At 67.8% G+C, this 56,361-nt stretch carries 52 protein-coding genes, 3 tRNA genes and 1 other RNA gene (2 of these 56 only partly in view); 16 read left to right on the top strand and 40 right to left on the bottom strand.

Annotation, left to right across the window (positions count from 1 at the left end):
• The 8 genes from ACUWEX_RS06150 to ACUWEX_RS06115 form a co-directional block, all read right to left on the bottom strand.
• Window positions 1–719: the 5' portion of a glycoside hydrolase family 127 protein gene (locus ACUWEX_RS06150; protein ID WP_445997436.1), read on the bottom strand. 1,381 nt of this gene lie to the left of the window's left edge; the window shows 719 of its 2,100 coding nt (coding positions 1–719); the start codon lies at window positions 717–719; its stop codon lies off the left edge, out of view.
• A 229-nt stretch (window positions 720–948) separates the two neighbouring features.
• Window positions 949–1,020, bottom strand: a tRNA-Gln gene (locus ACUWEX_RS06145).
• Window positions 1,021–1,092: 72 nt separating this feature from the next.
• Entirely contained in the window at window positions 1,093–2,019 is a 927-nt protein-coding gene (locus ACUWEX_RS06140) for an NAD(P)/FAD-dependent oxidoreductase (protein WP_445997435.1), read from the bottom strand.
• Window positions 2,016–3,536, bottom strand: a complete 1,521-nt coding sequence (gene gltX / locus ACUWEX_RS06135) for a glutamate--tRNA ligase (protein ID WP_445997434.1) — start codon at window positions 3,534–3,536, stop codon at window positions 2,016–2,018. The genes ACUWEX_RS06140 and gltX overlap by 4 nt, the downstream gene beginning before the upstream one ends.
• Window positions 3,537–3,575: 39 nt before the next feature.
• The gene (locus tag ACUWEX_RS06130; RefSeq protein ID WP_079727295.1) at window positions 3,576–4,334 is read right to left on the bottom strand and encodes a fumarylacetoacetate hydrolase family protein; all 759 of its coding nucleotides are present in this window, start codon (window positions 4,332–4,334) and stop codon (window positions 3,576–3,578) included.
• Window positions 4,335–4,387: 53 nt separating this feature from the next.
• Window positions 4,388–5,497 (bottom strand): branched-chain amino acid aminotransferase, encoded by a 1,110-nt coding sequence (locus tag ACUWEX_RS06125; protein ID WP_445997433.1) that lies wholly within the window; start codon window positions 5,495–5,497, stop codon window positions 4,388–4,390.
• A gap of 85 nt (window positions 5,498–5,582) precedes the next feature.
• Window positions 5,583–6,641: a 3-isopropylmalate dehydrogenase gene (locus ACUWEX_RS06120; protein WP_445997432.1), complete on the bottom strand. Its 1,059-nt coding sequence runs from the start codon at window positions 6,639–6,641 to the stop codon at window positions 5,583–5,585.
• Between the two features lie 141 nt (window positions 6,642–6,782).
• Window positions 6,783–8,312 (bottom strand): MFS transporter, encoded by a 1,530-nt coding sequence (locus ACUWEX_RS06115; protein ID WP_445997431.1) that lies wholly within the window; start codon window positions 8,310–8,312, stop codon window positions 6,783–6,785.
• Window positions 8,313–8,447: 135 nt separating this feature from the next.
• On the opposite strand from ACUWEX_RS06115, the gene ACUWEX_RS06110 reads away from it, so the two are divergent.
• Together ACUWEX_RS06110 and ACUWEX_RS06105 are read left to right on the top strand one after the other, a co-directional pair.
• Window positions 8,448–8,990, top strand: a complete 543-nt coding sequence (locus ACUWEX_RS06110; protein ID WP_143785343.1) for a TetR/AcrR family transcriptional regulator — start codon at window positions 8,448–8,450, stop codon at window positions 8,988–8,990.
• Window positions 8,991–9,090: 100 nt separating this feature from the next.
• On the top strand, window positions 9,091–9,339 hold the full coding sequence (locus ACUWEX_RS06105) for a DUF6458 family protein (protein ID WP_445997430.1): 249 nt from the start codon (window positions 9,091–9,093) through the stop codon (window positions 9,337–9,339).
• Between the two features lie 149 nt (window positions 9,340–9,488).
• Here the strand turns inward: ACUWEX_RS06105 and serA are convergent, their stop codons facing one another.
• Window positions 9,489–11,084, bottom strand: a complete 1,596-nt coding sequence (serA, locus tag ACUWEX_RS06100; protein WP_445997429.1) for a phosphoglycerate dehydrogenase — start codon at window positions 11,082–11,084, stop codon at window positions 9,489–9,491.
• Between the two features lie 123 nt (window positions 11,085–11,207).
• Here serA and ACUWEX_RS06095 point away from each other — a divergent pair, with 123 nt between their 5' ends.
• Complete coding sequence (locus ACUWEX_RS06095; RefSeq protein ID WP_234990985.1) at window positions 11,208–11,600, top strand: DoxX family protein; 393 nt, start codon at window positions 11,208–11,210, stop codon at window positions 11,598–11,600.
• Between the two features lie 6 nt (window positions 11,601–11,606).
• Here the strand turns inward: ACUWEX_RS06095 and ACUWEX_RS06090 are convergent, their stop codons facing one another.
• The 8 genes from ACUWEX_RS06090 to otsA all read right to left on the bottom strand — a co-directional run bounded on the left by ACUWEX_RS06090 (window position 11,607) and on the right by otsA (window position 20,411).
• Window positions 11,607–12,044 (bottom strand): hypothetical protein, encoded by a 438-nt coding sequence (locus ACUWEX_RS06090; RefSeq protein WP_445997428.1) that lies wholly within the window; start codon window positions 12,042–12,044, stop codon window positions 11,607–11,609.
• Entirely contained in the window at window positions 12,044–12,595 is a 552-nt protein-coding gene (locus ACUWEX_RS06085) for a hypothetical protein (RefSeq protein WP_079727288.1), read from the bottom strand. Before ACUWEX_RS06085 ends, ACUWEX_RS06090 begins: the two co-directional genes overlap by 1 nt.
• 127 nt (window positions 12,596–12,722) lie before the next feature.
• Window positions 12,723–13,748, bottom strand: a complete 1,026-nt coding sequence (gene ilvC / locus ACUWEX_RS06080; protein ID WP_445997427.1) for a ketol-acid reductoisomerase — start codon at window positions 13,746–13,748, stop codon at window positions 12,723–12,725.
• A gap of 85 nt (window positions 13,749–13,833) precedes the next feature.
• Complete coding sequence (gene ilvN, locus ACUWEX_RS06075) at window positions 13,834–14,343, bottom strand: acetolactate synthase small subunit (RefSeq protein WP_445997426.1); 510 nt, start codon at window positions 14,341–14,343, stop codon at window positions 13,834–13,836.
• Window positions 14,344–14,345: 2 nt separating this feature from the next.
• Entirely contained in the window at window positions 14,346–16,178 is a 1,833-nt protein-coding gene (locus ACUWEX_RS06070; protein ID WP_445997425.1) for an acetolactate synthase large subunit, read from the bottom strand.
• Window positions 16,179–16,224: 46 nt separating this feature from the next.
• Window positions 16,225–17,919: a dihydroxy-acid dehydratase gene (gene ilvD / locus ACUWEX_RS06065; protein ID WP_445997424.1), complete on the bottom strand. Its 1,695-nt coding sequence runs from the start codon at window positions 17,917–17,919 to the stop codon at window positions 16,225–16,227.
• 18 nt (window positions 17,920–17,937) lie between these two features.
• Window positions 17,938–18,747 (bottom strand): trehalose-phosphatase, encoded by an 810-nt coding sequence (gene otsB, locus ACUWEX_RS06060; protein ID WP_079727283.1) that lies wholly within the window; start codon window positions 18,745–18,747, stop codon window positions 17,938–17,940.
• Complete coding sequence (gene otsA / locus ACUWEX_RS06055) at window positions 18,744–20,411, bottom strand: alpha,alpha-trehalose-phosphate synthase (UDP-forming) (RefSeq protein ID WP_200811489.1); 1,668 nt, start codon at window positions 20,409–20,411, stop codon at window positions 18,744–18,746. The genes otsB and otsA overlap by 4 nt, the downstream gene beginning before the upstream one ends.
• Window positions 20,412–20,524: 113 nt before the next feature.
• Here otsA and ACUWEX_RS06050 point away from each other — a divergent pair, with 113 nt between their 5' ends.
• Entirely contained in the window at window positions 20,525–21,472 is a 948-nt protein-coding gene (locus ACUWEX_RS06050; RefSeq protein ID WP_445997423.1) for a sugar phosphate isomerase/epimerase family protein, read from the top strand.
• Between the two features lie 4 nt (window positions 21,473–21,476).
• Here ACUWEX_RS06050 and ACUWEX_RS06045 read toward each other — a convergent pair whose 3' ends face one another.
• Complete coding sequence (locus ACUWEX_RS06045; RefSeq protein WP_079727281.1) at window positions 21,477–22,628, bottom strand: SLC13 family permease; 1,152 nt, start codon at window positions 22,626–22,628, stop codon at window positions 21,477–21,479.
• Between the two features lie 102 nt (window positions 22,629–22,730).
• Between ACUWEX_RS06045 and ACUWEX_RS06040 the strand changes: the two genes are divergently transcribed.
• Window positions 22,731–22,916 (top strand): hypothetical protein, encoded by a 186-nt coding sequence (locus tag ACUWEX_RS06040; RefSeq protein WP_079727280.1) that lies wholly within the window; start codon window positions 22,731–22,733, stop codon window positions 22,914–22,916.
• Between the two features lie 173 nt (window positions 22,917–23,089).
• Window positions 23,090–23,746 carry a hypothetical protein gene (locus ACUWEX_RS06035; protein ID WP_445997422.1) on the top strand — a complete coding sequence of 219 codons (657 nt, stop codon included), beginning with the start codon at window positions 23,090–23,092 and terminating at the stop codon, window positions 23,744–23,746.
• A gap of 9 nt (window positions 23,747–23,755) precedes the next feature.
• On the opposite strand, the gene ACUWEX_RS06030 is transcribed toward ACUWEX_RS06035, so the two are convergent.
• Entirely contained in the window at window positions 23,756–24,253 is a 498-nt protein-coding gene (locus ACUWEX_RS06030) for a hypothetical protein (RefSeq protein ID WP_445997421.1), read from the bottom strand.
• A 59-nt stretch (window positions 24,254–24,312) separates the two neighbouring features.
• Window positions 24,313–24,385 (bottom strand) — tRNA-Lys (locus tag ACUWEX_RS06025).
• Between the two features lie 112 nt (window positions 24,386–24,497).
• On the opposite strand from ACUWEX_RS06025, the gene ACUWEX_RS06020 reads away from it, so the two are divergent.
• Entirely contained in the window at window positions 24,498–25,334 is an 837-nt protein-coding gene (locus ACUWEX_RS06020) for an inositol monophosphatase family protein (RefSeq protein ID WP_445997420.1), read from the top strand.
• 113 nt (window positions 25,335–25,447) lie between these two features.
• Window positions 25,448–25,963: a septum formation family protein gene (locus tag ACUWEX_RS06015; RefSeq protein ID WP_079727276.1), complete on the top strand. Its 516-nt coding sequence runs from the start codon at window positions 25,448–25,450 to the stop codon at window positions 25,961–25,963.
• A gap of 7 nt (window positions 25,964–25,970) precedes the next feature.
• Here the strand turns inward: ACUWEX_RS06015 and ACUWEX_RS06010 are convergent, their stop codons facing one another.
• Window positions 25,971–27,440, bottom strand: a complete 1,470-nt coding sequence (locus ACUWEX_RS06010; RefSeq protein ID WP_079727275.1) for an MFS transporter — start codon at window positions 27,438–27,440, stop codon at window positions 25,971–25,973.
• Between the two features lie 102 nt (window positions 27,441–27,542).
• Here ACUWEX_RS06010 and ACUWEX_RS06005 point away from each other — a divergent pair, with 102 nt between their 5' ends.
• Window positions 27,543–28,322, top strand: a complete 780-nt coding sequence (locus tag ACUWEX_RS06005) for an alpha/beta hydrolase (protein WP_445997419.1) — start codon at window positions 27,543–27,545, stop codon at window positions 28,320–28,322.
• 106 nt (window positions 28,323–28,428) lie between these two features.
• Here ACUWEX_RS06005 and ACUWEX_RS06000 read toward each other — a convergent pair whose 3' ends face one another.
• The 7 genes from ACUWEX_RS06000 to ACUWEX_RS05970 form a co-directional block, all read right to left on the bottom strand.
• On the bottom strand, window positions 28,429–28,728 hold the full coding sequence (locus ACUWEX_RS06000) for a hypothetical protein (protein WP_077053518.1): 300 nt from the start codon (window positions 28,726–28,728) through the stop codon (window positions 28,429–28,431).
• 90 nt (window positions 28,729–28,818) lie between these two features.
• Window positions 28,819–29,188, bottom strand: a transfer-messenger RNA (tmRNA) gene (gene ssrA, locus ACUWEX_RS05995).
• A 116-nt stretch (window positions 29,189–29,304) separates the two neighbouring features.
• A complete protein-coding gene (locus ACUWEX_RS05990; protein WP_445997418.1) occupies window positions 29,305–30,078 on the bottom strand; it encodes a hypothetical protein in 774 nt (257 codons plus the stop codon).
• 18 nt (window positions 30,079–30,096) lie between these two features.
• Window positions 30,097–31,626, bottom strand: a complete 1,530-nt coding sequence (locus ACUWEX_RS05985; RefSeq protein WP_445997417.1) for a polysaccharide deacetylase family protein — start codon at window positions 31,624–31,626, stop codon at window positions 30,097–30,099.
• Window positions 31,623–33,446: a glutamine--fructose-6-phosphate transaminase (isomerizing) gene (glmS, locus tag ACUWEX_RS05980; protein ID WP_445997416.1), complete on the bottom strand. Its 1,824-nt coding sequence runs from the start codon at window positions 33,444–33,446 to the stop codon at window positions 31,623–31,625. Before glmS ends, ACUWEX_RS05985 begins: the two co-directional genes overlap by 4 nt.
• Entirely contained in the window at window positions 33,434–34,486 is a 1,053-nt protein-coding gene (locus ACUWEX_RS05975; RefSeq protein ID WP_445997415.1) for an NAD-dependent epimerase/dehydratase family protein, read from the bottom strand. Before ACUWEX_RS05975 ends, glmS begins: the two co-directional genes overlap by 13 nt.
• 60 nt (window positions 34,487–34,546) lie before the next feature.
• Window positions 34,547–35,905, bottom strand: a complete 1,359-nt coding sequence (locus ACUWEX_RS05970; protein WP_445997414.1) for a nucleotide sugar dehydrogenase — start codon at window positions 35,903–35,905, stop codon at window positions 34,547–34,549.
• Window positions 35,906–36,245: 340 nt separating this feature from the next.
• Here ACUWEX_RS05970 and ACUWEX_RS05965 point away from each other — a divergent pair, with 340 nt between their 5' ends.
• On the top strand, window positions 36,246–37,550 hold the full coding sequence (locus tag ACUWEX_RS05965; protein WP_445997413.1) for a glycosyltransferase: 1,305 nt from the start codon (window positions 36,246–36,248) through the stop codon (window positions 37,548–37,550).
• On the opposite strand, the gene ACUWEX_RS05960 is transcribed toward ACUWEX_RS05965, so the two are convergent.
• From ACUWEX_RS05960 to prfB, 5 genes are all read right to left on the bottom strand, one after another.
• On the bottom strand, window positions 37,543–40,236 hold the full coding sequence (locus tag ACUWEX_RS05960; RefSeq protein WP_445997412.1) for an AAA family ATPase: 2,694 nt from the start codon (window positions 40,234–40,236) through the stop codon (window positions 37,543–37,545). The genes ACUWEX_RS05965 and ACUWEX_RS05960 overlap by 8 nt on opposite strands.
• Before the next feature lie 193 nt (window positions 40,237–40,429).
• The gene (smpB, locus tag ACUWEX_RS05955) at window positions 40,430–40,906 is read right to left on the bottom strand and encodes an SsrA-binding protein SmpB (RefSeq protein WP_077053523.1); all 477 of its coding nucleotides are present in this window, start codon (window positions 40,904–40,906) and stop codon (window positions 40,430–40,432) included.
• Window positions 40,907–41,032: 126 nt separating this feature from the next.
• Complete coding sequence (ftsX, locus tag ACUWEX_RS05950; RefSeq protein ID WP_445997411.1) at window positions 41,033–41,947, bottom strand: permease-like cell division protein FtsX; 915 nt, start codon at window positions 41,945–41,947, stop codon at window positions 41,033–41,035.
• A complete protein-coding gene (gene ftsE / locus ACUWEX_RS05945; protein WP_077053525.1) occupies window positions 41,944–43,002 on the bottom strand; it encodes a cell division ATP-binding protein FtsE in 1,059 nt (352 codons plus the stop codon). Before ftsE ends, ftsX begins: the two co-directional genes overlap by 4 nt.
• A gap of 104 nt (window positions 43,003–43,106) precedes the next feature.
• Window positions 43,107–44,216, bottom strand: coding sequence for a peptide chain release factor 2 (gene prfB, locus ACUWEX_RS05940; protein ID WP_079727265.1), 1,110 nt, complete (start codon window positions 44,214–44,216; stop codon window positions 43,107–43,109).
• Window positions 44,217–44,265: 49 nt separating this feature from the next.
• Here prfB and ACUWEX_RS05935 point away from each other — a divergent pair, with 49 nt between their 5' ends.
• The 5 genes from ACUWEX_RS05935 to ACUWEX_RS05915 all read left to right on the top strand — a co-directional run bounded on the left by ACUWEX_RS05935 (window position 44,266) and on the right by ACUWEX_RS05915 (window position 47,728).
• The gene (locus ACUWEX_RS05935) at window positions 44,266–45,528 is read left to right on the top strand and encodes an MFS transporter (protein ID WP_445997410.1); all 1,263 of its coding nucleotides are present in this window, start codon (window positions 44,266–44,268) and stop codon (window positions 45,526–45,528) included.
• A 51-nt stretch (window positions 45,529–45,579) separates the two neighbouring features.
• Window positions 45,580–46,053 carry a hypothetical protein gene (locus ACUWEX_RS05930; protein WP_445997409.1) on the top strand — a complete coding sequence of 158 codons (474 nt, stop codon included), beginning with the start codon at window positions 45,580–45,582 and terminating at the stop codon, window positions 46,051–46,053.
• Between the two features lie 14 nt (window positions 46,054–46,067).
• Window positions 46,068–46,149, top strand: a tRNA-Leu gene (locus ACUWEX_RS05925).
• A 124-nt stretch (window positions 46,150–46,273) separates the two neighbouring features.
• Window positions 46,274–46,972, top strand: a complete 699-nt coding sequence (locus tag ACUWEX_RS05920) for a DedA family protein (RefSeq protein ID WP_079727262.1) — start codon at window positions 46,274–46,276, stop codon at window positions 46,970–46,972.
• Between the two features lie 87 nt (window positions 46,973–47,059).
• On the top strand, window positions 47,060–47,728 hold the full coding sequence (locus ACUWEX_RS05915; protein ID WP_445997408.1) for a DedA family protein: 669 nt from the start codon (window positions 47,060–47,062) through the stop codon (window positions 47,726–47,728).
• Between the two features lie 110 nt (window positions 47,729–47,838).
• Here the strand turns inward: ACUWEX_RS05915 and ACUWEX_RS05910 are convergent, their stop codons facing one another.
• From ACUWEX_RS05910 to murI, 4 genes are all read right to left on the bottom strand, one after another.
• Window positions 47,839–48,759, bottom strand: a complete 921-nt coding sequence (locus ACUWEX_RS05910; protein WP_445997407.1) for a cation diffusion facilitator family transporter — start codon at window positions 48,757–48,759, stop codon at window positions 47,839–47,841.
• Window positions 48,760–48,897: 138 nt separating this feature from the next.
• Window positions 48,898–49,518, bottom strand: coding sequence for an RdgB/HAM1 family non-canonical purine NTP pyrophosphatase (gene rdgB / locus ACUWEX_RS05905; protein ID WP_445997406.1), 621 nt, complete (start codon window positions 49,516–49,518; stop codon window positions 48,898–48,900).
• Between the two features lie 2 nt (window positions 49,519–49,520).
• Window positions 49,521–50,312 carry a ribonuclease PH gene (rph, locus tag ACUWEX_RS05900; protein WP_079727259.1) on the bottom strand — a complete coding sequence of 264 codons (792 nt, stop codon included), beginning with the start codon at window positions 50,310–50,312 and terminating at the stop codon, window positions 49,521–49,523.
• Complete coding sequence (murI, locus tag ACUWEX_RS05895) at window positions 50,309–51,220, bottom strand: glutamate racemase (protein WP_445997405.1); 912 nt, start codon at window positions 51,218–51,220, stop codon at window positions 50,309–50,311. Before murI ends, rph begins: the two co-directional genes overlap by 4 nt.
• A gap of 36 nt (window positions 51,221–51,256) precedes the next feature.
• Here murI and ACUWEX_RS05890 point away from each other — a divergent pair, with 36 nt between their 5' ends.
• Complete coding sequence (locus tag ACUWEX_RS05890) at window positions 51,257–52,582, top strand: nicotinate phosphoribosyltransferase (protein WP_445997404.1); 1,326 nt, start codon at window positions 51,257–51,259, stop codon at window positions 52,580–52,582.
• A gap of 148 nt (window positions 52,583–52,730) precedes the next feature.
• Here ACUWEX_RS05890 and ACUWEX_RS05885 read toward each other — a convergent pair whose 3' ends face one another.
• From ACUWEX_RS05885 to ACUWEX_RS05875, 3 genes are all read right to left on the bottom strand, one after another.
• Window positions 52,731–53,018 (bottom strand): DUF3039 domain-containing protein, encoded by a 288-nt coding sequence (locus ACUWEX_RS05885; RefSeq protein WP_234990983.1) that lies wholly within the window; start codon window positions 53,016–53,018, stop codon window positions 52,731–52,733.
• A gap of 63 nt (window positions 53,019–53,081) precedes the next feature.
• A complete protein-coding gene (locus ACUWEX_RS05880) occupies window positions 53,082–54,653 on the bottom strand; it encodes a hypothetical protein (protein WP_445997403.1) in 1,572 nt (523 codons plus the stop codon).
• Window positions 54,629–56,361, bottom strand: partial view of an ATP-binding cassette domain-containing protein gene (locus tag ACUWEX_RS05875; RefSeq protein WP_445997402.1) — the 3' portion only. Its footprint extends 1,189 nt past the window's final position; only the last 1,733 of its 2,922 coding nucleotides appear in the window; its start codon lies off the right edge, out of view; it ends in the stop codon at window positions 54,629–54,631. Before ACUWEX_RS05875 ends, ACUWEX_RS05880 begins: the two co-directional genes overlap by 25 nt.

The following is a 56,361-nucleotide window of genomic DNA, read 5'->3' as shown; positions in this document are numbered from 1 at the left end:
GTCTCGCGGAACAACTCGACGAGCGCCATCTCGGCCTCGGGATGTCCGTCCACGGCGTTCTGCCCGTCGGGCCCGAGCTTCCGCACCGCCAGGTCGGCGAACCGGCTCGCGATGTCGAGCAGTCGCCGGTCCCCCATCTGCCGGGATGCCGCGACCGCCGCCTGAATCAGGTGACCCAGGTTGTAAAGCTCGTGTCCCCAGGCCAGGTCTTCCCACGGCTGCTTGTCCACGGTCTCGGCCTGGAAGTAGGAGTTGAGGTAGCCGTCGTCTTGCTGCGCCGATTCGAGCAGCGTCACGGCTTCCTCGAAGAAGTCTGTCGTCTCGGCGGCGGCCTCGCCGCGGCCGATCTCATAGGCGATTCCCTCGAGCGTCTTGAACACATCCGTGTCGAGGAACGGATAGCGCCCGCGATACTCAGTCGGCGCAGCGCCCTGGGCCTCGCGCTCACTGGCCACGGGCGAACCGGGCTGAGCAACGGCCCGCAGATTGTCGAGGTTTCCTGCCGCCCGAACCTCACGAATGGTGTGATGGATGGTGCGGCTGCGGTTCCTTTCCTGCCACACGCCCCACAGCCCATCGCCGCCGAGCCGCACGTTCGCGGTTCCCAACGGCCGCCGCACGCCGCGTTTCGTCCGCACCGCGCTCACGCCCTGCACCCCGCCGGGACGCTCAGATGCATCGCTCGCGGCGGGTGTTTCGACGACAACATTGTCAGTCATATCCAGGTCAGGCCTTTCTGTACCGTGTGACACATTACTGTACCCCAGTTCCTCGCGTTCGGTAGTGGGTGACACATTACCCTCGCCGAAAGCGCATTCTGCGCCCCGAAACAAACCCTTAACGCAACGGCAACAGAGCGGTCTCGTGACCCCCGCGGCCGATTGTTCGCTTCGGGCGCGGGCGTTTTGGGCAACAAAAAAGCCCCCGCCGAAGCGGAGGCTTTTACTGCTGGGGTACCTGGACTCGAACCAAGAACAACTGAACCAGAATCAGTCGTGTTGCCAATTACACCATACCCCACGGGCCTCGGATAACTCCTCGGCACGAGTATCGACTTTACCCTAGGGAACGGGCCGACACCAAACTGACGCGCTACCGTTTTGCGTGAATCGCGTCCGCCAGGATCGCTGCCGAGACTTTCGCCCCAGCGCCGGCGGCCACGATGAGCTGCTGCGGGCCGGGCGGCGTGATGTCCCCGGCGGCATAGACGCCCGGGAGCGAGGTGCGGCCGACGCTGTCGATGCGCACGAGTCCGTCGTCGTCGCGGTCGAGCGGCAGGGCTGCGAGGTAGTCGAGCGGCGCCGTCCACACGGGGCGGATGAAGCCGGCGCGGATGTCGAGCGCGGTGCCGTCGTCGAGCGTGATGCCCGTCATGCCGGTGCGGTCACCCGTGATCTCGGCGATGGGTCGGCGCTCGACCGTGACACCGGCCGCGAGGAGAGTTTCTTCGCCGACGACGCTCAGCGCGACATCCGACCCGTTGGTGAAGGCCGTGACGGTGTCGCTCCAGCTCGTGAGGAGCAGTGCACGCTCGGCGAGGTCGTCGGTTTCGCCGATCATGGCGAGCGGCTGGTCACGCTTGTCGTAGCCGTCGCATTCGAGGCAGCTGTGCAACGCGGTGCCGTAGTAGGAGCGGATGCCCTGGATGCGCGGCAGCGTCTCGGCGAGACCCGCCGTGACGACGACGCGGCGGGCAGTGACGTCGCGGTCGGCACTCCCCCGCACACCGGATGCCCGGACACGGAAGTGTTCGTCTTCCTGTTCGACGCTCGACACGAGCGCGAACTGGATCTCGGCCTCGGCATAACTCGAGACTTCGTCGCGGGCGAGCTGGCGCAGGTCGAGCGGCGAGACGCCGTCGCGCGTGAGGAAGCCGTGCGAGACGAGCGTGGCGGAGTGACGCGGGCGGTTGCTGTCGAGGACGAGCGTGCGCTTGCGGGCCCGAACGAGGTTGAGCGCGGCAGATAGACCGGCCGGCCCTCCCCCGATGACGACGACGTCGTACTCGGGCGCGCTCATGAGGCGTGCGAGGCGGCCAGCGCCTCCAATCGGGCGAGGGTGTCTTCCTTGCCGAGGATCTCCATCGACTCGAACAGCGGCGGCGAGACGCGGCGGCCCGAGATCGCGACGCGCAACGGACCGTAGGCGATGCGCGGCTTGAGCTCGAGACCTTCGATGAGCGCGCCGGCGAGCACGCTCTGCAGGCGCTGGGTGGCCCAGTCGGCGTCGTCGATGCCCTGGAGTGCGCCGATGGCGGCCTGCAGCACCTCGCCCGTGTTGACGGGCAGGCTCTTGGCGGCGTCGGCCTCGATGACGAGGTCGGAGGTCTTGGTGTAGAGGAAGCCGAGCATGCCGGGGGCCTCGCCGAGCAGGCCGATGCGCTCCTGGATGAGCGGCGCGGCCTGGTCGAGGATGTGCTTCTCGCGATCGCCCAGGGGCACGTTCACGAGGTCGGCCTCGACGAGGTAAGGCACGGTGCGCTCGGCGAAGTCGTCGACGTCGAGCTGGCGGATGTGGTCACCGTTGATCGATTCGGCCTTCTTCAGGTCGAAGCGCGCGGGGTTGGGCAGCACGTCGACGACGTCGAACGCGGCCACCATCTCGTCGATGCTGAACACGTCGCGGTCGCCGGTCAGCGACCAGCCGAGCAGCGCCAGGTAGTTGATGAGGCCCTCGGGGATGAACCCGCGGTCGCGGTGGTGGAACAGGTTGGACTCAGGGTCGCGCTTCGAGAGCTTCTTGTTGCCCTCGCCCATGACGTAGGGCAGGTGACCGAAGCGCGGGATGGCGGCGGCCACTCCGATGTCGATGAGCGCGTGGTAGAGCGCGATCTGACGCGGGGTCGACGACAGCAGGTCTTCGCCGCGCAGCACGTGGGTGATGCCCATGAGCGCGTCGTCGACCGGGTTGACGAGCGTGTAGAGAGGGTGGCCGTTGGGGCGCACGACGACGAAGTCGGTGAACGACCCGGCGGGGAAGGTGATCTCGCCGCGCACGAGGTCGTCGAACGACAGGTCGGTGTCGGGCACGCGCAGACGCAGCGCGGGCTCGCGGCCTTCGGCACGGAACTCGGCGCGCTCGGCCTCGGTGAGATCGCGATCGAAGTTGTCGTAGCCGAGCTGTTTGGCGCGACCGTTGGCCTCGTTGCGCGCGTCGATCTCTTCGGCATTGGAGTAGGACTCGTAGACGTGTCCAGAAGCCTTCAGCTTCTCGATGACCTCGAGGTAGATGTCGGTGCGCTCAGACTGACGGTAGGGGCCGTGCGGGCCGCCCACGTCGATGCCCTCGTCCCAGTCGAGCTTCAACCAGCGCAGCGCCTCGACGATCTGGCCGTAGCTCTCTTCGCTGTCGCGCGCCTGGTCGGTGTCTTCAATGCGGAAGACGAGCTTGCCGCCCGTGTGGCGCGCGTAGGCCCAGTTGAAGAGGGCGGTGCGCACGAGGCCGACGTGCGGGGTGCCGGTCGGCGAAGGGCAGAACCGGACGCGAACGTCGGCGCCGGTGGCGGTGGTCACGGGGTGCGTAGTGGTGTCAGACATCGTCGCCAATCCTACCGGGCCAGGCTGGTCGTCGGCCGGTCAGGCGACCGGGTTGGACAGCGTGCCGATGCCCGTGACCTCGACGTCGACGCGGTCGCCCGAGACGATCGGCCCGACCCCCGCGGGCGTGCCCGTGAGGATGATGTCGCCCGGCAGGAGCGTGAACACGGCGGACGCGTATTCGATGATGTCGGCGACCGAGTGGATCATGTCAGACAGGGGCGCCTGCTGACGCACCTCGCCGTTCACGCGGGTGGTGATGGTGGCGCCGCCGAGCGCGAACTCGGTCTCGATGACGGGCCCGACGGGGCAGAACGTGTCGAACCCCTTGGCGCGGGCCCACTGGCCGTCGGCCTTCTGCAGGTCACGGGCCGTGACGTCGTTGGCGATGGTGTAGCCGAAGATGACGTCGGCGGCGTCGGCGTGCTTCACGTTTTTCGCCACGCTGCCGATGACGATCGCCAGCTCGCCCTCGTGCTCCACCTGCTGCGACTGCGGCGGCAACACGATGCGGTCGTTGGTGCCGATGACCGACGTGTTGGGCTTGAGGAACAGCAGCGGCGCCTCGGGGGCTTCTCCGCCCATCTCCTTGGCGTGGTCGTGATAGTTCTTGCCCACCGCGACGACCTTCGAACGCGGGATGGCCGGGGCCAGCAGCACGGCGTCGGCGAGCGGCACGCGCTCCCCCGTCGTGTCGAAGCCGGCGAACATGGGGTCGCCGGCGAGCACGACGATGTCGGACTCGTCGACGATGCCGAAGTTGATGCTGCCGTTGTGGCTGAAACGTGCGATCTTCACGAAAGTTCTCCTCGTGGTTGTGTCGTCAAAAGGTGAGTGGCCGAACGCCGGGCTCAGGCGTCGAGGCGCGTGAGCCAGCCGTGGCGGTCGGGCAGGCGGCCATACTGGATGTCGGTGAGCTCCTGGCGGATGGCCATGGTCAGCTCACCCGCGGGCGCCTCGGAGTCGCCGATGGTGAAGTCGGGCGTCTTCAGCTGGGCAATGGGGGTGACCACGGCGGCCGTGCCGCACGCGAACACCTCAACGATCTCGCCGGCTTCGGAGTCGCGCTTCCATTCTTCGAGCGAGAAGCGACGCTCCTCGACCGTGTGGCCGCGGTCTTTCGCGAGCTGGATGATGCTGTCGCGCGTGATGCCCTCGAGGATCGACCCCGTGAGAGCGGGCGTGACAAGCGTGCCGTCTTTGTAGACGAAGAACACGTTCATGCCACCGAGCTCGTCGACGTATTTACCCTCTTCGCTGTCGAGGAAGAGCACCTGCGCGCAGCCGTTCTCGTAAGCCTCGGCCTGGGGCAGCAGCGACGACGCGTAGTTGCCGCCGCACTTGGCCGCACCCGTTCCGCCCTTGCCGGCGCGCGAGTACTCGGTGGACAACCAGATCGACACGGGCTTCACACCGCCCGTGAAGTAGGCGCCGGCGGGGCTGGCGATGACGTAGTAGCCGACCTTCTGCGCGCTGCGCACGCCGAGGAACGACTCGTTGGCGATCATGAACGGGCGCAGGTAGAGGCTCGTCTCGGGGGCATCGGGCACCCACTGGCCGTCGGCCGCGATGAGCTGCTTGATCGACTCGACGAAGTCGTCGACGCCGAGCTCGGGCAGGGCGAGGCGACGGGCCGAACGCTGCAGGCGCTCGGCGTTCTTCTCGGGGCGGAACGTGTAGATCGAGCCGTCGGCGTGACGGTAGGCCTTCAGGCCCTCGAAGATCTCCTGCGCATAGTGCAGCACGGATGCCGCGGGGTCGAGCATGAGCGGGCCGTAGGGCGTGACGCGCGCGTCGTGCCAGCCGGTCTCGATGTCCCAGTCGATCTGCACCATGTGGTCGGTGAAGTGCTTGCCGAAACCGGGGTCGGCGAGGATGATCTCGCGCTCGGCCTCGGCGCGTGCGGCGCTCGAGGGGTGGTGGGTGAAGCTGAGGGGGAACGTGGTTTCTGCGGTGGTCATGATGTGTCCTCTGGTGGATCGGTCGGGGCGCGAGGCCCGAGATCAATGTGTGCGGGCAGCGCCCGACGAGTCAGTTGCCGTCGATTCAGCTGGCAGAAGCGAGCCGCTCGACGATGGCGTCGCCGACCTGGGTCGTGGTGCGGGCCTCGGCGCCGCGGTCGGCGATATCGGCCGTGACGGCCTCGTTCACGAGTCGCGCCTCGTCGGCGAGCCCGAGGTGCTCGAGCAGGAGCGCGACCGACAGGATCGCAGCCGTGGGGTCGGCCTTCTGTTGCCCGGCGATGTCAGGAGCGGACCCGTGAACCGGCTCGAACATGCTGGGGAAGCTGCCGCTCGGGTTGATGTTGCCGGAGGCCGCCAAACCGATGCCACCCGAGATTGCGCCCGCGAGGTCGGTGAGAATGTCGCCGAAGAGGTTGTCCGTGACGATGACGTCAAACCTAGCAGGGTCGGTGACGAGGAAGATCGTGGCGGCATCGACGTGCAGGTAGTCGACCGTGACCGCCGGGAATTCGGCGGCAACCTCGTCGACGACGCGCTTCCACAGCCCACCCGCGAAGGTGAGGACATTGGTCTTGTGCACGAGCGTGAGCTTGGAGCGACGGGCCGCCGCGGCCTCGAAGGCGTAGCGCACGACGCGCTCGACGCCGTAAGCCGTGTTGACCGAGACCTCGTTGGCGATCTCGGCGGGCGTGCCCTGGCGGATCGTGCCGCCGTTGCCGACATAGGGACCCTCGGTGCCCTCGCGCACGACGACGAAGTCGACGTCGCCGTGCTCGGCCAGGGGGCTCTTGACGCCCGGGTAGATCTTGGTGGGCCGCAGGTTGACGTAGTGGTCGAGGCTGAACCGCAGCTTGAGCAACAGCCCGCGCTCGATGTTGGCCCCCGCCAGGCGCGGGTCGCCCGGCGTGCCGCCGACCGCGCCGAGCAGGATGGCGTCGTGCGCGGCGATTGCCGCGAGATCGTCGTCGGTGAGCACGTCGCCCGTCTCGAGGAAACGGCCGGCGCCCAGCGAATAGTGGGTCTGCTCGAACACGACGTCACCCGACGCCGTCACCGCCTCGAGCACCTTGATCGCCTCTGCGACGACCTCGGGGCCGATGCCATCACCGGGGATGACTGCGAGTGAAACGGTGCGCGACATGGGGCTCCTGCCTTCAGAAGTTGAGTGCTCTCAGCCTATCGCCGCGGTTCGGGCGGGATCGAGCGCACCCGCCGATCTGTGGAGGGAGAAGCATCCCTGGTGCCTGTGGAGAACGATCTGCGCCCCCAGAGGCGAGGCGGTCTAGCGCACGCGGCGCAGGCTGGTCGCCGCGACCACGCCGGCGGCCACGATGAGCGCGACGCCGATCCAAGCCGCAACGCCCACACCGCTGTCGAAGGCGTGTCGGGCCGAATCGAGGAGGGCGGCTGCGGCATCCGCCGAAACCTGACCGGCCACCGAGACGGCGCCACCGAGCGTTTCGCCCGCGGCCATGCGCTGCGCCTCGCTGAGACCAGAGGGCAGAACAACGTTGGCCCGGTAAGACGCCGTGAGGATCGTGCCCAGGATCGCGGTGCCGAGAACGGCGCCCAACTCGTAAGCCGTCTCGGAAACTGCGGATGCCGCGCCCGCCTTCTCGACGGGCGCACTCGCGATGATGAGCTCGTTCGAGACCGTCTCGGCCGCGCCGATGCCCACGCCCAGCGCGATGAACGCGAACGCGAGTCCCGCCGCCTGGATGTTTCCGCCCGACAAGGCGACCGCCGAATAACCCGCCGCGGAAATCACCAGTGCCACCGGAATGACGATGCTCGGCCGCACGCGTTTCGCGATTGGCACGATGACCAGCCCCGCGATGATCATCGCCACGAGACCCGGAAGCAACGTGAGTCCGGCCTGGAGGGGCGCGAGGCCCAACACCAGCTGCAGATGCTGGGTCACGAAGAACAGTCCGCCCACGAACGCGGTCACGCTCAGCAGGTTGACGCCGACCGCGCCGCTGAACGATCCACGCGTGAACAGCGTCATGTCGAGCATGGGTGTCTCAACCCGGCGCTGGCGACGCACGAAGAGGAACCCGGAGACGAGGCCCACGACGATGGCGACGATACCCAGCGGATCAGCACCTTTCTCGGCGATCGACTTGATGCCGAAAACGATGGGCAACATGGTGAACAGCGACAGCAGGATGCTCGGCACATCGATGCGCCCGGGGTGCGGGTCTTTCGACTCGGGCACCAGGAGCGGCGCGAGGATGACCAACGGGATGAGCACGGGCACCGCGAGCAGGAACACCGAACCCCACCAGAGGTTCTGCAGGAGCAGGCCGCCGACGATAGGGCCGAGCGCGCTGCCCGCCGCGAACCCGGAGGCCCACACCGCGATGGCCATGCGGCGCTGATCGCGGTCGAGGAAGATGCTGCGCAGAAGCGACAGCGTTGAGGGCATGAGCATGGCGCCGAAGAAACCGAGCGCCGCGCGGGCCCCGATCAACGCCTCGGCGCTGGGGGCGAAGGCCGCGAAGATCGACACGCCCGCGAACCCCACCGAACCGATGAGCAGCAGCTTGCGGCGCCCGATGCGGTCGCCGAGCGAACCCATCGACACGAGCAGACCCGCGAGCACGAGCGGGTAGATGTCGACGATCCACAGCAGGCCGGTGCCGCTCGGACGCAGCGTCTCGGAGATCTGCGGCAGCGCGAAGTTCAACACCGTGTTGTCGACCGAGACGAGCAGCACCGGCAGCATGAGCACGGCCAGCGCGAACCACTCTCGAACGCCGGCGCGGGGAACGACGGTGGATGAATCGAGGGTATGGGTGGTGCGTGACACGAGAGCTCCTCGCCGCACAAAGCGGCAATCTGGGTGTGGATGGAAAGCAAAAAGGCCGACGTCAACGCCGACCAGCTCATTTACTATACCGACTGGACGGTACAAAGGTCAATCGATAACGAGTACGATCGGGTCATGAGCAAACCCGCCGGCACCCGCGAACGCCTGCTCGACGCCTATGAAGAGCTGCTCATCGAGCACGGCGAACGCGGCGCCACCCTCGACGCCGTCGCCCACCGCGCCGACGTGTCCAAGGGCGGCCTGCTCTACCACTTCGGCTCGAAGGATGCTCTCACCCAGGGCCTCGTCGAACGCCTGCAACGCCTCACCGACCACGACGTCGAAACCATGCGGCAGGCGCCCGGCGGGCCCGTCGATTACCTCATCCGCACCTCGATCAACACGAACTCGCCGCTCGACGGGGCGATCACGGCCGTGGCGCGTCTGGCTCAGACATCCGCCCCGCGTGTCAGCGAGGCCCTGGCCGAGATGCGTCAGAAGTGGCTCGACCTCATTCTCGAAACGGTTCCGGATGCCGCGACCGCCCGTGCCATCGTGCTCATCAGCGATGGGCTCTACTACAACTCGGCCCTGCTGGGTGTCGGTTTCGACTCGGGCGAGGTCACGCAGGCCGATCTCGACGACCTCGTGCGCGTCGTGCGGCGGCTCACCGACTGACCGAGTGCCGCCGCGGCGCCCACGCGCCGTGCAACCCCTACCTCCGGGGCTCGCGCACGCCCTATGCTGTGGCCATCGCCGTCTACAGAAGGAGCTCCCCATGAGTCTCGGTGCAGGTATTTTCACATTCGTCGTCGGAGCCATCCTCGCGTTCGCCGTCAACATCACGGTTCCGTGGGTTGACCTGCGGATGGTCGGCTACATCCTGATGGGTGCCGGCTTCATCGTCATCATCATCGGCATCGCCCTGCTGGCCCGCAAGCGCACGTCCGTCACCACCACGCGCGAGGGCATCGACCCCGTCACCGGTGCCCGCGTTCGCCAGTCGGAGCGCGACGACAGCATCTAGGTCGCATCTCGGTCGCGACAATCGCGCAATCACGTCGAGACGGGCTCATCGCCTCGATCACCGCGATCAGCCGCAACACACGCAGGCCCCCGTTCCGAGAACGGGGGCCTGCGTCGTAAGTGCGCCTGAGCGCCTTTACGTCAGTGCGCCTACGCCTCGGTGATGTCGATCTCGCGCAGCAGCGACGAGTCGATCACACGGGCGACATCGGCGAGGATGTCGTCGGTCACGGGCGAGTCGACGGTCAGAACCGAGAGCGCCTCTCCCCCGGCCTCGCGGCGCGCGATCTGCATGCCGGCGATGTTGATGCCGGCCTCGCCGAACTTCTGGCCGTAGACGGCGACGATTCCGGGACGGTCGGTGTAGACCATGACGATGTGGTGCGCCGCGATGGGCACCTCGACGTCGTAACCGTTGATCTCGACGACCTTCTCGATCTGCTTGGTGCCCGTCAGGGTGCCCGAGACCGATACCTGCGTGCCGTCGGACAGCGCGCCACGCAGCGTGATGAGGTTGCGGTATTCCTCGGACACCTCGTCGGTGATCTGGCGCACCTCGATGCCGCGCTGTTCGGCGAGCAGCGGCGCGTTCACGTAGGAGACCGACTCGGAGACGATGTTGGTGAAGATGCCCTTGAGCGCGGCGAGCTTCAGCACGCTCACGTCGTAGCCGGCGAGTTCGCCGCGCACTTCGACGTCGACGCTCGTGAGCGGCGACGAGGCGGCGAGGGCCGCGAAGACCTGGCCCAGCTTCTCGACCAGCGGGATGCCGGGGCGCACGTAGGGGTCGATGACGCCACCGGCCACATTGACCGCGTCTGGCACGAGCTCGCCGCCGAGGGCGAGGCGCACCGATTTGGCCACCGAGACGCCGGCCTTCTCCTGCGCTTCGTCGGTCGAGGCGCCGAGGTGCGGCGTGACGATGACGTTCTCGAGCGACAGCAGCTTCTGGTCGGTGGGCGGCTCGGAGACGAACACGTCGAGGCCGGCGCCGGCGATCTCACCCGAGACGAGCGCCTCGTAGAGGGCATCCTCGTCGATGAGGCCACCGCGGGCGACGTTGACGATGTAAGCGGACGACTTCATGAGCTTGAGCTGATCGGTCGAGATCATGCCCGTCGTCTCGGGCGTCTTCGGCATGTGGATGGTGATGAAGTCGGACTGCTGCAGAAGTTCGTCGAGCGTGACGAGCTGCACACCCAGCTGCTGGGCGCGCGCCGACGTGACGTAGGGGTCGTAGGCGATGACGTTGACGCCGAACGCCTGCAGGCGTGCCGTGATGAGCGCGCCGATGCGGCCGAGGCCGATGATGCCGAGTGTCTTCTCATAGAGCTCGGTGCCCGTGTACTTCGAGCGCTTCCACTGCCCCTGCGCCAGCGCGGCGTGCGCGGCGGGAATGTGGCGAGCGAGGCTCAGAATGTGGCCGACCGTCAGTTCGGCGGCCGAGATGATGTTGGATGTCGGAGCGTTCACGACCATGACACCCGCCGTGGTCGCGGCCTTGATGTCCACGTTGTCGAGCCCGACACCGGCGCGCGCGATGACCTTCAGCGACGGGGCCGCCTGGATGGCCTCGGCGTCGACCTTGGTTGCGGAGCGCACCAGGATGGCGTGGGCGTCGGCCAGGGCCTCGAGCAGCGCGGGGCGGTCGGTACCGTCCACCTGGCGGATCTCGAAGTCGGGGCCGAGCGCATCGACGGTGGCGGGTGAGAGTTCTTCAGCGATCAGCACGACCGGTTTTGACACGGGTGTTTCCTTCGGCTTGCGGGCGACGGGAGAGATCGCGCCACAGACGCCGGGGCGCGGATGCTTAAACCCTAGTGCAGCGCCCACACACGCCCGGCCGTGTGACGTGATGGAATGGCGACTATGACGATCGAGACCATCCAGTGGATCATCCGCATCCTGCTCGCGGCGGCATTCATCCTGATGGGTGTTCTGCACTTCGTTCCCGGCCCTGCCCGCGGGATGGCGGCGATGATCCCGGCGCCGCTGCGTTTTCGCAAACCGTTCGATCCGCGATTCCTCGTCGCCTTCACGGGCGTGTGCGAGATCGCGGGAGGTGTCGGTTTGTTACTTCCCGCGCTGCACACGCTCGCCGGCATCCTGCTGTGCGTTTTCCTCGTCGCCGTCTTCCCGGCGAACGCCTACGCGGCTCGGCGCCCCGAAAAGTTCGGCAAGCTGGCCACGCCACTCGTTCCGCGCCTCATCGGCCAGATCGTGTTCATCGGTCTGTGCGCGTTCGCGGCCTGGCCGCTCTAGCCGCGCTTAGGCGATGATGCTGGCGCTGGAGAAGAGCGTCACGATGCTGAGATACAGGGCCGAAGCCGCAGCCCAGCCGGCCACGTAGATCAGGATCTGCAGGAAGAATGCGCGGCGTCGCGCGATGAGGAACGCCGCCACGAAGAGCAGCACGGGCGCCAGCACGACGAGGATGAGCGACGCCCATCCGGTGCCCGTCACGGTCGTGTCGAGGCTCGCCGCGCCTTGCACGTTGAGCACAAGCCAGTCGAGACCCTCCCACACGTCGTAGGCGTAGAGCAGCCCGAAGATGACGGCCAGGGTGGTTGCTCCCCAACGGCGGCTGACACCTGACGTGGTGCGCGACGTGCCGGGACGCGTGGACACGGGTCCCGTCTGCACGTCTTTCGGCAGGATGGGGGCGCGTTTGCGGGCCGGCTCTCGCTCCGGTGTGGTGTCGCTCATCAGCGGGCTCCGATCACGAACGGCCAGGGGATCAGCACGAATGCGCCGACGATGAGGGCGAGCACGAACCAACGCGCCTGGCGCCCGCGCGTGGCGAAGAAGCTGGCGGCGAACCATAGTGGCGCGGCCGCGACGGCGAGCACCTGGCCCACCGTGAACATGAGCGTGCGCAGGCCGTCGGATGCTCCGGTGCCGATGCGCTGCACCGAAACGAACCAGCCGATCGTATAGAGAAGGAAGATTCCGCCCAGCACGCTGACGGCGATGAGCGCAACGGATGACATCTGCTCGCGCTGGGCCTCGGCCGGCGAGCTTTTCGCGGCACCGGGTGCCGGACCGGTTCCGGCGACTGCGGTCGTGTCGACGTCAGCATCCGGGCGGGCGGGCGCGGTCTCGGAGCGGACAGACCGGTTCGTCGTCTCTCCGGGCTGCACAGGCCGCGCGGGCTCTGCCTGCTCGTCAACGCGACGCTCGCCCACGTCGAGCGTGGGGTCGTCGTCGCCCGCCCAACTCAGGGCGTCATCGTCTGGTTGCGCCGGCTGCCTGCTCATTCCTTCAGGATACTCGCGCAACCTCGCCCCCTTCGCCCCTTGCGCCCGGCTTAAACACCGATGCGCCCGCACTCAGGCGGACGCATCGGTCAGAAACAACTAGCAACTAGCAACTAGCAACTAGCAACTAGCGTGCAACGCTGCCATCGGTGTAGTCATCGTCAGCGGAGTTCCACGCGAAGAGCTTGCGCAGTTCGCGACCGGTCTGCTCGATGGGGTGGCCTTCGCCCTTGGCGCGGAGTTTGAGGAATTCGGGGGCTCCGGCATCCTGGTCTTCGATGAAGCGCTTGGCGAAGGTGCCGTCCTGGATGTCGGACAGCACGGCCTTCATGTTTTCCTTGACGTCGGGGCTGATGACGCGCGGGCCCGAGACGTAGTCGCCGTATTCGGCCGTGTCGGAGATGGACCAGCGCTGCTTGGCGATGCCACCTTCCCACATGAGGTCGACGATGAGCTTCAGCTCGTGGAGCACCTCGAAGTAGGCGATCTGCGGCTGGTAGCCGGCCTCGACGAGGGTCTCGAAGCCGTACTGGACGAGTTGCGAGGTGCCGCCGCAGAGCACGGCCTGCTCGCCGAACAGGTCGGTCTCGGTCTCTTCGGTGAACGTGGTCTTGATGCCGCCGGCGCGCAGTCCGCCGATGGCGCGGGCGTAGGACCAGGCGATGTCCCAGGCCTTGCCCGAGGCATCCTTTTCAACGGCGACGATGACGGGAACGCCACGGCCGGCCTCGTATTCGCGGCGTACGGTGTGGCCGGGGCCCTTGGGGGCGATCATGATGACGTCGACGCCTTCGGGCGCTTCGATGTAGCCGAAGCGGATGTTGAAGCCGTGGCCGAAGACGAGCACCTTGCCGTCGGTCAGGTTGTCCTTGATCGAGTCGGCGTAGATGTGGCGCTGGTGCTGGTCGGGCGCGAGGATGACGATGACGTCGGCCCATTCGGATGCCTCGGCGACACTCTTGACGGTGAAGCCCTGCTCCTCGGCCTTGGCGATCGACTTCGAGCCTTCCTTGAGGCCGATGACGACCTCGACGCCGGAGTCGCGGAGGTTGAGCGCGTGGGCGTGGCCCTGCGAGCCGTAGCCGACGACGGCGACCTTCTTGCCCTGGATCAGGCTCAGGTCGGCATCGGCGTCGTAGAAGATCTCGGTCACGTGGTTTTCTCCTTGGATTCGTGTCGAGGATGCGCGAGCATCCTTCGTCTGTTCCGTCGGGCTGGCGGCCCGGCGGTGGTGGGTGTTAGTTCTTGTAGACGCGTTCGCTGATGGATTTGGGGCCGCGGCCGATGGCGAGCAGACCCGATTGGGCCATCTCTTTGATGCCATAGGGTTCGAGCACCTTGAGGAGCGCGTTGGTCTTGCCCGAGTCGCCGGTCACTTCGATGACGAGCGATTCGGTGGCCACGTCGACGACGCGGGCGCGGAACAGCGTCACGGCTTCGAGCACCTGCGACCGGGTGGTGTTGTCGACGCGCACCTTGATGAGCAGGTGTTCGCGTTGCACCGACTGGTCGTAGTCGAGTTCGACGATCTTGATCACGTTGATGAGCTTGTTGAGCTGTTTGGTGATCTGCTCGAGTGGCAGGTCTTCGACGTCGACGACGACCGTGATGCGGCTGAGGCCGTCGATCTCACTGGCGCCGACGGCGAGGGAGGTGATGTTGAAGCCGCGGCGGGCGAAGAGGCCGGCGACGCGGGTGAGGAGGCCGGGCTTGTCTTCGACGAGCAGGCTGAGCACATGGGTGGACACGGTTACGCCTCCTCATCGAACGACGGGCTGTGGTCTCGTGCGTATTGCACGTAGGAGTTGCTGACGCCCTGCGGCACCATGGGCCACACCATCGAGTCAGCCGACACGACGAAGTCGATGACGACCGGTCGGTCGTTGGTCTCGATGGCGAGCTTGATGGCCGCGTCGACTTCTTCCATCTTGGTGACGCGGATGCCGAGCGCACCGTAGGCCTCGGCCAGCTTCACGAAGTCGGGCACGCGCACGGTGTCGTGCCCCGTGTTGAGGTCGGTGTTCGAGTAGCGGCCGTCGTAGAACAGCGTCTGCCACTGTCGCACCATGCCGAGCGACGAGTTGTTGATGATCGCCACCTTGATGGGGATCTTGTTGATCGTGCAGGTGGCGAGTTCTTGGTTCGTCATCTGGAAGCAGCCGTCGCCGTCGATCGCCCACACGGTGCGGTCGGGCTGGGCCACCTTGGCGCCCATGGCGGCGGGCACCGAGTAGCCCATGGTGCCGGCTCCGCCGGAGTTGAGCCACGAGTTGGGGCGCTCGTACTTGATGAACTGCGCCGACCACATCTGGTGCTGACCCACGCCCGAGGCGAAGATGCCCTCGGGTCCGGTGATCTCGCCGATGCGCTGGATGACGTGCTGCGGGGCGAGCAGTCCATCGGTCGGCGGGGTGTAACCGAGCGGGAATTCCTCGCGCAGCCCGTTGAGGTAGGCCCACCATTCGGCGATGTCGGTGGGGGCCGACGCCGTGGCGTTGGTGAAGGCTGCGGTGAGGTCGACGATGACGTCCTTGGCATCGCCGACGATGGGCACATCGGCGAACCGGATCTTCGAGATCTCGGCCGGGTCGACGTCGACGTGGACGACTTTGGCGTTGGGCGCGAAGAGCGCGGCGTTGCCCGTGACGCGGTCGTCGAAGCGGGCTCCGAGTGACACGATCAGGTCGGCCTCTTGCAGGGCCAGCACGGCGGGGACGGTGCCGTGCATGCCGGGCATGCCGAGGTTGTGCTGGTTCGAGTCGGGGAACGCGCCGCGCGCCATGAGTGTCGTGACCACGGGGATGCCGGTGGTCTCGACGAGATCGAACAGCTCTTCAGACGCACGCGCACGGATGACTCCGCCACCCACGTAGAAGACGGGCTTCTTGGCCTCGGCCATGAGTGCCGCCGCGGCGAGGATCTGCTTGCCGTGTGCCTTCGTGATGGGGCGGTATCCGGGCAGGTCGATCTTGGGCGGCCACACGAACGGCGCGGTCTCTTGCTGCGCGTCCTTCGTGATGTCGACGAGCACGGGGCCGGGGCGCCCGGTGGAGGCGATGTGGTACGCGGCCGCGATGGTCGCGGGGATCTCGGCGGCCGTCGTCACGAGGAACGAGTGCTTCGTGATGGGCATCGTGATTCCGACGATGTCGGCCTCTTGGAAGGCGTCCGTGCCCATGAGGTGGCTGAACACCTGGCCGGTGATGGCGAGCATCGGCACCGAGTCCATGTGGGCATCGGCGATCGCCGTCACGAGGTTGGTGGCACCGGGGCCGGATGTTGCGATGCACACGCCCGTGCGACCGGAAGCCGAGGCATAACCCTCTGCCGCGTGACCGGCGCCCTGTTCGTGGCGCACGAGGATGTGGCGGATCTTGTCGGTGTCCATGAGCGGGTCGTACACCGGCAGGATGGCCCCGCCGGGCAGACCGAACACATCGTCGACGCCCAGGAGTTCGAGCGTGCGGACGACGGCCTGTGCACCCGTCAACAGTTCGGGCCCCTGTTCGGGCGCGCCACGCTGGGCGGCGGCCTGAGAGGCGAAATCGGATGGGGATTTTGCGGTACGAGTATCCGCTGACATAACGAGTCCCTCTTCGATGGTGATGAGTGAGAGTGAAGGGCGAGAACTACCCCGTCGTCGCGCCTTCGGCTGCGGAGCGCACGAGTTTGGAGTATTTCGCCAGAACGCCACGGGTATAGCGCGGAGGAAGCGGTGCCCAGCCAGGGCGGCGAGCGTCCAGCTCAGCGTCGTCGACAAGTAGGTCGAGTGAGCGAGCTGCGATATCGACCCGTATCAGATCACCATCGCGCACGAATGCAATCGGACCTGCGTCGACTGCCTCGGGTGCTATGTGGCCGATGCACAGGCCGGTTGTGCCGCCTGAGAATCGTCCGTCCGTCAATAGTAGTACATCTTTGCCGAGGCCAGCGCCCTTGATGGCGGCCGTGATGGCCAGCATCTCGCGCATGCCGGGGCCGCCCTTGGGGCCTTCGTAACAGATGATGACGACGTCGCCCTTGGAGATGCGTCCCTCGGTGAGGGCATCCATGGCGGCGCGTTCGCGCTCGAACACGCGGGCGGGGCCCTCGAACACGCTGGCGTCGAAACCGGCGGTCTTGACGACGGCGCCGTCGGGGGCGAACGAGCCGTGCAGCACCGTGATGCCGCCCGTGGCGTGGATGGGGTTGTCGAGCGTGCGGATGACCTCGCCGTCGAGCGGGTCGGGGTTGATCTCGGCCAGGTTCTCGGCCACGGTCTTGCCCGTCACCGTAAGGCAGTCGCCGTGCAGCAGACCCGCGTCGAGCAGGGCCTTCATGACGACGGGCACGCCGCCGTGGCGGTCGACGTCGTTCATGACGTATTTGCCGAAGGGCTTGAGGTCGCCGATGTGGGGAACCTTGTCGCCGATGCGGTTGAAGTCGGCGAGCGTGAGCTCGACCTCGGCCTCGCGGGCGATGGCGAGCAGGTGCAGCACGACGTTGGTCGAGCCACCGAAAGCCATGGCCACGGCGATCGCGTTCTCGAACGCCTTCTTGGTCATGATGTCGCGCGCCGTGATGCCGAGGCGCAGCATGTTGACGACGGCCTCGCCCGAGCGGTGCGCGTAGTAGTCGCGGCGACGGTCGGCCGAGGGCGGCGCGGCCGAGCCGGGCAGGCTCATGCCGAGGGCCTCGGCGACGGATGCCATGGTGTTGGCCGTGTACATGCCACCGCAGGCACCCTCGCCCGGGGCGATGGCGCACTCGATGCGCTTGAGGTCTTCTTCGCTCATGGTGCCGGCCTTGCAGGCGCCGACCGCCTCGAACGAGTCGATGATGGTGACTTCTTTTTCGGTGCCGTCGGACAGCTTCACCCAGCCGGGCGCGATGGAACCTGCGTAGAGGAACACCGAGGCGAGGTCGAGACGCGCGGCCGCCATGAGCATGCCGGGCAGCGATTTGTCGCAACCGGCCAGCAGCACCGAGCCGTCGAGGCGTTCGGCCATCATGACGGTCTCGACGGAGTCGGCGATGACCTCACGCGAGACGAGGGAGAAGTGCATGCCCTCGTGGCCCATCGAGATGCCGTCGGAGACGGAGATGGTGCCGAACTGGAGCGGGTAACCGCCGCCCGAGTGGACGCCCTCTTTGGCGCCCTGGGCAAGTCGGTCGAGCGACAGGTTGCAGGGGGTGATCTCGTTCCACGACGAGGCGATTCCGATCTGGGGCTTATCCCAGTCTTCGTCTCCCATACCGACGGCACGCAGCATTCCTCGGGAGGTCGTAGCTTCGATTCCGTCGGTGACGTCGCGACTGCGCGGCTTCACATCGATTTCAGACATGTTACGAGTGTAGTAGCGTCACCGCGCCCGGATCGCCGCCTCGCGGGCCGTCGCGAGGGCCGCGAGCGTGGCCGCGACCTCGTCGGGGCCGCCGACGCGGAACGGCGCGATCGTGGCGCCGTCTCCGCTCTTCAGCGGCAGATCTTCGGCATGCAGAACGGCGAAGGCATCCTCGTCGGTGACATCGTCGCCGGCATAGAGCGCGGCGGTTGCCCCGGTGTAGCGACGGAGCTCTTCGATGCCGTCGCCCTTGGTCGCCGAGCGCACCGAGAATTCGAGGACATCCTTGCCGTCGCGGATGGTGACACCCGGCAGCGAGAGATCGGCGAGCGCGCGCTTTCCGGCCTCGAGAGCGACGTCGTCGTCGGCGCGTCGCGTGTGCAGCGCGAATCCGGCGGGCTTCCGTTCGACCCAGACGTTGTCATAGATGGCGGCGATCTGGTCGAGCAGACGCTCTACCTCGGCCGCGCGGGCGGATTCCTCGGGAGAGAGGGAGGCTTCGGCATCCGGGTCGTCGAGGCGCACTTCGACGCCGTGCGAACCGATGAGCAGGATCTTGTCGTCGGGCTCGGTGACCTCGATGAGGCTGTCGAGCGCGCGGCCCGAGACGTAGGCCACCCAGGTGTCCTCGAGGGCGACGAGACGTTCGATGGCTTCGCGCGCGGCGGGAACGGCTCGCGCGTCTTCGGGGCGGTCGACCGTGGGTGCGAGGGTTCCGTCGAAGTCGAGGGCCACGAGCAGGCGGTCGGTGGCGGCGAGCGCCTCCAGGGCCGCCTGCAGCTCGGCCGGGTCGGTCGAGGGCTCGGGGAGCGGTTCGATGTGCGTCATCGCCCGGGCTCCTCGTCGGTGCGCGACGCGGCCTCGGCGGCACCCGGTGCTCCCGAGGTGTCCACGTTGTCGGCGACGGCTTCGCCGACGGGCGCGACCTCCGACCGGAACGCCGCATCCGGATCGTCCAGCGACACGTCGGCGTTCTGGATGCCCGTGGGCCCGACCTCCGACGACTGGCGGCCTTTGCCGTCATACCCCTTCTGCAGCGCGTCGAGGAAGGTCTCGGACCACTTGACGACATCGTTCTCGAGCACGCGTTTGCGCAGCGACCGCATGCGGCGCGAGCGCTCCGACTTGGGCATCTCGATGGCGCGCATAATGGCGTCCTTGGTGCCCTCGATGTCGTGCGGGTTGATGAGCAGGGCCTGCTTCAGGTCATCCGAGGCGCCGGCGAATTCGCTCAGCACCAGCACGCCGTCGTTGTCGAAGCGGCAGGCCACGTATTCCTTGGCGACGAGGTTCATGCCGTCGCGCAGGGCGGTCACGAGCACGACGTCGGCGGCCAGGTAGAGCGCAACCATCTCCTCGCGCGGGTAGCCGTGGTGCAGGTAGTTGATGGCCGTGTGCCCGATCGAGCCGAAGTCGCCGTTGATGCGGCCGACCGTGAGCTCGATCTCGTCGCGCAGGGCCTTGTAGGTCTCGACGCGTTCGCGGCTGGGGCTGGCGACCTGCACGAGCGTGACGTCTTCGACGTTGAGGCGGCCCTCGGCCAGCAGCTCGCCGTAGGCCTTCAGGCGGTGCATGATGCCCTTGGTGTAATCGAGACGGTCGACGCCGAAAAGGATGGTCTTCGGGTTGCCGAGTTCTTCTCGGATCTCCTTGGCGCGGGCCTGCACGTCGGGGCGGCGCGCGAGCACCTCGTAGCTCTCGGAGTCGATCGAGATCGGGTAGGCCTTGGCGATCACCTGACGCGTCGCGCCGACGGGTTTGTTCGAGCGGGCGCGGCGCTCGGGGTTGGCGTCGAGCGGGCGGAAGATGCTCGACCCCTTGGTCTCGTAGGAGAGCAGGCGACGAACGGCCCGCGTGAAGTTGCCGGCGTCGGCGACGCGCTGGAACCCGAGCACATCGGCGCCGAGCAGGCCCTCGATGATCTGGGTGCGCCAGGGCAGCTGCGAGAAGAGGCCGTAGGCCGGGAACGGGATGTGGTTGAAGAAGCCGATGACGAGGTCGGGGCGCACCTCGCGCAGCATGCCGGGCACGAGCTGCAGCTGGTAGTCGTGCACCCAGACGGTTGCACCCTGCTCGGCCAGGCGGGCTGCGGCATCCGCGAATCGCTGGTTGACCTTCACATAGGCCTCCCACCACTCGCGGTGGTAGCTGGGCGGCGCGATGACGTCGTGGTAGAGCGGCCACAGGGTGTCGTTAGAGAAACCCTCGTAGTATTCCTCGATTTCCTGCTCGCTGAGCGGGATGGGCACGATCCAGGTGCCGTGGTTGTCGAAGGGCTCGATGTCGAGGTCGGGGCCGCCGGCCCAACCGATCCAGGCGCCGTTGGCCTTGGCCATGACGGGGTCGAGTGCCGTGACGAGACCGCCGGGAGACGTGCGCCACTGCACCTCACCGTCCTCGCTCGGAACACGGTCGACGGGCAGCCGGTTGGCCACCACGACGAAGTCGAATTGCCGCGTCTCGCCGTTCGAGGCGTCGGTCTTCTGTGACATGATCCACCTTTCGAGGCCCGAAAACCGGGCGGGTACCAGGCTATCAGCGAGCGAGATTCGACATCGGATGGTCAGAGTCCGGGTCTATCATTGGCCCAATGATCCGCATCGGCATGAGTTCCTCCTGCGTCTACCCGCTCGAGACCGAGCGTGCGTTCGCCTTGGCCGACGAGGCCGGCTACGACGGTATCGAGATCATGGTCACCAACGATCCGGTGACTCGGGATGCCGACGCCCTCCTCGCCCTGAGTGACAAGTACCAGCTGCCGATCATGTCGATTCACGCGCCCGTGCTGCTGCTCACGCACTTCGTGTGGGGCCGCGATCCGCAGATCAAGCTGGAGCGCTCGGCAGAGTTGGCCCGCACCCTCGGGGCATCCAGCGTGGTCGTGCATCCGCCGTTCCGCTGGCAGAAGAGCTACTCCGAAAACTTCCTCGACATCGTGCGCCAGACGGCTACCAACTCGGGCGTGCACATCGCCGTCGAGAACATGTTCCCGTGGGCCGTGCGCGGCCGCAGCATGAAGGCCTACGCCCCCGGTTGGGACCCGAGCGACTGGGACTGCGACGACATCACGCTCGACTTCTCGCACGCCGCGCTCTCGGGTCAGGACAGCCTCGTCCTCGCCAAGAAGTTCGGCAAGCGCCTGCGCCACGTGCACCTGTGCGACGGCTCGGGCTCGCTCGACGAGGGCAAGATCTTCGACGAGCACCTGCTTCCGGGCCACGGCGGGCAGCCCGTCGCGGCCGTGCTACAGATGCTGGCCGCCGAAGACTGGGACGGCCAGGTGGTGGCCGAGGTCAACACGCGCAAGGCCAAGACCGAGTTCGAGCGACTCATCGCCCTGCGCGAGACGCTCGAGTTCGCACGCGAGCACCTCGGGCAGCAGCGCACCAGCATGGACCACCTCAAGGGTTACCGCCGCCGCACCATCAACAACCTGCTCCCCCACCACGAGGGCGAGCCTGCGACGGCCGAGCCCGACACTGCACCGACGGATGCCGTGGGCGACGCGTCCACGGACTCTCACGGCGTTCTCGACCCCGAACCCACCGAGTAATCGGTTAGAGGAACGCGAGCGCGAGCGTGGCGCCGACGACGGTCAGCGGCGCGACGATGAGGCCGAGGAGCGCGTAGCGCGTCCAGGAGATGCGGACATCCATCGCGGTGAGGCGCTGATGCCAGAGCAGCGTGGCGAGCGACGCCCACGGCGTGACGAGCGGGCCCAGGTTGACGCCGATGAGCAGTGCGATCAGGCGGTCGGGGCTCGTGGCCGCGGGTTCGAGCGCCAGGTAGGCGGGCAGGTTGTCCACGAGGTTCGCGCCCACACCGGCGGATGCCGAGAGCCGCAGCAGGTCGGCCGGTGAGTTGCCTGTGCCGGCGACCTGTTCGAGGAACGCGCCGAGGCCGACGTTGTGCAGCGCGGCCATCGACAGGAACAGACCCGACGCCAGCACGATCAGCTGCCACGGCACGAGGTCGAACCGCAGCACCCGCGGGTTGCGCCAGGCCGTCACGGCGATGAGCACCAAGGCCGCGGCCGACGCGGGCAGCCACACGGGCAGACCCGACACCAGCAACGGCAGCAGCACGACGAGCACGACGGCGGACGTCACGAACAAGAGGCGGTCGGAGGCGGGGGCTGCGGCATCCACCGTGAATCGCCCCGAGAGCGGCCGCCGATAGACGATGGCGAGCACGATGACGGGAACGATGACGCCCACGATGGCCGGCGCGTACGAGAGGGCGAGGAACCCGAGCGGCCCCACCCCGCCCAAGCGGTGTTCGGCGAGCAGGTTCGTGAGGTTGGAGACGGGCAGGAAGAGCGACGCCGTGTTCGCGAGCCACACGGTCGTGAGGGCGAAGGGCAGCGGGCTGACGCCGATGCGCCGCGCGAGCACCACCACGATGGGTGTGAGCAACACGGCCGTGGTGTCGAGCGACAGGAACGCGGTCGAGACGACGGCCATCAGCACGACGAAGAGCCACAAGACGACCGTGCGGCCGCGGGCGAGGCGAGCCGCGTGACCGGCGATCGACTGGAACACCCCGGCCTGGTCGGCCAGCTCGGCAACGACCGTGATGGCGACGACGAAGAGGAGCACGGGCCAGATGCGGTCGGTGAGAGCCAGAACCTCGGTGCCGTCGAGGATGCCGAACGCCCAGGCGGCGAGCCCGAGGACGAGCAGGACGGCTCCGACGAGAGCGGTTTTCATGCGGGGGTCACGCGGGAAGTCGACAGCACGAAGTTCACAGTACAACCCCCTGCGGCGAGTCGGGTCGACACGCTAGCGTGGAAGTCTACGGAGGCTAACAACATGCGCAAATACCTTATGAACACGAGCATCCTGGGCGCGGTCACCGGCGCCTGGAGTGTCATCCAGACCACCCGCAAGGGCCCGCGCGACTGGCGTCTCGCCCTCGCCTGGGCCAGCTGGATCATCTCGCTCGCACTGGCCATCGGGTCGGTTGCCGAAGAGAACCAGCGCAAGCTCAAGAAGTAACTCCCCCCGTTCGGGCCGGCACGTTCAGCGTGTCGGCCCGTTCTGCTGCCCATTTGCCGCTCGAGTCGGCGAAAATCGGCGTGTCAGCAGGGGTTTCGGATGCCTCGCGCGCACACTGGAGGCAACGACCGCCCCCTTCGCTCACAAACGGCGGTCCGGCAAGGAGCCTCACGATGTTCGGACGCCGTAGTCGCCGCTTGATCGCCGCCGAGAATGCCGCGCGCGCCGCAGCCCTCGAAGCCGGCACAACCGGGTCGTCGCACCCCGACACCCGTGTCGATTCGACCGGCGTCGAGCTCGAGACATCCGCCACATCTGCACCTGCCGTCATCCCCGTCCCCGCCCCCGTCATCGAGCTCAGCGAGGAACGCGTCTTCGCGGCGGTGCTCGAGCGCCTGCAGGACTTCGTGGGCGAGAACGGCAGCTGGACACTCACGCGGCGCAGCGATTCCGACACCGAAGTCTTCTTCCACGACATGGCTGCCCTGTCACTGGCCCGCGCCGTGACGTCGACCCTCGTCGATGCGGCAGCGCACGGCGACACCGCCCCCACCGCGGAACGCGACGACCTGTCCGAGCTAGATGCCGCTCGCGCCGCAGCCGACGGCTCGACCTCACACGCTTCGAACTCAGACGCCCCGACCTCAGATGCCCCGGCCGCCGACCGCGCTGTATCCCCCGCCGTGCGCACCATCATGGAGCTCGACACCATCGCCGTCTGGGCCGACCCCACGTCGCACGACCCCGCCTACATCGACGAGCGGATGCTGCACCCCGAGACGGCGCGTTCCGTCGACGCCGACCGGGCGAACGGCCAGCGCCGCGCCTGAGCGGACAGATCAGTGCAGGATCGCCTCGAGGAAGATGATTCCCGCCCCGATGGCCGTGGACACGAGACATCCGAGCACGCACCACCACCAGCGATTTCCGCGGATGGCTAGCGCGCTGTAGCCGAGCCCCGCGAGCGTCACGAGAACGACGCGGAGCGCCCACGCAACGGCCTCGTCGCCGGTGAGCAGGCCGAAGACGCCCATCAGGAGCGGGATGCTCGGCAGGATCGCAGCCTCGAGCATGCCGACCGACTCTGCCAGGGCGTGCCTCACGGAGCGCGCGACCGTGACCGTGCCCCGATGCTCGCCGCCGTGGTGCCCGAGCGCCGCCGAGAAGACGTGCGCGATCCAGAACGCGACGAGCGTGACGGCGCTGAAGGCGAAGATCGACCGGGGCCCGTTGTCGTCGTCGGCCGCCGTCGCGGTGATGAGGCTCGCGTAGACGATCAGGCCGTATATCGCCGAGGGGCTGGCGAGATGGTGCCAGAGTGCACGCAGATAGCTCATGCCGTCACGTTAGCGCACGAAAAATGCCCCAGAATCGGCGAGATATCTGGGGCATTCAGTGCACCCCCTCGGACTTGAACCGAGAACCCACTGATTAAGAGTCAGTTGCTCTGCCGATTGAGCTAGAGGTGCATTTCGGACCGGAATTTTGCACTTCCGGACCGAGGAATACTTTAGCAGGAGAATTGCGGGGAGCGCGAATCGAGCAGCACTGCCGAGCATCCGGGGTCGATACGCTGGGGGTATGAGTGCCGACGCATCCCCCGTTTCTTCCGCTTCTGCCGACCCCCTCGCCGCCGGGAACGCGCTGGCCGATGACCTGCGGCTCGCGCTGCGCATCGCGGATGCGGCCGACACGATCTCGCTGGAACGCTTCCGGTCGAACGACCTCGACGTGTCGACCAAACCCGACCGCTCGTTCGTGACCGACGCCGATCTGGCGGTCGAGCGCCGCATTCGCGAGATCCTCACCGAGGAGCGACCGGAGGACGGCATCCTGGGCGAGGAGTACGGCACGGCCGGCTCGACCGCCCGGCAGTGGATCATCGACCCGATCGACGGCACGGCCAATTACCTGCGCGGCGTGCCCATCTGGGGCACGCTCATCTCGCTCGCCGTCGACGGCGTGCCCGTCGTGGGCGTCGTCTCCTCCCCCGCGCTCGAGAAGCGCTGGTGGGCCGCCGACGGTTCGGGCGCCTGGTCGTCGCTGCGGGGCGGCGCGCCCGAGCAGCTGAAGGTCTCGCGCGTGCAGAAGCTCGCCGACGCCTCCGTCAGCTTCCAGAGCGTCACGCAGTGGGACGATGCCGGCTACCTCGACCAGCTCGTCGCGCTGACCCGGGCCAGCTGGCGCGACCGCGCCTACGGCGACATGTGGGCGTACATGCTGTTGGCCGAGGGACTGGTCGACGCCGTGGGCGAGTTCGACGTCAAGGAATACGACGTGGCGGCGCTGGTGCCAATCGTGCGCGAGGCGGGTGGTGCGACATCCGCCATCGACGGGACCGATCGCATCGACCGCCGCAGCTTCTTGGCCACGAACGGTGCCCTGCACGAAGAGATCCTCGGATTGCTGCACGGCTGACGCTCAACGGCCTAGCTGTGAGTCGGCTTTGAAAATGAGGCTCGCTCTGGATAGCATCATGCAACACGGAGTCGCATCCCGATCGGCGCCGCTCACACCCCGAATGGAACAGCATGCCCGCCCCGTCTCGCCTCAGCCGCCGCCTCCTCGCCGTGGGCGCCGCAACCGCTCTCGCCGCCTCGCTCTCAGGCTGCAGCCTGATCAACAGCATCATCGACAAGCCCGTCACGCGGGATGCCGAGACCGAGGAAGTCGTCGAGGCCGGCACGTCGAGCGTCTTCTCGATCAAGGTGGGCGACTGCATCAACGACGACAGCACGAGCGAAGAGGTCTTCGAGGTAGAGGCCGTTCCGTGTGCCGAGCCGCACGACCTCGAGGCCTTCTACGAATTCTCGCTCGACGGCTCGGAGTACCCGGGCGACGACGAGGTCTCTCAGCAGGCCGACACCGGGTGCTACGACCAGTTCACGACCTTCGTCGGCCTGAGCTACGAGGACTCGACCCTCGACTACGCCCCCTACACGCCCACCGAGGCGAGCTGGACCGAAGACGGCGACCGCCTCGTGAGCTGCATGATCGGCGACCCCGAGGGCCGCACGACCGGCTCGCTCGCGGGCGTCGCGCACTAAGCAGCGGCTACGCGGTCTGAGCCGAGCGCTTGCGCCGCTTGCGCGCCCCGAGGTCGAGGAAACCGAGCACCAGCGCCACGGCCACGAGTGTCAGGGTCACGGCGAAGCCGGCCCGGAACGCGTCGTGGAACACCTCGAGCTGCGGCGCCTGGCCGGTCTCTGAATAGATCGTCGCGTAGAACGCCGCACTCGCGGCCGCCGTGCCCATAGCTGTTCCGACGCGCTGGCCGAGCTGCGCCATCGAGCCGGCGACACCACCCTGCTCGACGGGAACCTCGGCGAGCGTGAGCGTCTGGTTGGGCGAGATGACGAAACCGCCGCCCGTGCCCGCGACCAGCATGCCGACACCCATGCCGTAGATCGCCACGTCGGCCGGCAGCAGCTCGGCGGCCAGCAAGACGAGCGAGAAGCCGATCAGCACGATCACGATGCCGAGCACGACGAGCTTGCGGCCCACGCGGTTGACGATCGTGCCGCCGTACCAGGCCGTCACGGCCGACGACAGCGCGAACGGGATGCTCACCATGCCGGCGAACACGGGTTCGAGACCGATGCCCTGCTGCAGGAACAGCGTCGTCAACAGGAACATGGCGGGCATGGCCGCGAAGTAGGCCATGGCGATGAGCAGACCGTTGCGGTAGGAACCCTTGCGGAACAGGTCGAAGTGCACGACGGGCGATTTGCCGATGCGCTTGTAGCGGCGCTCCCACAGCACGAAGCCGGCCGCCGCGATGGCAGCCAGGATGAGCAGATACCAGCGCGCGGGCTGATCGTCGGGCCCGCCCGTCGTGAGCACGAACGGCAGCATGACGCTGAACGTGGCGACGGCGAGGATGAGGATGCCGACGAGGTCGAGTTCGCGCGAACCCGGCGAGCGCTCTTGTTTGGCGGGCAGGAGCTTGAGCGCGAATGGCAACAGAATGAGAACGAGCGGCACGTTCATCGCGAAGATGTAGCGCCAACCATCCGTGGGCCCGCCGACCGCGATGAGCAGGCCGCCGAGCGTGGGACCGAAGGCCGTCGAGACGCCGATCGTGGCACCGAAGAGCCCGAACGCCCGGCCGCGCTCTTCGCCCTGGAAGAGCTGTTGCGTGAGGCCGATCACCTGGGGCATCTGGATGCCGGCCGCGATGCCCTGCACGATGCGCGCCACCATGAGGAACTCGATGTTGGGGGCCACGGCACACGCCAGGCTCGAGACCATGAAGAGACTGAGGCCCACGACGAACATGGCCTTGCGCGAGTGCAGGTCGCCGAGACGCCCGGCCGGCACGAGCGCGAGACCGAAGGCGAGGGCATAGCCCGCCACGATGATCTGCAGCTCGGCGGGGCCGGCGCCGAGGGACTTCTCGATCGACGGGAGCGCGACGTTGACCTTGGACAGGTCGAGGATGGTGAGGGCGGCTACGGAGACGCAGACGGCGAAGGCCTGCCAGCGTTGACGGCCGCTGAGGGCGTTGGCGAGTGAGGACGACATATACGGGGAAGCATACTCCCGGGCGAGCGCGGTGCCTGCGGCCCGCAGATAGGGTTGACGGGACGCGTTTCGCCGGTGCGGAACGGCCGAGTGAGGAGCACCATGTCCGAGAAACAAGCGGGAGCGAAACCCGCCGGAACGATTCGCCGCCGCATCCGCACAACCGGGTGGCTCGCCCTGCTGGCCCTCGTGCTCGCCATCGTGGCCTTCGTGGTGTGGACCCAGATCGTCATGGCCGGCGACCGCCGCGCCACCATCGAGGTGTTCGACAATGCGGCCGTGCAGGTCACCGACACGGGCGACAGCATCGTCATGACCCCCACGGGCGAGAATGGCGGGGCCGACGCATCCGGCGAGGGGCTCGTGTTCATTCCGGGCGCCAAGGTCGACCCCTACGCCTACCTCTACAAGCTCTCGGGCGCCGTCGAAGAGTCGGGCCTCACGGTCGTCATCACGAAGCCCACGCTCAACCTGGCGTTCTTCGACCAGCGCCCGCTCTCCACCTTCACCGAGGCCGCGCCCGAGGTGACCGACTGGTTCGTCGGCGGCCACTCGCTCGGCGGCGTGCGGGCCTGCCAGTGGGCGGGCAGCGAGGATGTCGCGGGCCTCGTGCTCTTCGGCAGCTACTGCGCCAACGACCTCTCGCAGTCGGGCCTGCCCGTGCTCAGCATCGGCGGCAGCAACGACGGCCTCTCGACCCCCGCCAAGATCGAGGATGCCTCGGGCCGGCTTCCCGCCGACACCGAGTTCGTAGAGCTCGACGGCGCCAACCATGCGGACTTCGGCGACTATGGCGTGCAGCCGGGCGACGGCACCTCGACGGTGTCGGACGAGGATGTCCGGGCCGAGATCACCGAGGCGATCGACGCGTTCGTCGGCTGAAAGCGGTCCGTGGCGTCGCCTCGCTGTGGGGCCATCACGCGTTCGACGCCACCACGAGCTTTCGAGCCCACGGGCGTCGTGAGCGAATCCGCGATGCGTTCCCCCGTCAGCCCTCGAAGGCGACGGGGAGCCAGCGGTTTTTGTTGCGGCGCGTGAGGGCGGCCGTGCGCGCCTCGGCGATCGTGCCGAACACGGCCAGGGCGTGCTCGCCGACCTGGCGCGCGATCTCGTCGTCCTCGGCCTCGAAGCGGACGACGATGCGCGGCAGGCCGCCAACGATCTGTAGGTCGGACGCCTCGACGACCGTGAGGGTGGCCGCGGCATCCGCGACCGTGGGGAGAACGTCGGCGGGGTGCACGCCCGGCCGCACCGGGCCGACGCCGATCGTCACGCGAAAAGAGGGCATCAGCCCAGGATAGGACGCCCCGACGCCACGAAAAAGCGGGCCGCCCCGAAGGACGGCCCGCTGGTGTCGCGAGAGTGTGAGAACGACCGATGGTGGAGATGGGGGGAATTGAACCCCCGTCCACTGCTGTGATTCTGCGCCTTCTACGGGCGTAGCCTGTTGAGACGTTCTACTCGGCCCCACCCTTTGCTACAGGCATCTAGGGTGACAGGCCCAGCCCGAGAAAAAGTCCCGCGTCGCCCTCAGGCGTGACGACGCAGCAAGCTCTCTAAATGGCGCCAGGGTCCGGGACGAGAGCGAACCCGGTCTGACGGACCTCGAAGCTAGCCTAGGCGGCTAGGGCGAAGTCGGTGCGCTTAGAATTGGCACCTATATTTTGCAGAGATCGTTTACGAGATAACCCTGCATCCTCGGCCCGCTTCTCGCAGTTTCGCAGGCAATGTCGAAACCGATCATCCCCTCGAAACACCGCGATAGATCGCAGCGGGTCATTCTCACACTCTGTTGACTTGTGAACCGGCGAACCGGATCGAGCGCCTCTCGGACGCAGCTTTTCAGTATAGCCCTTACGCTCCCCTATTGCACACCGCTGGTCGTGATCAGGCGCGTCCACGGTCCGGGCGGCGGCTCGTTGTTCTCGGCGAAGCGCCAGCTCACGCGATCGGTGTCGCCGTTGAGGTCGCGGAACCCGAGGCAGGCGTTGACGGCGGGTGAGACATCCATGCCGGCGCCGCCGTAGCGGGCGTTCTGCGGGCGGGCGTCGCCGGCTCCGAAGACGTAGGCCGCGTCGTCGTACTCCCCCGGTCCGGCGTCCTGGATCTGCGCGAAACAGGTGCGGTCGCCGAGGCGCAGCTCGACCCAGCGGTTCTTGAGATAGCTGAACGTGCGGTCGCCCGCGTGCTCGGCATATCCCGGATCGCCGGCCCACGGCACCACGGCGTCGCGCCGGGCGAAGGCCGCATCGTCGTTGATGTCGTCGAAGGGCAGGTCGAGGTAGAACGGGTTCTCGGCGGGGGTCATGCTCGTCGGGAAGTAGTCGTCGGCCGCGAAACGTCGTTCGGTCTGGCACACCGTGTCGACGACGATGCCGTCGCAGCCGCCGTAGCTCTCTTGCCACAGGGAATCGTAGGTGGAGTACACCTGCGAACCGTCCGAAGCCGACGGGTCGAACAGCTCGCCCACCCAGAACGTCGTCGCCACGATGTCGGTGTGCCACGGATAGCCGGGCGTCGCAAGCACCCGCACCGTGCCCGCCGACGCACAGCCGGCGAGCACGAGGGTGAGGCCCAGCACGGCGCTCATTCCGAGCGTCGACACGAGTGCCGACGACCGCACCGCGCGGAGCCCCACGTCACACCATCCGATCGGTCATGGGCTCACACTGCCACGGCTGGTCGCGCTCTCGGTGGGAGTGTGCGCCTCGACGGGTGCCGTGACGGGCGGAGGGGCGACCGCGGACTTCAGCGCGACCGACGTGGTGGGCGACACGGGTGGCGCACCCACGCTGTCGTAGAGGGCGTAATCATCCGTCGTGATGCTGCCGTTGGCGAAGATGTTCAGGCCGAAGCTGATGCCCGTAATGCCGGCCGGGATGGCGGGCGTCTGCCACACGGCCTGCGTGTAGCTCGGGGATGCCGAGAACCACGGGCTCGAGGTCCAGTACTGCCAGCCGCCCGAGGCGTTGCGCACATAGACCGCGAATTGCGTGACGGTCGTCGAGGTGTACCAGGCCCGCATCGAGTAGGTCTTGCCGGGCGTGACCGCGGGGGCGCAACTGCCGAGGTCGAATGCCGGCAGCACCTTGGCGTCGCCGTCGGTGTAACCCGAGACCGTGACGGTTTCGGCGCGGGTGCCCGTGTGCGCGTTCGGGGTGGTGGCGAAGGTGGCCGTGTTGGTGCCGTAGCCGCCCTGCATCCAGCAGCTCGGCAGGCCGTTCGGCCCGTCGGTTTCGAGCCCGGGGTTGACCACGCCGTTGGCGCCGGCGGTCGGGGCGGGGATGGCGGGGCCCGCGACGGCCGGTTTCACGGCTCCGCCGACGACATCGCCGACCGGTTTCACGACCGTATTGCCCGTGGTGGCACGCGGAGCCAACCAGCTCGTGAATTGAGCCAGGACCGTCGGCGTGACGTTGAGGTCGCCGCATCCCGAGGCACATACGTTGTGGAAGGTGAACTGCACCCATCCTCCGGCGGCCTCGGCGCGCGTCACCGAGTTCTTGAGGTCGGCCAGGGTCCACGTGCTGTCGACCTGGTCGAGCGCCTTCGTGTAGTAGGGCTCGGCCGGCGGCACGGTTTCGGCATACGCGCAGTCGAGGCATCCGAAACGCGACCGGATGTCGCCGAGCATGCGTGCGCTGTTGTAGCCGCACGATGCGGCGGCCTGTTCGGCGTCGGGCGTCGACGAGGCGAAGGGATAGGCGAAGCTGCGCACCGCATATCCCCACCCGAGCAGGGTCGAACGGTCGTTGCAGATCTGACGGCGCACCTCGTCGGCGGGCAACGTGGCGAGGTCGGCGTGGCTGACGGTGTGCCCGCCGATCTCCTGCCCGCCCGCCTTCAGAGTGTCGAGGTTGGCTCGGGTCATGTAGCTCGGCGCCCCCACGAAACCCGAGACGATGTAGAACGTCGCCTTCATGTTCTGGGCGTTCAGGGCGGGCAGGGCGGCGAGCTGGTTGGCGTTGCCGTCGTCGAAGGTGAGGCTCACGGTCGTGCGCGGTTTCACGGTGGCCGCATCGGCGGGCCCGGATGACTTCACGAACGGCGACAGGATGAGTGCAAGTGCGGCCACCACGGCCAGGATCACGGCGATCATCGGGGGCCGTGTGTCGGAGCGCTCGGAACGCCCGGGCCGCTGCTCGTCGTCGTCGCCGAGCGAGCTGAAGGTCAGCGTGTTCATCATTCGACCGTCACCGACTTCGCGAGGTTGCGCGGTTTATCGACGTCGAGTCCGAGCCGCAGGGCCAATTCACGGGCGAAGAGCTGCAGCGGCACCACCGCCTCGAGCGGGCCCCAGCGATCCATGCCGCCGACGAGCGGTCGGCTCATGCTCATGCCGACGGCGGGGATGGTGCTGCCCGCGCCGCCGATGGTGATGACCCGGCCGCCGCGCGCCGCGACCTCCGAGAGATTCGACGCGAGCCGCGGGTCGCCGTTGTCGACGACGATCACGGGTGTGCCCTGGTCGACGAGCGCCAGGGGGCCGTGTTTCAGCTCGCCCGCCGGATAGTGCTCGGCCCAGCGATAGCTGATCTCCTTCAACTTCAAGGCGCCCTCCTCGGCGAAGACGACACCGGGGCCACGGCCGAGGAAGATGAAGCCCGACCGGTCGAGGACCTCGTCGACGATGCCGGGGACGACACCCTTCGAGACCTCGAGGGCCTGAGCCAGCAGATCGGGCAGCCGGCGCAGATCGTCGGTCAGATCGGCCGCGCGCGATCGGTCGATGCGGCCCGTCGCCACGAGCGCCGATACCGCGACCGCCACACCCGTGATCACCTGGGCGACGAAGGTCTTGGTGGCAGCGACGCCGATCTCGGGCCCGGCGTTGCAATCGACGACGCTCGCGGCCCGACGGGCGACGCTCGACGCCGGGTTGTTCGTCACGGCCACGAGCCCCGCCGAAACGGGTTCGAGCTGATCGAGCGCCCGCAGGATGTCGGCCGTCTCACCCGATTGGCTGAGCGCCAGAATGAGGGTGCCCGGGTCGAGGATCGTTTCGGATGCCTCCGACGCCACAACCGAAACCGTCGGGATGCCGCCCAGGGCGCCGAACGCGCGAGCGATGACGCGCCCGGCATTCAGCGATGTGCCGCAGCCGAGCACGGCGATGCGTTCGAAGGCGGGCGCCTCGAGCGACCGCCACAGCGAGCCGTCGGCGATGTGGGGCACCAGATCGTCGAGGATGCGCGCCGCGATGGCGGGCTGCTCGTCGATCTCCTTCGCCATGTAGTCGGCGTGCGATCCACGTTCGAGCGCCGCCGAGGTGAAGGGACAGAGGGCGGCCTGGGGGGCGGCCGTCCTCTGTCCGTCTCGGGTCCAGACCAGCTCGTCGGCGAGTTCGACGATGTCGCCGTCGACGAGGGTCCGGTACTCGTCGACCCAGTCGGCGATGGCGCCGATATCACTGGTGACGAAATCTCCGATCGCCGACGAGGCGACGATCAGGGGTGAATGGTGGGCGGCCGCGACGAGGCGGCCCGTTTCGGCATCCGTCACGACGAGCGCCCACGAGCCCTCGAGCCGACGGGTCGCCGCATGCACCGAGCGCAGCAGGTCGCCCGATGACTCGAGGTGGTCCTCGATGAGGTGGCACACGACCTCCGAGTCGACGTCCGACGCGAAGGCGTGGCCGTCGGCCTCGAGCTCCTGCCGCAGGGCGCGGTGGTTCTCGATGATGCCGTTGTGGGCCACGCTGATGCGTCCCGTGCAATCCCGATGCGGATGCGCGTTGCCGGTCGTCACGGCGCCGTGCGTCGCCCAGCGGGTGTGGCCGATGCCGAGACCCGTGAGGGGCGCACCCGCCCAGGCCGCGACATCCGTCGTCAGACCGCCGACGCGGCCAACGGAACGGATGACAGCGGTCGAGGCATCCTCCGTCACGATGGCCACACCGGCGGAGTCATAGCCCCGATATTCGAGGAGCGAGAGGGCCCGGAGGAGAAACGGCGCCGCGCCGCCGTCGACGCGCGCGGCCACGATGCCGCACATCAGCGCGCCCATCCGGCCTGGGCCACCTCGGCGACGCGGGCGCCGCCCTTGGTGGGATCGACGATGGCCGAACGCTGACGGTCGGCCTTCGTGGTCTCGGCGATGGCTGCCGCGACATGCGCGAGCGTCTCGTCGAGCGTGGTCCGAGGAACGAAACCGACCAGGTCGAACGCCGCCGTGTTGTCGGGCACGCGGCGACGCATGTCCTCGAATCCCTCGGAGTAGGCCTCCTCGTAGGGGACGTAGGTGATACTGCTCGACGAGCCGGTCACGCGCAGGGCACGGAGGGCCAGCTGTTCGATCGAGATCTCCTCGGCGCCGCCCAGGTTGAACGCCCGGCCGACGGCCGCGGGGGCCTCGGCGATGCGCACCAGGGCGGGCACGACATCCCCCACGTAGGAGAAGCAGCGGGTCTGCTGACCGTCGCCGAAGACCGTGAGCGGTTCGCCGCGCAGCGCCTGGCCGACGAGGTTGGGAACGACCATGCCGTAGCGCCCGGTCTGGCGCGGCCCGACCGTGTTGAAGGGGCGCACGATGGCCACCTGCAGGCCGTATTGCGTGTGATAGGCGTGGGCGAAGGCCTCGTCGATTCCTTTCGAAGCCGCGTAGGTCCAGCGCGAGGTGAGCGCCGATCCGAGCACGCGATCCGAGTCCTCCGAGAGTTTGTCGGCCGTGTTCTTGCCATACACCTCGCTTGTCGACACCAGCAGCAGCTTCGCGTTGTTCGCCAGGCAGGCATCCAGCACGTTCTCGGTGCCGTGGATGTTGGTGCGCAGGCTCGACAGCGGGTGTTCCACGATGAGCCTGACCCCCACGGCGGCTGCAAGGTGGAACACCCGGTCGGCTCCGCGGATGGTGTCCTCGACCACCGAACGATCGAGGATGGAACCCTGCACCAGGCGGAGTTTCGGGTCGGCGAGCGCGCCCAGCAGGTTGCGCGGCGCTCCCGTCGACATGTCGTCCAGCACGACGACGTCGTCGCCGGCCGCAAGCAGATATTCGACGAGGTGGCTGCCGATGAAACCGGCGCCTCCGGTGATGACACTTCTCATGATTCTGTTCCCCTCAAGCGCTGCAAAAAAAGTCGGTGGGTGGTGCGGGTGCGGCGCGCGTCAGATGACGCGGCTCTGGGCCAGCTCGCTGTCGCGGTAGGTGGCATCCAGCACGAGTTGGTCGGTGCGCACCCAGGTCAGGTCCGTGCCCGTGTGCTTGGTGTGCAGCAGGATGAGGTCGGCGTCGAAGCCGGCGGCGTCGATGACGGCGTCCACCAATCGGCCGTCGGGCAGGCGTACACCGGCGAAGTGGTTGTCGACGAAGCCGACCGTCGCGCCGTGCTCGGCCAGACCCGAGAGGATCTCGATGGCGGGCGATTCGCGCAGGTCGGAGACATCCGGTTTGTAGGCGATGCCGACCACGAGGATGCGGGCATTGGCTAAAGCGATACCGCCGCGGGCCAGCACGTCGCGGGCGCCGTCGACGATGCGGCCAGGCCGTGAGGCGATCTCGGTCATGGCCTGCGTGATGAGCGGAGCATTGACGCGTTGCTCACGCAGCTGCCACAGCAGGTAGTGCGGATCGCACGGGATGCAGTGGCCGCCGACGCCGGGGCCGGGGTAGAACGGCATGAAACCGTAGGGCTTGGTCGCCGCGGCGTCGATCACCTCGGTCACGTCGATGTCGAGCGTCGAGCAGATGTCCGCGAACTCGTTGGCCAGGGCGATGTTGACGGCGCGAAACGTATTCTCCAACAGCTTGGTCATCTCGGCGGCGGCAACCGACGAGACGCGGTGGATGTTGGTGGTGTAGCGCGAGACGACGCGCACGGCTTCCTCTTCGCACTCGGGCGTCGCGCCGCCGATCACGCGGGGCACATCGTCGTGGTCGAAGCGTTCGTTGCCCGGGTCGATGCGTTCGGCGCTGAACGACACGTAGGCGTCGACGCCGATGCGGAATCCGCGCGCCTCGAGGGGCTTCTGCACGAAGTCCTCGGTGCAGCCGACATAGGTGGTCGACGTGAGCATGACGAGCTGCCCCGGCACGGCCCGCGCCACGACCATGTCGCACGCGCTCTTCAGGATGGTGAGGTCGGGGATGAGGTGCCGGTCGACGGGCGTCGGCACGCAGATGATGATGGCCCGCGCCTTCGCCAGCATGGCGGGGTCGCTCGTCAGGTGGAAGCGCTCGTCGTTTTCGGCGACGTCGAGCCGGTGGCGATCGGTTTCGACGAGGTCGGCGCGGTGGCCGCGGATGTCGTCGAGCCGGCGTTCAGACACGTCGAGGGCGAGCACGCGGCTGCCGCCGTGGTGATAGGCGAGGGCGGTCGGCAGGCCGACGTAGCCGAGACCCACGATGGCGAGGTCATAATCGAACGTCGCGTGGGGTTTCGAGGGGGTCTGGCTGAATATCCATTCCGGGCGGTTGCCGGGTTCTTCCGGGTGGTCTGCGGTGCGGGTCGTCGTGAGGGTAGACATGGGTTCTCCTGGGTATGTGGCAGTACCGCACGGCACACCGATCCGGGTTCAGGAGATCGGGGGCCCTGCGGCACGATCGCGGTTCGGGCCGGATCGTGTGTCGGGTGAGCAGTCCGTCCAGGGTGAGAGTCCGGGTTGCCTGGTGCCACGATCCGCCGGGGATGGCCCGGTGGTCAACGCTTTTCGCCAAGGGTGCGGTTAACGCGGCGGACCGCCGACCCCGATGCGGGTTTCCGGCGGCCCATGCGGTTTTCCGCAGTGACTCTGCGGCTGCGTGCGGGTTCGAGTCGCCGACATCCGTTTACCGTCGAAGTGAACAGCCCTCAACTCTTGGAGATCCGTGCTCACCTTCGCCATCGTGGTGTTCTTCACCATCGGCCTGAACACGCTCGTGTGGACGGTCGCGGGCCTCAGCCGCATCGCCGTCGAGGCCACGCGTGCCCTGCGCGTGCGCCGTCGTCGCCACAGCGGCAGGATCTTCCCCGCGGATGCCCTCGACCACCGTCCGTCGCGCTCCGATGTCGCCGTCGTCATCGCCGCCCACAACGAGGAGACCGTGATCGAGGAGACGCTGCGGGCCGCTGGTCGGCTCATCCCGCCCTACCAGATCTTCGTGGTGTCGGATGGCTCGTCCGATCGCACCGTCGAGCTGGCCCGGGCCGCCGGCGCCAACGTCTACGACCTCAACCCGAACCGCGGCAAGGCGGGCGCCATCGTCGCGGCCCTCGAGTATTTCGATCTCGCGGGCCGTTTCGATGTCGTCATGCTGCTCGACGCCGACACGCGCCTGGCCGACGACTATTTCGAAACCGGTCTCGCGCTCTTCGACTCCCCCGACGTGGTCGCCGTGGCCGGGCGTGCGACGACCCTGCTCGACGGGCCGAAGCAGGGGCTCGAGGCCCGCATCCTCACGTCGTATCGCGAGCGCGTCTACATCGCCATGCAGTTCCTGCACAAGTTCGGGCAGGCCGCCCGGTATGCCGACGCAGTGGCGATCGTGCCCGGGTTTGCGAGCATGTATCGCTCACGCATCCTGGCCCACATCGATATCGCCGCCGAGGGGCTGACCATCGAGGACTACAACATGACCTTCGAGGTGCACGCCAAGAAACTCGGCCGCATCGCGTTCCATCCGTTCGCGTCGATCGCGCACACGCAGGACCCCGACACGCTGCGCGACTACATCAAGCAGGTGCGGCGATGGAACCTCGGCTTCTGGCAGACGCTGTTGCGGCACAAGCCCCGCCTCAACCGATTCTGGGCCGCGCTGGCGCTCTTCGTGAGCGAGCTCGCCATTTCGAGCATCGTGATGGTGGCGCTGGTGCCCCTGCTGGTCGTATCGACGCTCGGGTGGGGTCTCGAGGCCGCGGGTCTCGTCACGACGGGCGCACTCGTGGATGTCGCGACCGTCGCCCCTCCGCTCGCCCTCCTGTTGGGCGTCGTCCTGCCCGACTACGCGCTCACGCTCATCGCGGCGGTCGTCGCGAAGCGCCCAGGATACCTCGTGCTCGGCCTCGCCTATCCCCCGCTACGCATCCTCGACGCCTGGTTGTGTCTGCGCGCGTTCGTGCAGGCGCGGTCGGGCACCTCGACGGGCGTCTGGCAGAGCCCCACGCGCCGGGCGACATCCAGCGTGGTCAGTTGAGCAGCGCCACCAGATGCGATCGCGACCGCGCCCCCGCCTTGCGATACACGCGCGTGAGCCGCAGCTCGACCGTCCGCACCGACACGTAGAGCGTCGCGGCGATCTCCTTGTTGCGCAGGCCCTTCAGCACGAGGTCGACCACCTGACGTTCGTCCTCGTTGAGCGTGTCGAGGACCGCCGCGGTTTCGGAACGATTGTCCGAGGCCGCTGGAGCCCCAGGCGTGGCAGCAGCGGGCGGCGCGGCTCCGATCCAGGCGTTCGCTCCCGCCGCCTGATAGATGGCCCGGGCGGTGGCGTGCGAATGCGCGGCCTCGTCGACGTCGCCGCGCTCGAATTGGCGACCGGCCAGCATCTCCCAGGTGCGCGCCAGCAGATACCGGGAGTCATCGTCGCGGAAGGTGGCGATCGCCTCGCGGAACAGCGCCAGGCTCGTGTCGGCGGGCGCGACAATGGCGCGGACGAGCGGGATGGACAGCTCGATCCAACGGCTCGGATGCTGCGCCTCGGCCGCCTCGAGTCGCGCCAGCGTGCGTTCGGCCGCCGTCCGGTGGCCCGTCAACACCTCGGCGAGCGCGAGATCCGGCAGGTGCCGCACGATCGCCGGGTTCGGCATGGCGTTGCTGGTCGCATCGGCGTCGTCGAGCAGCCGGCGGGCATGTTCGTACCGCTTTTGCGCCAGGGCGAGGGTTCCGAGGATGGCCGAGCTGATCGCCGAGACCGCCATGTTGCCTTCCACGGTCGCGCGGTCGATGGCCGCGGCGAAGAGGGTGTCGGCGGTCTCGTATTCGCCCGTACTCAGCGCATACCAGGCGCGCAACTGGATGCGGGATGCACGCGCGCCCAGGTGCGGTGCCGCCACCTGCGTGCGGTGCCATTCCGCGTAGGCTTCGCGGGCACGTTTCATGGTTCCGGCGCGGATCTCGTTCACGACGGAGCGGAACCACACCGCCTCCCGCCACAGCGTATTCTCGTGGTCGAGACGCGCGAGTCCGACCGCGTAGAGGCGGCGCGCCTGTGCGTATTCCTCGGACATGCTCGCCGTGTCGGCCGCGAGCAGAAGCAGCCGCAGGGGAATCGTGTCGGCGTCGACGACCTGCAGGGTCTGGGGTCGGTCGTAGGAGTCGATTAAGGCCACGAGGGCGTCGCGCAACACCTGCTCGGCCGTGCTGGAGGTCGGACCGACGTCGGCTCGACCGATTGCGCGCCGCGCTGACACGAAGTCTCGACGCTCCGTGTGCCAGTAGGCCGCGTCGATCAGCAACCGCGTGGCCCCCGTGCGGTTGCGCGGGCCGTGCACCGCCACGGCGGTGTCGATCTCGTGTTCGGGAACGATGCCCGTCGCCGTGTAGTCGACGGCGGCCCGTATCTCGGCGAGAACGAAGGCTCCCGTCGCTCTGTCCTCCCCGAGCTGAGCATGCATCAGGTAACGCTGGGCCAACGTCACTTCTCCGTGGCGGAAGAACGCGTCCACCAGGTCGAGCACGTGGCCGAGGAGTTCGTTCCGGGTCGGCGCCACCGCGATGGCCCGTTCCGCGTATTCGACCGCCGTCGACCGTCGCCCCGACCGCTCGAACGCGGCAGCCGCGTCGAAAAGCTCACGGGCGGCGTCTTCGTCCTCGGCCGTCGTATAGCTCGCGTGCCACACGGCGACCTCAGGCGCGTGGTCGACGGCCGTCTGGGCCAGCTCCGCATGCAGCACCCGCCGCACCTTCGGATCGATGCCCCAATACAAGCTCGATCGCAGCAGCGTGTCCGCGATACCGACGGCTCGATCGCGCACGCGCACGAAACCGGCGTTCACCAAGTCGTCGATCACCTCGGCGTCGTCCGCATCCGCCGTGAGCGCGTCGACATTGGCGGATGCCTGCAGCGAGATCTTCTGCAACATGAGCCGTTGTCGCGGCCCCAGAGCCCCCGTCCGGGCCACCGAGTCTTCCAGAACGCGCGCCGTGTGTGGCAAGGGTAGCGGCACGGCCACGCCGCCCTCGAACTGCTCGAGCGTCAGGAGCCGGCCCACGTCGATGAGCGCCGCGGGCACGCCGCCCGATTGCTCGCACACGATTTCGAGCACCCCCGCGTCGGCCGTCGGCGGGCACGTGGCGCGCAGAAGCGCCAAGGAGTCCGCGGGCCCGAGTGCGGGCAACTCGAAGCGCGTCGCCGCCTGGAACATCTCGCCGCTCGGTACCCGGCGCGCGGTACCGACGAGCCTGATACCCGTGCCGGCCAACCGCCCGGCCATGAAGCCGAGCAGCATGAGGGATTCGCGGTCCATCAGGTCGGCGTCGTCGATCATCAGAAGAATGGGTTCGAGCCGCAGGCCCCGCAATACCGACAAGAGGTCGCGGGCCGCCTGGAACATCTGCTGCGGTTCGGTCGAGCGCAGCGTGAAGCGCCCGCTGAACTCGATGGCGCGGGGGTCGTCGAGCGCGGCGAACAGGCGAGAGAAGCCCGCGAGGGGCCACGTCGATTCGGCGGCCGTCGTCGTGATCAGGGCCGTGCGCCCCTCGGCCCGGGCTGCTACTTCTTCCAGCAGCCGCGTCTTACCGATTCCCGGTCGCCCGGTGATGAGGATGGCTTGCTCGAAATGCTCATCAGTCGTACCGAGTACGCGGTCAATCTCGGCTTCGCGATCGAGGAAGGGTGTCTTATCGGAAGCGGACGCGTGCATGGCGATGCCATTCCGCATGAACGTCGGTATTCATGGGGACCTCCCCTCCCGGCCGCGGTCGGGTCACCGCCGGTAGGGCTGAGTCTAATCACACTCGCGAGAAATGCTCAAGCAAGCGCTTAGCAGTAATCTGCGCCTTGATCGTCGAAACCGCACGATTCGTGCGCAAAGTGGATCACACCCCGTGCGCTCAGTGGATAGTACCTCGGGTTTATTCGCCGAGGTGGTTGCGCGACGCCATTGCCCGCGCTGCCTCGCGCGTGTCTTGACGCTCGCGCAGAGCCTGACGCTTGTCGTATTCGCGCTTACCCTTGGCGATCGCGATCTCGACCTTAGCCCGGCCGTCGCTGAAGTAGAGCCGCAGCGGAACGATCGTGTAACCGCCGGGGGCCACCTTGTGCGAGATCTTGGCGATCTGCTCCTTGTGCAGCAGCATCTTGCGCTTGCGCCGCACGGGGTGGTTGTTCCAGGTGCCCTGGTTGTATTCGGGGATGTGCACGGCGTCGAGCCACGCCTCGCCACCCTCGATGAAGCCGTAGCCGTCGACCAGCGAGGCGCGGCCGGCGCGCAGCGATTTGACCTCGGTGCCCGTCAACACGAGACCCGCCTCATAGGTGTCCTCGATGAGGTAGTCGTGGCGCGCCTTGCGGTTGGTGGCCACCACCTTCTCACCACGTTCCCTGGGCACGGCGTCTCCTGTTCGTTCGAGCGAATTCGTTGCCCGAGCGGGCAGCCTCTCAGTCTAGCAACGAAAGAGCGGATGTCGCAGCCCGGGCACGTTCGACCCGTGGGGCTCGCGACATCCGCCCGTCGTCTAGATCTTGAGGTAGCGCTTGATCGCGAAGTTGGCCGACAGCGCCGCCAACACCACGCCGACCACGATGAGCAGCGGAATGACGATGAAGGCATCCTGCAGCCCGACGAAGTTGACGAACTGGGCCGAGGGCGCCAAATAGCCGTCGACGAAGAAGTGCACGATGGCGAGGATGGCTCCGCCCGCCAGCAGCGATCCGATGACGGCCGCGAACACACCCTCCAAGACGAACGGGGTTTGGATGAACCGGTTCGACGCGCCCACCAAGCGCATGATCCCGATCTCCTTCCGGCGCGAATACGCCGACAATCGGATGGTGGTGGCGATCAGCAGCACGGCCGCGATGAGCATGAGCCCCGCGATGCCGATGGCCGTATAGCTCGCCACGTTGAGCGCTTGGAAGATCGAGTCGAGGTATTGCCTCTGGTCGGTGACCGATTGCACGCCCTGCTTGCTCGAGAACGCCTCTGAGAGGACAGCCGATTGCGAGGGGTCCTTCAGGTTTACCCAATAGGTCTCGTTGAGCTGCTCGGGCGTCACGAGCTGGGCCAGGTCGTTGTCCTTGAACTGTTCCTGGAAGTTGTCGTAGGCCTGCTGGTGGTCTTCGAAGTAGAACTTGTCGACGAACGGCGCGATGGCGGGCGATGTGAGGTCGGTCTCGACCGAGGCCTTCTGATCGGCCGTCGCTTCACCGCCCGTGCACGTCTCGTCGGTCGAGTCGGCCGTGCACAGATAGATGGCCACCTGGGCCTTGTCGTACCAGTAGTTCTTCATCTGGCCGATCTGCATCTGCATGAGAACGGCCGTGCCCACGAACGTGAGCGAGATGAATGTGACGAGCACGACAGAGATGACCATCGAGACGTTGCGGCGGAGCCCCGTCGTGGCTTCCTGCCAGATCAGACCGAACCTCATTTGACCGGACCCACGTTCTGCTCGTCGTCTCCTGCTTGTTCGTCGTCACCCGAGCGCAATCCGAGGCGGTCCACCAGCGAGAGGTGCGCGTTGACCTCGTCGGGGGTCTCGTCGCGGCGGGGCAGGTTCACGATGCCCGTCTGATTCCCGGTGGCGGATGCGGCAGCCCCCGTGTCGTTCTGAGCCTCGCGTCGCTCGGACAGCGGCGCCACCTGTGCGGTGTTCGCGGCATCCTGGTTGGCCTGCACGGCCTGCAGCTGGATGGCCTGGGTCTCGAGTTCGGCGGCAGCCGCGGCGGCGGCGAGTTCCTTGCGCGCGACATCCGCCTGTTCACCCTTGACGACGGCGGGGCGCAGCTCGGGCACGACGCCCGTGTTGCCATAGCCGCCACCGCGTTCGTCGCGCACGATGCGTCCGTCGACGAGCTCGATCACGCGGCGCTGCATCTTGTCGACGATGCCGGCCTCGTGTGTGGCCATGAGCACCGTGGTGCCCTGGGCGTTGATGCGGTCGAGCAGCTGCATGATGCCGGCGCTCGTGGCGGGGTCGAGGTTTCCCGTGGGCTCGTCGGCCAGCAGCACCTGAGGCTTGTTCACGACGGCGCGCGCGATGGCGACGCGCTGCTGCTCGCCACCCGAGAGTTCGTGGGGCAGGCGGTCGGCCTTGTTGTCGAGGCCCACCATGGCGAGCACGTCGGGCACGGCCTCTTGCACGAAGCCGCGCGATTTGCCGATGACCTGCAGCGAGAACGCCACGTTCTGATAGACGGTCTTGTTCGGCAGCAGCCGGAAGTCCTGGAACACGACGCCCAGGTTGCGGCGGAAGTAGGGGATCTTGCGGTTGGAGATGGTGCCGAGGTCGTTGCCCAGCACGAAGATGGAGCCGACGCTCGGCCGCTCCTCCTTCAACACCAGACGCAGGCAGCTCGACTTGCCCGAACCGGAGGCGCCGACGAGGAAGACGAATTCCCCACGGGCCACCTCGAGGTCGATACCCTCGAGGGCGGGACGTTTCGTCCCGGCGTATTTCTTCGTGACGTTCTCAAAGCGAATCATGACGCATTGAGCCTAAGCAGGCATCCGCCATTCGGGCCGCAGACACGCCTAGATGTGAGCAGTCCACAGACTCCCCCAGACTCGTCGGCACCGACCCTCGGGGCCTAGTCGTCGGCCGGGGCCTTGCGCCAGCGGATGCCCGCCGAGATGAAGCCGTCGAGGTCGCCGTCGAACACGTTCTGCGGGTTGTTGACCTCGTAGTCGGTGCGCAGATCCTTGACCATCTGGTAGGGCGCGAGCACGTAGGAACGCATCTGGTCGCCCCAGCTCGCCGTGATGTTGCCGGCCAGCTCTTTCTTCTTGGCGCTCTCGGCCTCGCGCTGCAGCAGGAGCAGACGCGACTGCAGCACGCGCATGGCGGCCGCGCGGTTCTGGATCTGGCTCTTCTCGTTTTGGCAGCTGACCACGATGCCCGTCGGCAGGTGCGTGATGCGCACGGCCGAGTCGGTCGTGTTGACGGACTGGCCGCCGGGGCCCGACGAGCGGAACACGTCGACGCGGATGTCGTTGTCGGGGATCTCGACCTCGCCCGCTTCTTCCATGAGCGGCACCACCTCGACGGCCGCGAAGCTCGTCTGGCGCTTGCCGGCCGAGTTGAAGGGGCTCATGCGCACGAGACGGTGGGTGCCGGCCTCGACGCTCAGCGTGCCGAAGGCGTAGGGCGCGTCGATCTCGAAGGTGGCCGATTTGATGCCGGCCTCTTCGGCGTAGCTCGTGTCGAGCACCTTGGCCGGGTATTTATGCTGCTCGGCCCAGCGCAAATACATGCGGAACAGCATGTCGGCGAAGTCGGCGGCGTCGACGCCACCGGCGCCCGCGCGGATGGTGACGACGGCGGGTCGCGGGTCGTATTCGCCGTTCAGCAGTGTCTGCACCTCGAGCTCGCCGATGCTCTTCTGCAGCGAGGCGAGCTCGGCGGCGGCCTCGTCCTTGGAGTCGTCGTCGCCCTCGTCGTTGGCGAGCTCGACGAGCACCTCGAGGTCGTCGAGCTGCTGCTCGATGTGGGTGATCTTGGCCAGCTCGGACTGCCGGTGGCTGAGCGCGCTCGTGATCTTCTGGGCGTTGTCGGTGTCGTCCCACAGGTCGGGTTTGCCGGCCTCTGCGCTCAGCTGCTCGATCTCGGCGCGCAGCCGATCGAGCCCCACGACCTCGCGAATGTCGAAGAAAGTGGTTCGGAGTTGGGCGATCTGATCGCCGAAGTCTAGCTCTACCATGTCACCCTCCAGCCTAGCGGCCCGTGCCCGAGGCGTAGGGTGAAGGTCTATGTCGAATGCCGCTCAGCCCTTCAACGTCAAGGGGCTCGCCGTATCGATGTTCCTCCCCACCCTGCTGTTCTCGATCGGCGAGGGGGCGCTCATCCCGCTGCTGCCCGTGGCCGCGGGGTCGCTCGGGGCCAGCCTCAGCATCGCGGCCGTCGTGTCGGCCATGCTCATGATCGGCGAGCTCATCGGCGACATCCCGAGCGGATGGCTCGTGGCCCGGGTCGGCGAGCGCGCGGCCATGATCGGCGCGGCGTTCGTGTCGGTCGCCGCGGTGCTCCTCGCGATCCTCGCGCCGAACCCGTTCCTGCTGGGCGTGGCCGTCTTCCTCCTGGGTCTCGCCACGGCCGTGTTCGCGCTGGCCCGGCACGCGTTCATGACCACCTACGTGCCGCTGCAGTACCGGGCCCGGGCCCTCTCGACCCTCGGCGGCACGTTCCGCGCCGGGCTGTTCATCGGCCCCCTGCTGGCGGCCCCCGTCATCCACCTCACGAGCACGCCGCAGAGCGCCTTCTGGATCATGGCCACGTTCTGCGTGCTGGCGGCCATCATCCTCGTGATCTTGCCCGACCCCTCGACACTGATCGGGCGGCCGAACGTCGAGGTCACACCCGAGGGCGCGGTGGCGACATCCGGTGCGGAGCTCGTGGCGGAGGAGTCGGTCGGGCTGTTCCGCACCGTGTGGCGGCACCGGGGCATCCTGCTGAAGCTCGGCTCCGGCGCGGCCCTCGTGGCGGCGCTCCGTTCTGCGCGCACCGTGATGCTGCCGCTCTGGGCCGTCTCGATCGGCGTTTCCGAGGCCAACACCGCGCTCATCATCGGCCTGGCGGGCGCCATCGACTTCGGCCTCTTCTATGTGAGCGGCCAGATCATGGACAAGCACGGGCGCAAGTGGAGCGCCATCCCCGCAATGATCGGTTTGGGCGCCGGCATGGCGCTGCTGGCGCTGACGCACGACGTTCCGGGCGCCGTCGCGTTCTTCATCGCCGCCGCGGTGGTGCAGTCGCTGGCCAATGGCGTCGGCTCGGGCATCCTCATGACCCTCGGTGCGGATGTCGCGCCTCCCGCCGATCCCGCGCCCTTCCTCGGCGCCTGGCGCTTCACGACGGATGCCGGCGCTGCCGCCGCTCCCCTCGTCATCGCGGGCGTCACGGCCATCGTCTCCCTGCCGGCCGCCGCCGCCGTCATGGCCGTGCTCGCCCTCGTGGGCGCCGGCATTCTGGCCCGCAACATCCCCCCGCACGCGAGTCTGGCCACCCACCGCTGACGCTCGGCCGATCTTCGACCAGCATCCAGGTTCGAGTGTGAGCATGGGCTGATGGGTATCGGTGTGATGTTCTGTGGGTTCGCGACCAGCATGGTCGTCGCAACCACGACCATCGTTCTCGGATGCCTTCTCGGCTGGCCACAGCAGAACGACACGGCCGGCCAGGTGCTCGCCGGCAGCGTGTGGATCATTCCCGCCCTGATCGGGGGCTTCGCGGCCGGTTTCATCGGCCCCGGCTATGCCATGCCCGGGCCCGACCTGGGCGAGGAATATCACTCCCGCCCGCTCAGCGTGCTGCGCCGCACCATCATCGCGGCCGTCTCGGTCTCGGGCCCCGCGTTCCTCTTCATCTTCGGTTCGGTCGTCGCGGGCATCGCACGCCCCGTCAGCCAGCTCGCCGTGACGGTCGGGTTCTACGGGCTCGTCTTCTCGGTGCTCGTGGTGCTGGCCGGATCGGGTGCCTTCGCGCTCGCCTTCGCCTCGACGAGTCGCAGCCTGAAGCGGGCCGCTCCGCACCCCTTGTAGACTGATTCGCGCCAGCGGGAGTGGTGAAATTGGCAGACACGCAGGATTTAGGTTCCTGTGCCTTCGGGCGTGAGGGTTCAAGTCCCTTCTTCCGCACAGTTCGGCGTGCATCCTCGTTCTGCATCCTTCGCCCGGGGGCGATGTCCTCCCGAAGGATGAGATTGAGCGTGGCCCGCGCATTTGCCATCGATTCGGCAGGATAGGCGGATAGGCTCTCACCGTGAATCACACCGCACTCATCCCCTGGCTCGACCCCGAGGCCATCATCACGGGCGTCGGCCCCTGGGCACTCCTCGTGGTGTGCGCGATCGTCTTCGCCGAGACCGGCCTTCTGATCGGCTTCCTGCTTCCCGGCGACACGCTGCTGTTGATCACCGGCATCCTCACCTTCTCGGGCGTGATTCAGCTCGACATCTGGTGGGTGTGCCTCGCCATCGGCTTCGCCGCGTTCCTCGGCGGTGAGGTCGGCTATCTGATCGGTCATAAGTTCGGGCCGAAAGTGTTCGAGCGCAAAGAATCCGGCCTCTTCAGTGTCGAGAACGTCAACCGCACCAACGCGTTCTTCGAGCGTTTCGGCGCCATGGCCGTCATCCTGGCCCGTTTCGTGCCCATCGTGCGCACGTTCGCGCCGATCGCCGCGGGCATCGGCCACATGAACTACAAGAAGTACTCGCTCTACAACCTCGTGGGCGCGCTCATCTGGGGCGCCGGGCTCACGCTCGTCGGCTACTTCCTCGGCTACATCCCGCCCGTGCGCGACTTCGTGCAGAACTACATCGACCTGATCCTGCTGGCCGCCGTGGCCGTCACGGTCATCCCCACCGCGTTCCACTACGTGCAGTCCTCGCGCAAGGCCAAGAAGGCTCGACTCGCCACCGCCGCGACGGCTGCCGCCGAAAGCGCTCGCAACTCCGAATAGCCCCGCCACACGTTTCACCCTCGGGTGGATCACCGGCTCCCACACCTCTGCCCCGCCATTCGGCACGACAGAAAGAGAGAACCTCTGATGAAACCCGCACTCCTCGGCATCGACTGGCTCGACGCCGAATGGCTGATCACCTGGTTCGGCCCCTTCGTCCTCATCGGCGTCTGCGTTGTCGTCTTCGTCGAGACGGGCTTCATCGTCCTATCGTTCCTGCCGGGCGACTCGCTGCTCTTCACGGTGGGCCTGCTGACGGCGACGGGTGTCGTGCCCACACCCATCGGCATCACGGCGTTGTGCGTCTTCGTGGCCGCATTCGCGGGCGACCAGCTGGCCTATGCCATCGGGCGCAAGGCCGGGCCGGCTGTCTTCCGGCGTGAGCAGAGTCGTTTCTTCAACCCCGAGAACGTCGAGCGCACCAACGCGTTCTTCACCAAGCACGGCGGCAAGGCCATCATCCTGGCCCGCTTCCTGCCCGTGTTCCGCGCGTTCGTGCCGGTGGCGGCCGGTGTGGGGCGCATGTCCTACAAGACGTTCATCACCTTCAACGTCATCGGTGCCTTCGCCTGGGGCGTCGGGCTCACGCTCGTGGGCTACTTCCTCGGGCAGATCGAGTTCGTCGCCACCTACAGCGAGTTCTTCATCATCGGCATCGTGCTGCTCAGCGGAATCCCCATCCTGCTCGAGCTCACGAAGGCCGGCCGCGGATGGCTGCGCGACCGCCGCGCGGGCACGGCCGCCGCGAGCGATTAGAGCTCAGACCTTTTCGGGCACCGCCCGCGTCGCGGAGCAGCAGAGCTGCGCGACACTCCTCCGGGCCTAGTGGCGCCGCACGGCACCGCCCGGCGCCGCGCGAGCGTGCCTCAGGGGTGGACGGGCGTCTCGTGGGCGCTGTGCTGCGCGGGCTCGAGCTGGAAGGTCGAGTGCGCGACATCGAAGTGGCTGCTCAGGCATCCGGAGAGATCGTCGAGGAGCGAACCGGCCGAGCCGGACGAGAAGACCTCGGGCTCGACGACCACGTGGGCGGTGAAGACCGGCGCACCCGTGGTGATCGACCAGACGTGGACATCGTGCACGTCGACGACGCCGCGCTGCCCGAGGATGTGTTCTCGGATGCGAGTGACGTCGGTGTCGCGCGGCGCCGACTCCGAGAGCACGTGCACGACGTCCTTGAGCAACACCAGCGCGCGCGGCACGATCATGGCCGCGATGACGAGGGAGGCGATCGCGTCGGCGGGGCCGAAACCCGTCGTCAGGATGATGACGGCTGCGATGATGACGGCGATCGAGCCGAGCAGGTCGCCGAGCACCTCGAGGTAGGCGCCCTTCATGTTGATGGAGCCGGCCGCGGCGGGCCGCAGCAACAGCAGGGCGACCACGTTGGCCACGAGGCCGATCACGGCGACGAGCAGCATGATGCCGCCCGTCGGATGCTCCCCTCCCCCGTTGATGAGCCGTCCGACGGCCTCGATCGACACACCGACCGCTACGCCGACGAGGATGAGGGCGTTGATGAGCGCGCCGAACACCTCGGCGCGCTGGAACCCGAAGGTGGACCGGTCGGTCGCGGGCCGGGCAGCGACGACGGTTGCGATGAGGGCGATCGTGAGGCCGGCGAAGTCGGAGAGCATGTGCCCGGCGTCGGCCAGAAGCGCCAGCGAACCGCTGAGCACGGCGCCCATGACCTCGACGAGGAGGACCGTGCCGACGATGCACATCGCGCCGATCAGACGACGCCGGTTGGTGGCGCCCGTTGCGTGGTCGTGCGTGTGCGAGTGGCCCATGATTCTTCCACCGTAAGCGCCGCGCACACGCGAGACAAGCTGCGCCGCTTGATAGGAATGATGCCGGTTCTCATTACCCGCACGGGGTATTCCCACGGCAGCCTCCGAGGCCGGCGCTCACCGGTCTGGCGACGAGGTTCAGGCGGTTTCGGCGGCCGCCACGATCGACAGTGCGGGAACGATCTGGGCGAAGGCCAGCGCGCGGTGGCTGACGTCGTTCTTCGCGGCGGGCGAGAGCTCGGCGGCCGTCAGCTCGCTGCCGTCGGGCACGAAGATCGGGTCGTAGCCGAAGCCGTTGTCGCCGCGCGGGCTCGTCGTGAGCGACCCATGCCACTCCCCCACCACGACCTCCTCCGAGGCGCCGGCCGGGTGGCCCTCGGGCACGACGAGCGCGATGGCGCACGAGAAGTGTGCGCGCCGGTGCTCGGCGCGCACATCGCCCAATTGATCGAGCAGCAGCGCGAGGTTCGCCGCCGAGTCGTGCGCGTGACCGGCCCAGCGCGCCGAGAAGATGCCGGGCGAGCCGCCCAGGATGTCGACCGCGATGCCCGAGTCGTCGGCCAGCGCCACGAGCCCCGTGTGAGCGGCGGCCGCGCGGGCCTTGATGAGGGCGTTCTCCGCGAAGGACACGCCGTCCTCGACGGGCTCGGGACCGTCGTAGGCCACGACGCGCACCGACGGCACATCCCGCGACAGGATGTGCTGGAACTCCTCGACCTTATGGGCGTTATGCGTCGCCAGGACGATCTCGAGCGCCATCGTCACACGCCCGTGTAGCTGACGGCGGTGCTGCCGGCGATGGCGGGGCCCGAGCCATCCGCGTTGGTCAGGGCCGTGGTCTGGATCTCGGCCAGGTCGACGGCACCCGCGAGGGCGAGGTCGAGCAGCGCGTTGAGCTCGGCGCGGTCGAACGGCGCACCCTCGGCCGTGCCCTGCACCTCGACGAAAAGGCCGCGGCCCGTGACGACGACGTTCATGTCGGTCTCGGCGCGGACGTCCTCGACATAGGCCAGGTCGAGCATGGGCTCGCCGTCGATGATGCCCACCGAGACGGCCGACACGCTGTCGATGAGAGGCGTGGCCTTCTGGCCGATGTACTTCTTGGTGCGCGCCCATTCGATGGCGTCGGCGAGGGCCACATAAGCGCCCGTGATGGCGGCTGTGCGGGTTCCACCGTCGGCCTGCAGCACATCGCAGTCGATGACGATGGTGTTCTCGCCGAGGGACTTCATGTCGATGACGGCGCGCAGGCTGCGGCCGATGAGGCGCGAGATCTCGTGCGTGCGGCCGCCGATCTTGCCCTTGACCGATTCGCGGTCCATGCGGCTGTTGGTCGAGCGCGGCAGCATCGAGTACTCGGCCGTGACCCAGCCCTTGCCCTTGCCCGCCAGCCAGCGGGGAACGCCGTTCGTGAACGAAGCGGTGCACAGCACCTTGGTCTTGCCGAAAGAGACGAGCGCCGACCCCTCGGCCTGGTCGCTCCATCCACGTTCGATGGTCACGGTGCGCAGGTCGTCGGCTGCGCGTCCGTCGGCACGGGTCTTCTCGGTCACGGGGTCTCCTCGGGGGTTGTGCGGGTCGAAACAGGGGGTGCGGATGCTGCGGGCCCGGCGCTCTCGGCCGGTGCGGCGGCTGCTTCGGCCAGGCCGCGCACGTCGATGACGCCCGTCTGCACGAGGTCGACGCGCTGGATTTCACGGCCGATGAGGCGGTGTGCGAGCCGCAGGAACTCTTCTTCGCTCTGGCCGGTGGCCTCGTAGTGGTGTTCGGGGGCGGCGGGCTCGTGGCGCTCGAGCCCGCGCGAGACGAGCTGACGGTAGACGTCGTTGGCCGTCTCGGTGTCGCTCGAGACGAGCGTGACGCTCGGGCCCATCACATAGCTGATGGCGCCCTTCAAGAAGGGGTAGTGCGTGCATCCGAGCACCAGGGTGTCGATGCCCGCGTGGCGCAACGGTTCGAGGTAGTGCTCGGCGACGCCCAGCACTTCGCTGCCCGAGGTCACGCCGGATTCGACGAACTCGACGAAGCGGGGGCATGCCTGAGTGAAGAGCGTCAGGTCGGGCGCGGCGGCGAAGGCATCCTCATAGGCGCGCGAGTTGATGGTGCCCTCGGTGCCGATCACGCCGATGCGGCGGTTGCGGGTGACGCTCACGGCCGTGCGCACGGCGGGCTGGATGACCTCGACCACGGGCACGTCGTACCGCTCGCGGGCGTCGCGCAGCACCGCGGCCGACGCCGTATTGCAGGCGATGACGAGCATCTTCACGCCCTGCGCCACGAGATCGTCGAGCACCTCGAGCGAGTAGCGCCGCACGTCGGCGATGGGTTTGGGGCCATAGGGCGAACGCGCCGTGTCGCCGATGTAGAGGATCTCTTCGTTCGGCAGCTGGTCTTGAATGGCCCGGGCGACGGTCAACCCGCCGACTCCCGAATCGAAGATGCCGATAGGTGCGTCGCTCACGATCCCCCAGCCTACCCGTCGGTTTAGGCTAGAACCGTGAGCACATCGACGGCACTGCACACCGACCGCTACGAATTGACCATGATCGACGCCGCCCTGCGAGACGGCACGGCGCACCGGCGCTGCCTGTTCGAGGTCTTCGCCCGGCGGCTTCCGGGTGCGCGGCGCTACGGCATCGTGGCGGGAACGGGCCGCCTGCTCAGCCTCATCGCCGATCTGCGCTTCGGCGACCGCGAGCTCGAGTGGTTGCGCGCCGAGCGCGTCGTGTCCGAGCGCACGCTCGACTGGCTCGCCGACTACCGCTTCTCGGGGTCGATCGACGGATACCGCGAGGGTGAGGTCTACTTCCCGAACTCGCCGCTGCTCACGGTCGAAGCATCCTTCGCCGAGGGCGTGCTGCTCGAGACGTTGGCGCTCAGCGTGCTCAACTTCGACAGTGCTGTCGCCAATGCGGCCACGCGCATGGTGACGGCCGCCGCCGGGCGTCCGCTCGCCGAGATGGGGTCGCGACGCGCCAATGAAGAGGCGGCCATCGCGGCTTCCCGCGCGGCGTATATCGCCGGGTTCGGGGCCACGAGCAACCTCGAGGCGGGTCTGCGTTGGGGCGTCCCGACGATGGGAACGGCCGCGCACGCATTCACGCTGCTGCACGACAGCGAGGAAGAAGCTTTCCGCGCCCAGGTCGATGCCCTCGGGCCGTCTACGACGTTGCTGGTGGACACGTATGACGTGCAGAAGGGTGTCGAGACGGCCGTGCGGGTCGCCGGCACCGAGCTGGGGGCCGTGCGCCTCGATTCGGGCGATCTGCCCGTGCTGGTGTCCGAGGTGCGGCAGCAGCTCGACGCCCTGGGCGCCCGCAACACGAAGATCACGGTGACCAATGACCTCGACGAGTTCACGATCGCGGCGCTGTCGCCGTCTCCCGTCGACTCGTTCGGCGTGGGCACGTCGCTCGTCACCGGGTCGGGCTCGCCCGCGGCCAGCATGGTCTACAAGCTGGTGGCTCGGCGAGACGACGACTCCGAGGAGTGGACCCCCGTCGCGAAGGCCTCGGCGGGCAAGGTATCGCGCGGCGGCCGCAAGGGCGCCGTGCGCCGCTTGGATGCCGCGGGCAAGGCGTCTGCCGAGGTGGTGCGCGTCTTGGGCTCCGAGCCGCGCGAACGCGCCTTCGAGACCCGGGATGCGTCGGAGCGTGGTCTCATCGTCCCGCTCGTGACCGACGGGGTGGCCGACGAGCGCTATCTGGGCGCCGACGGCACGCGTGCGGCCCGAGCGCACCGTGAAACGGCTGTCGCCGAGCTCCCGCTCGGAGCGCTCCGGCTCAGCCGCGGAGAGCCCGTGCTCGAAACGATCCTGGAGTAGCGGGGCTCCGTCGTCGCCGTCGTCAGCCCCGTGGCGGCTGGCTCCACCGGCGGCAGCTTCCGCCCGCGGCAGTTCCGTGGCGGCTGGCTCCGCCCGCGGCAACCTCCGCCGCGTGCGGACCCGCTGACCTGTTGCCGGCTGGCCGGGGTCAGTCCTTCTTCATCTTTTCGTAGATCTCTTTGCAGGTGGGACAGACGGGGAACTTCTCGGGGTCGCGCCCCGGTGTCCACTTCTTGCCGCACAGGGCACGCACGGGTTTGCCCGTGAGCGCCGACTGCATGATCTTGTCTTTCGGGACGTAGTGCGAGAAACGCTCGTGGTCGCCCGGGTCGAGGCTTTCGTTGCGCAGCAGCTCTTCGAGCTCACGATCGAGCGTGGCCGTTCCACCGCCGTCGGGAATGGACTGGGGGTCGAGGGTGCTCATGCGTGCGTTCATACGCCTCATTTTACTCCGCTCGGGCGCTCCACGCTGGTGGCGCGGGCGCGATGCGCTGGTGACTCAGACGCTCGTCGCGAACGCCATGATCTCGGGTCCGCGCTTGTTGAAGGCCCGCCCTCCGGCGAGGACTCCGATGCCGAACACAATCACGCCCATGCCGACGCCGGCGAGGAGCGCGTAGAGCGGGTAGTCGCCGCCGTCGAAGAGGCCTCTGGCCGCGAAGTATAGGGCCGGTGCCGTGAGCAGCACCGAACCGAGGAACGAGAAGGACTGCACGACGGCACCCGTCGTCCCGGAGGACTGCGGCTGCTGGAACGGGCTGTCGCCGGGCGCGGACGCGGGATACGGGAAGCGTGCGGACGTGTAACTCGAGATGCCGACGCCGGTGAGCAGCAAGCTGGTCGTGACGCCGAGCATGGAGGGCAGGGCATCCCAATCACCGAAGAAGGCAATCGAGATCATCGAGCCGACGATGATGAGCGGCACGCCGACGAGGAGAACCGGGAATGTGCGTCCGAGGCGGTCGGCCGCGCCACGCACACCTGAGGCGACGTGCAGCCAGATGGCCGACGAATCGTGAGCGAGATCGTTGTGCAGCGACCACCCGAGGAATACCGACATGATGGGCAGCGGCAGAAGGGCGAGCGGCGCGGCGGGAACGCCGGCGACGATGAGCGGCACGATCATGATGAACGGCAGGATCGGCACGACGAGGAGCGACACGAGGTAGCGCGGGTCGCGGCCCCAGTAGGTGATCGACCGAGCGGCGATGACGGCACCCGCGCGGGCCGGCATGAGGTCGAACCAGCCGAGTCCCGAGTATGTGCGCACGGCCGGCGGGCGGTCGGCCGTGACCTGCATGCGCGCCACGAGTGCGCTCCAGGCGAGCCACAGCAGACCGAGGGTGGCGAGGGCGATGACGAGCTTCAGGAATCCGCTGGATGCCTGACCCAAGGCGATGTCACCCGGCACGGCCCAGACCGCCCCGAACGGCGTCCAGCTGACGACATCGGCCGCGTTGGAGAGCACGGGGCCGCCGCCAGAGGACCAGTCGACACTCGAGAGGAAGATGGCGGCGGGGGCCACGAGCACCACGAGCACGAGCCCGACGATGGCGCTGAATTCGCGCGAGCGGCGCGAGGCGAGCAATAACGTGGCGACTGATGTCATCACGCGCGCGACGAGCACACAGGTCAGCACCGCGATGAGTGCCGCGAGAATGGCCATGACGAGGGTGAAACCGTCGCGCGTCCACGTGACGACCGTGAACGAACTGAGCACGGCGATGACGATCGAGGGCACGCCGATGAGCGCCGCCGCGTAGAGGCCGAGGCTCAGCACGCGGTTGGGAACGCCGAAGAGTACGAACTTGCGCGGGTCGAGGGCGTCGTCGACGCCGAAGACGACGGGCAGCAGCGTGAAGCCGAGCACCACGAACGATCCGCCGATGACGAGGATGTCGCGCGCGAACTCGGTCGGCGCGACGCGCAGCGCCACCAAGCCGAAGCTCGTGAGCCAGATGATGGCCACGCCGATGCCGCCACCCACCAGCATCCAGATCACCTGGGTGCCGCCCCGCTTCACGAGGTTGGCGTAGATCGAGAGCCTTAGTCGGAGAAGCTGTGCAACCATTCCATCCCCTCCGCGGCTTTGCGCCCACCGGCGAGTTCGACGAAACGTTCTTCGAGCGTGCCCGTGCCGCGCACCTCGTCCACCGAGCCCTGTGCGAGCACCTGGCCGTTGACGATGATGGCGACGTGATCGCACACGCGCTGGATGAGGTCCATGCCGTGGCTCGAGAGCACGACGGTTCCGCCGTGGTCGACGTACTTCTGCAGGATCTCGATGACGTTGGCGGCCGACACGGGGTCGACCGACTCGAAGGGCTCGTCGAGCACGAGCATGCGCGGTGAATGGATCATGGCGGCGGCGAGGGCCACCTTCTTCGTCATGCCGGCCGAGTAGTCGGTGACGAGCCGGTGCAGGGCGTCTTCGAGACCGAATGCCTTGGCGAGATCATCCACCCGGGATCGGACGGTCGCGCCATCGATGCCGCGCAGCACACCCGAGTAGTAGAGCAGTTGCGCGCCCGTGAGCCGGTCGAAGAGGCGGAGGTGGTCGGGGAGCACGCCGATGCTGCGCTTGGCGGCGTCGGGCTCCTTCCACACGTCGATGCCGTTGATGGTAATGCTGCCGGAGTCGGGGCGCAGGAGGCCCGTGATCATCGACAGGGTCGTGGTCTTGCCGGCGCCGTTCGGCCCGACGATGCCGTAGAACGAGCCCGCCGAGACTTCAAGGTCGATGCCGTCGACCGCGACCGTGTCGCCGAAACGCTTCGACAGGCCGCTGACGCTGAGCACGCCCGATCCTGCGGCATAGCTCGGGGCGCCCGCCGCGCGGCGCTCCTCGTCGAGCGACGCGGGAGCCGCAGCGGAGTCCATGAGGCCGAGCGGGGTGGCGTGTGCCTCGGGCGCGTCGACCGCGATGGCGTCGATCGCGGCCTCCTGCTCGTCGTCGGTCGCGGCCGCTGTCGACAGCGTGTCTGTGGAGGGAGAAGCCTCAGCGTCGTCGGCCTCCGCGGGGGTGATCGCCTCGCCGGCGCGAGGGTCTGATTCGGCCGCGCCGAAGAGAGCAGCGACCCCGTCCGGCTGATCGTCACGAGGATCGATCGTTTCGGCGCGCGAGTCGTCCTCCACGAGCGGGGATTCGGTGTCGACCCATGAGGGGTCGGCGCCGAACGCGGCGATCTCCTCGTCGGTGAGGTCGATCTCGGACTCGGTCGTCTCCGGAGCGTCGGCCTGAGAGTGGGCGCCGGGCGCGGCGAAGGCGTCGTCGGTCACAGGCTGCGCGGACATCGCGGTGTCTGCGGCGCCCTCGCGGTTCGTGTCGCGAGCGTCGTCACCGACACCGGGCGCGCCGCCGGGAACATGTGGCTCGCCATCGGTCGACGCGGCGGCGTGCGCCGAGACCCCGTCGCTGACGGCGTTCTCCGCCTGCGGGTCGACGAGGGCGATGAAGGGCCACTTCTTCGAGAACACGACGCGGCGGGCCGGCTCGGCCGCCGGGCTGGGGCGTGCGCCCGCGCTCGATGTGTTCGAGAGATCGAGGATCTCTGTGGGATCGTTCGCACGGGACCCGCTGGCGTCATCGCCCGGCGTGGTGATGGACGGGGCCGGCTCGTCGGCCGGGGATACCGTCGGCAGCAGCGAGGTCGGCTGCTGCCAGACCGGGCGCGTCACATCGTCCGCAGCGACGTCGGCCGGGGCGGGCGGAGGACTCGAACGGCGGTAGTGCGGAGTGGCCGGTTCGGGTGCCGCCGCGAACAACTCGGCGGCTTCGC

The organism is Okibacterium fritillariae (genome assembly GCF_052783725.1).
The sequence above is the reverse complement of the archived record's forward strand: the minus strand, read 5'-3'. Positions and strand labels throughout refer to the sequence as shown.

What these genes read in the sequence shown, in the direction of transcription:
- ACUWEX_RS06140 (WP_445997435.1), bottom strand. Translation starts at nt 2,019, where the DNA reads ATGAGCGCGCCCGAGTACGACGTCGTCGTCATCGGGGGAGGGCCGGCC.
- gltX (WP_445997434.1), bottom strand. Translation starts at nt 3,536, where the DNA reads ATGTCTGACACCACTACGCACCCCGTGACCACCGCCACCGGCGCCGAC.
- ACUWEX_RS06125 (WP_445997433.1), bottom strand. Translation starts at nt 5,497, where the DNA reads ATGACCACCGCAGAAACCACGTTCCCCCTCAGCTTCACCCACCACCCC.
- ACUWEX_RS06120 (WP_445997432.1), bottom strand. Translation starts at nt 6,641, where the DNA reads ATGTCGCGCACCGTTTCACTCGCAGTCATCCCCGGTGATGGCATCGGC.
- ACUWEX_RS06110 (WP_143785343.1), top strand. Translation starts at nt 8,448, where the DNA reads ATGAGCAAACCCGCCGGCACCCGCGAACGCCTGCTCGACGCCTATGAA.
- ACUWEX_RS06105 (WP_445997430.1), top strand. Translation starts at nt 9,091, where the DNA reads ATGAGTCTCGGTGCAGGTATTTTCACATTCGTCGTCGGAGCCATCCTC.
- ACUWEX_RS06095 (WP_234990985.1), top strand. Translation starts at nt 11,208, where the DNA reads ATGACGATCGAGACCATCCAGTGGATCATCCGCATCCTGCTCGCGGCG.
- ACUWEX_RS06090 (WP_445997428.1), bottom strand. Translation starts at nt 12,044, where the DNA reads ATGAGCGACACCACACCGGAGCGAGAGCCGGCCCGCAAACGCGCCCCC.
- ACUWEX_RS06085 (WP_079727288.1), bottom strand. Translation starts at nt 12,595, where the DNA reads ATGAGCAGGCAGCCGGCGCAACCAGACGATGACGCCCTGAGTTGGGCG.
- ACUWEX_RS06070 (WP_445997425.1), bottom strand. Translation starts at nt 16,178, where the DNA reads ATGTCAGCGGATACTCGTACCGCAAAATCCCCATCCGATTTCGCCTCT.
- ilvD (WP_445997424.1), bottom strand. Translation starts at nt 17,919, where the DNA reads ATGTCTGAAATCGATGTGAAGCCGCGCAGTCGCGACGTCACCGACGGA.
- otsB (WP_079727283.1), bottom strand. Translation starts at nt 18,747, where the DNA reads ATGACGCACATCGAACCGCTCCCCGAGCCCTCGACCGACCCGGCCGAG.
- otsA (WP_200811489.1), bottom strand. Translation starts at nt 20,411, where the DNA reads ATGTCACAGAAGACCGACGCCTCGAACGGCGAGACGCGGCAATTCGAC.
- ACUWEX_RS06050 (WP_445997423.1), top strand. Translation starts at nt 20,525, where the DNA reads ATGAGTTCCTCCTGCGTCTACCCGCTCGAGACCGAGCGTGCGTTCGCC.
- ACUWEX_RS06045 (WP_079727281.1), bottom strand. Translation starts at nt 22,628, where the DNA reads ATGAAAACCGCTCTCGTCGGAGCCGTCCTGCTCGTCCTCGGGCTCGCC.
- ACUWEX_RS06040 (WP_079727280.1), top strand. Translation starts at nt 22,731, where the DNA reads ATGCGCAAATACCTTATGAACACGAGCATCCTGGGCGCGGTCACCGGC.
- ACUWEX_RS06035 (WP_445997422.1), top strand. Translation starts at nt 23,090, where the DNA reads ATGTTCGGACGCCGTAGTCGCCGCTTGATCGCCGCCGAGAATGCCGCG.
- ACUWEX_RS06030 (WP_445997421.1), bottom strand. Translation starts at nt 24,253, where the DNA reads ATGAGCTATCTGCGTGCACTCTGGCACCATCTCGCCAGCCCCTCGGCG.
- ACUWEX_RS06020 (WP_445997420.1), top strand. Translation starts at nt 24,498, where the DNA reads ATGAGTGCCGACGCATCCCCCGTTTCTTCCGCTTCTGCCGACCCCCTC.
- ACUWEX_RS06015 (WP_079727276.1), top strand. Translation starts at nt 25,448, where the DNA reads ATGCCCGCCCCGTCTCGCCTCAGCCGCCGCCTCCTCGCCGTGGGCGCC.
- ACUWEX_RS06010 (WP_079727275.1), bottom strand. Translation starts at nt 27,440, where the DNA reads ATGTCGTCCTCACTCGCCAACGCCCTCAGCGGCCGTCAACGCTGGCAG.
- ACUWEX_RS06005 (WP_445997419.1), top strand. Translation starts at nt 27,543, where the DNA reads ATGTCCGAGAAACAAGCGGGAGCGAAACCCGCCGGAACGATTCGCCGC.
- ACUWEX_RS06000 (WP_077053518.1), bottom strand. Translation starts at nt 28,728, where the DNA reads ATGCCCTCTTTTCGCGTGACGATCGGCGTCGGCCCGGTGCGGCCGGGC.
- ACUWEX_RS05985 (WP_445997417.1), bottom strand. Translation starts at nt 31,626, where the DNA reads ATGATGAACACGCTGACCTTCAGCTCGCTCGGCGACGACGACGAGCAG.
- glmS (WP_445997416.1), bottom strand. Translation starts at nt 33,446, where the DNA reads ATGGGCGCGCTGATGTGCGGCATCGTGGCCGCGCGCGTCGACGGCGGC.
- ACUWEX_RS05975 (WP_445997415.1), bottom strand. Translation starts at nt 34,486, where the DNA reads ATGAGAAGTGTCATCACCGGAGGCGCCGGTTTCATCGGCAGCCACCTC.
- ACUWEX_RS05970 (WP_445997414.1), bottom strand. Translation starts at nt 35,905, where the DNA reads ATGTCTACCCTCACGACGACCCGCACCGCAGACCACCCGGAAGAACCC.
- ACUWEX_RS05960 (WP_445997412.1), bottom strand. Translation starts at nt 40,236, where the DNA reads ATGCGGAATGGCATCGCCATGCACGCGTCCGCTTCCGATAAGACACCC.
- ftsX (WP_445997411.1), bottom strand. Translation starts at nt 41,947, where the DNA reads ATGAGGTTCGGTCTGATCTGGCAGGAAGCCACGACGGGGCTCCGCCGC.
- ftsE (WP_077053525.1), bottom strand. Translation starts at nt 43,002, where the DNA reads ATGATTCGCTTTGAGAACGTCACGAAGAAATACGCCGGGACGAAACGT.
- prfB (WP_079727265.1), bottom strand. Translation starts at nt 44,216, where the DNA reads ATGGTAGAGCTAGACTTCGGCGATCAGATCGCCCAACTCCGAACCACT.
- ACUWEX_RS05935 (WP_445997410.1), top strand. Translation starts at nt 44,266, where the DNA reads ATGTCGAATGCCGCTCAGCCCTTCAACGTCAAGGGGCTCGCCGTATCG.
- ACUWEX_RS05930 (WP_445997409.1), top strand. Translation starts at nt 45,580, where the DNA reads ATGGGTATCGGTGTGATGTTCTGTGGGTTCGCGACCAGCATGGTCGTC.
- ACUWEX_RS05915 (WP_445997408.1), top strand. Translation starts at nt 47,060, where the DNA reads ATGAAACCCGCACTCCTCGGCATCGACTGGCTCGACGCCGAATGGCTG.
- ACUWEX_RS05910 (WP_445997407.1), bottom strand. Translation starts at nt 48,759, where the DNA reads ATGGGCCACTCGCACACGCACGACCACGCAACGGGCGCCACCAACCGG.
- rdgB (WP_445997406.1), bottom strand. Translation starts at nt 49,518, where the DNA reads ATGGCGCTCGAGATCGTCCTGGCGACGCATAACGCCCATAAGGTCGAG.
- ACUWEX_RS05885 (WP_234990983.1), bottom strand. Translation starts at nt 53,018, where the DNA reads ATGAACGCACGCATGAGCACCCTCGACCCCCAGTCCATTCCCGACGGC.
- ACUWEX_RS05880 (WP_445997403.1), bottom strand. Translation starts at nt 54,653, where the DNA reads ATGGTTGCACAGCTTCTCCGACTAAGGCTCTCGATCTACGCCAACCTC.